Source organism: Streptomyces sp. NPDC028711 (genome assembly GCF_055565415.1).
Genome location: NZ_JBVHUJ010000003.1, coordinates 338509 through 394029 on the forward strand (window position 1 = coordinate 338509; position 55521 = coordinate 394029).

Genomic DNA, 55521 nt, shown 5'->3' on the forward strand with positions numbered 1-55521 from the left:
GGCCGGCCCGTCGACTCGTGGAGGCCTCATCGGCGGCGGCGTCATGATCCTCACCGTCACGCTCAACGCCGCCCTGGACGTCACGTACACCGTCGACGCCCTGGTCCCGAACGGCTCGCACCGCGTCACCGAGTCCTTCGAGCGGGCGGGCGGCAAGGGCGTCAACGTGGCGCGCGTGCTCTCGGCCCTCGGGATCCCCGCCGTCGTGACCGGTCTCGCGGGCGGCCCGACCGGCCGTGCGATCCGCGACGACCTGCGCGCGGCCCGGCTGACCGACGAGCTGGTGTCCATGCCGGGCGACTCGCGTCGTACGGTCGCCGTGGTGTCCCGGGAGGACGGCGACGCCACCGTCTTCAACCAGTCCGGTCCGCGGGTCGACGGGGAGACCTGGACGGAGTTCACCACGCGGTTCACCCGACTGGTACGCGACGCCCGGGTCGTCGTCCTGTCGGGCAGTCTGCCTCCCGGGCTTCCCACCAGCACGTACGGACGGCTGATCGGCCTGGCCGCGGAGGCGGGGGCCCTGACGGTCCTCGACACCGGCGGCCCCGCTCTCCTCGCGGCCCTCCCCGCGCGCCCGACCGTGATCAAACCGAACGCGACCGAGATCGCCGAGGTCACCGGCCACGACGACGTGGTGGCCGCCGCCGCGGGCCTGCGGACGCTCGGCGCCCGGTCCGTCGTCGCGTCACGCGGCCCGGACGGCCTCTACGCCGTCACCCCCGAGGGCAGCTGGTGCGCCACTCCCCCGCGACGCCTCACGGGGAACCCGACGGGGGCCGGGGACGCCTGTGTCGCGGCCGTCGCCGCGGGGCTCCTCTCCGGCGCGGACTGGCCCGCCGTCCTGCGCGAGGCCGTCGCCCTCTCGGCCGCCGCCGTTCCCTGCCCGCTGGCCGGCGACTTCGACGCCGGCCTCCACGCCCAGTTCCGTACGTCCGTTCCCGTGGAGAGAACCCATGCCCCTGTCAACGACTGACGAGATCGTCGACCCCGCGTACGCGGGAACGTCGGGCGTCGGAGCGTTCAACGTCATCCAGATCGAGCACGCCGAGGCGATCGTCGCAGGAGCGGAGAGCGCCGGCCTGCCGGTCATCCTGCAGATCAGCGAGAACACCGCCCGCTACCACGGCTCGCTCGCCCCGATCGGCCTCGCCTCACTCGCCGTCGCCCGCGCGGCGGGCGTCCCGGTGGCCGTCCACCTCGACCACGCCGAATCGAAGGACCTGGTCCGCGAGGCCGTCGACCTCGGCTTCACCTCCGTCATGTTCGACGCCTCCAAGCTGCCGTACGCCCAGAACGTGGCGGCGACCCGGGACATCACGGACTACTGCCACCGCGCGAACGTGTGGGTCGAGGCGGAACTCGGCGAGGTCGGCGGCAAGGACGGCGCCCACGCCCCCGGCGTCCGCACCGACCCCGACGAGGCCGTCGCGTTCGTCACGGCGACCGCCGTCGACGCCCTGGCCGTCGCCGTGGGCAGCTCCCACGCCATGCTCACCCGCGACGCCGTCCTCGACTTCGGCCTCATCGCCCGGCTGCGGGCCGCCGTGGACGTGCCGCTCGTCCTGCACGGCTCCTCCGGGGTCGGCGACGACGACCTCGCCAAGGCGGTCACGGCCGGCATGACCAAGGTGAACGTGTCCACCCACCTCAACAAGACCTTCACCCGGACCGTACGGGACCACCTCCTCGCCCACCCCGAGACGGCCGACCCGCGCACCTACTTCGGCCCGGCGCGCGCCGCCGTCGCGACGGAGGTGGCACGGCTCCTGCGGGTGCTCGCGGTCGACTGACCGGCACGGAAGACCGGTGCGCGGCCGTGGTGGCGGGCACCGGACCCGGCCGTGCACGCGCCATTCGGGCGATGAGGGCGTGCCGAGGAGCGGACACACGGGCAGAGTGGTCATGAGCCGTGGTCCTCGCCGGTGACCAGGCGTGGAACGGAGTGTGCATCCGGATGGCCCGCACGAACGACGACCCGCTCGACGCCGGGCACGCGGCCGGGCTCGTCGTGGACGCCGACGGGACCATCCTGAGTTGCACACCCGCGGCGGAGACGCTCCTGAACCGCACGGCGGCGGAGCTCCGGGGGCATCGGGTCCGCGACCTGCTCGCGGACCCCGAGAGCTGGCGGACGGTCATGGCACAGCAGGACGGTCCGGTCTGGGAGGGACGGGCGGAGCTGGCCGCGGGCCGCGGCGGCGACGTCCTCTTCCGGGTCCTGCCGCTCGACGACGGACGAGCGCGCCTCGACGACGGACGAGGAGCCGGAGGGCCGCACCTCGACGACGGACGAGAGGCCGGAGGCGCGCACCAGTTCCTGATCCTGGCCGCCCCGCGCACGCTGGTCGCGCAGTGGCGCCAGGCCCACGCCTTCATGCGGGAGCTGTTCCTCCAGGAGCGCGTCGGTCTCGCCGTGATGGACAAGGAACTGCGTCTCGTCCGCACCAACACCCATCTGCTGCCGTACACGGGCCTGCCGCCCGATCTGCACGGGGCCCGGTTCGCGGACTTCCTCTGGGAGGAGGACGCCCGTGAGATCGACGCGCGGCTGCGCGAGGTGCTGACGACCGGGGTGCCGCTGGTCGGGGTCGACCTGGAGGTCCACACCCGTGTCGACCCGGGTACGGGACGGATCATGGCGGTGTCCGCGTTCCGGCTCCAGGGGACGAACGGGGAGGTCGCGGGGGTCACCGCCATGTTCCTCGACGTCACGGAGCAACGGCTCTCGCAGCGCCGTCTCGACCTGCTGCACCGCGCGACATCGATGCTGAGCACCAACCTGTCCGCCGAGGAGACCGCGCGGGACCTGGCCGACGTGCTCGTGCCGGGCCTGGCCGACGTGGCGGTCGTCGACATCGCGGAGTCCGTCTTCACCTCCGACGAACCGGCCCCCGAGCACCACCACAACCACGCGCTGCGCCGGGCGGCCGTCGCCGGGACCCCGCCCGGCCCGATCGCGCCCGGCACCGGGATCGAGGTCGACTCGGGCGGTGTGCTCGCGGCCCACATGTGGTCACGGACCTCGGACGTGCCCGACCACGACGGCGTCGTCGACTCGCCGCACGGGATGAGCGCGTGGCTCCGGGCCAGGGGGCTGCTCCTCGGCCGCGTCCAGGTCGGGCGGGGCGACGGCCGTCATCCGTTCGCCCCGGGCGACCTCGCCCTGCTCGAGGAGATCGCCTCACGCGCCGCCCTGGTCGTGGACAACGCCCGCCGGTACCACCGGGAGAGAAGCGCCGCGATCAGCCTGCAGCGCAGCCTGCTGCCCTCGCCCACCACCGACACCGTCGCGGTCCACACCGCGACGGTCTACCTCCCGACCGACACGGCCACGGGCGTCAGCGGCGACTGGTTCGACGTCATCCCGCTGTCGTCCGCGCGGGTCGCGCTCGTCGTCGGTGACGTCGTCGGGCACGGTCTCCAGGCCACCGCGACGATGGCGCGGCTGCGCACCGCCGTACGGACGCTCGCGGACCTCGACCTCGAACCCGACGAGCTGCTGACCCATCTGGACGACCTCGTGTCCCAGTTCGTCATCGAGGCCGGCGAGGCGACCCGTGCGCCCGGCGCGGAGACCGCGTACGGCTCGTTCGGCGCCACCTGCCTGTACATGACGTACGACCCGGTGACGCGGCGGTGTCTCGTGGCCAGCGCCGGTCATCCCCCGCCGGTCCTGGTGGCTCCCGACGGCACCGTCCGCTACCTGGACGTGAACCCCGGCCCCCCGCTCGGGGTCGGCGGGCTGCCCTTCGAGCCCGCCGAGACGGAGGTGGCCGACGGCAGCGTCCTCGCGCTCTACACCGACGGCCTGATCGAGCGCGGTCACGCCGATCTCGACCTGGGGATGGTGGCGCTCGGTGAGGCGCTGTCGGCGGCGGTCGCCCGGGGCCGCCCGCTGGAGGAGGCGGGGCCCGCCGTGGTGGGCGAGCTCGTCCCGGGTCCGCTGTCGGACGACGTGACGCTGCTGCTCGCGCGGACCCGTGTGGTCCCCGACGGGTCCACCGCCGCCTGGACGTTCGCCGCGGACCCTTCGGTGGTGGCGGAGGCGCGGGAGCGGGTCCTCGGCCAGCTGTCGCTGTGGGACCTGGACGACCTGGCGTTCACCACCGAGCTGGTGGCGAGCGAGCTGGTCACCAACGCCATCCGTTACGCGGGCGGCCCGCTCGAACTCCGGCTGATCCGCGCGGCGTCGCTGATCTGCGAGGTCTCCGACCGCAGCAGCACCCAGCCCAGGATGCGCCGCGCCCAGGCCTCGGAGGAGGGGGGCAGGGGGCTCTTCCTGATCGCACAGCTCACCGACCGGTGGGGAAGCCGGTACACCCGGCACGGCAAGACGATCTGGACGGAGCAGTCCCTGCCGCCGGTGAGCTGAGGACCGCCCCGTCGTGACCGCCGGTCAGACGGGGGTCGGCAGGGCGTCGTCCACGGCGGCTGCCACGGCCACCGGGTTGCCGGAGGAGTGCACGGGGTACGGGTCGCGCTCCTGGTTCCAGGCGTTCTCGACGGCGAACCAGTCGATGGCGACCGGTGCCCGGCCCGTGGTCAGGGCGGTGTCGAGGGAGTCGAGGTACGTCGTCCACCGCATGGCGTAGAAGTCGGAGACAAGGCCCGACCACTCCCTGTTGGCGTAGTCGCGCAGGCCTCCCGCGTCGCTTCCGGAGCGGTGGCCCCAGGTGGTGAGGAGGGAGCGGGCGTCGAACTCGGCCGTGGCCCGCTCCTCTTCGGTGGTGCCCCAGGACCTGGCGTCCGCCAGCCAGGGCCCGAGGAGGAACCGGGTGTCCGTGGCGAGCAGTCGGTCGAGGAGGGCGAGGCCCTCCTTCCATTCGGCGGCCCGCTGCCGGAACGTGGCGAGGTCCCCGGCGTCGTACGCGGCCTTGATCCGCGGGAGCAGGACCCGGCTGTGGTTGGCGAGGGCCTGCCGCGCCACGTCGACCAGGTCGAAGCGGTACGCGTCGGTGGTACGCAGCTCGGGCGCGACCTGGAGCAGTTCCGTGAGCGCCCTCCGTACCGTGCTCGCGTCGTAGCGCATGGCCCCGGGGCCCCAGCTGGCCGACGTGGTCGCCGTGAGGCGGGGGCGGGCGGTGAAGAGGCTGTCCTGGGACTCGCTCCACTTGCCGGACGGGGTGCTGTACGGGCCGCCGCGCAGCAGTTCCCAGGCCTTGGCGGCGTGCGGGTCGGCACCGCCGTAGCGCCGTTCGGCGTACTGCGCGAACCAGGCCCTGTGGTCCAGCGGGCCGGTGCGCCAGGCGAGTTCGGTGAAGAGTTCGTAGGAGACGGGGTTGCCGCCGGTGCCCTCCGGGAGGTAGGCAATGCCTTGGAGGGCGCTGCCGGGCTTGGTGCGCCACTGGTCGAATCGGTCCGCCCAGACGGCGGTGTTGGCGCCGAGGGTGGTGTGGCCGCCGAAGTTGGGGATCGTGCCGAACGCGTAGGGCGCGCCGTGCCAGGTGGTCTCCCGGTCGAGGTCGTTGTAGCGGTCCGACAGGCCGTCGACGATGAGCAGGCGGTTCTTGTCGACGGCGTCGATGATCTGCGTGGAGGGGTTGTTCTGCCAGCCGAGCAGGGTCCAGACGGCGCCGGGGCGCGCGGTCTGCAGCGCGTTCATCACGGCCCTGGCGGCATCCCCTAGGGGAACGTCACCCGGCCGGCCGCCCTCGTGGAGCAGGTCCATCTTGTACATCGTGGAGTCGCCGAGGAGTTCGCGCTGGTGGCGGTAGAAGGAGGCGGCGACCTCGGGGTACATCGGGCTGCGCGGGTCGAGCCAGTCGGGCCGGTCGAAGCCGACCCAGCGGCCCTGCGGGACGACCGGTCCTGTGGGGTTCTTCGCCGTGAAGCCCGGGGGCACGGTGCCGTAGTAGCCGGGCAGGACGGGCGTCATGCCGAGCCGGCGCAGCCGGTCCGCGATCCTGCGGCCGAGCTCCGCGCGGTCGTCGAGCAGCCGTTCGGAGACGGGGCCGCCGAAGCCCGACATGTTCTGCATCAGCCACCACGGCTGGTGGGCGGGGCCCGGGATCCAGGAGCGGAGTTCGTCCGCGGAGTAGCCGAACTCCTGGAACGTCTCGTGGTAGACGGCGTCCGCACCCACCTGGACGAAGACCTCGTTCGCGCCGTGCAGGGCGAGCAGGTCGATCTGCCTCTCGTACGCGGCCCAGTCGCGGTAGGCGCCGGAGTAGCCGTCGTCGGTGTCGTTGAGGGCGAAGCGGTGGGGCACGGAGGCGTCCTTGCGGACGGTGCCGGAGGGGGCGGGAAGGATCCGGGGCAGTCTGGCGGTGCTGTCCCCGGGCCATCCGATGTCGACCTTCGCGGTGTACTTGAGGTACCAGTTGACGCCGCTGAGGAGGGTGGCGGGGCTGGTGCCCTGGATCCGCAGATCGCCGGCGTCGCCGGAGACGGTGAAGTGGTCGCCGCCGGAGGCGGATCGGCTCACCGGGACGAGGGTGAACTGGGAGACGTGGCGCGGCAGCAGCCGGGCGAGGGCCGCCTGGGCGGGTGCCGCGGCGAAGGCGGGCCGTCCGGCGGAGGTCACGGGGCCGGCCCCGGCTGCCGGCGCTGACGCTGTCACCGTCGGGGCGGCGAAGGTGCCCGGGGCCGCGGCCGGTACGGCGAGGGCGACGGCCACGAACGCGGCGGCCCAGGATCTCGGTCTTCTCACTGGCTACCCGCTCTACCCGGTGGAGGAGGGTCATTGATGGAGCGTTCGATCATAGGTCCTCGACCCTGGCGGATCGGGCCCTGGCGCCGGGCGCGCCGTACGGCACTCCCTGGACGTGGTGGAGGACCGGGTCCAGGGAGCGCCGTACGGCGGAACGTGACACCCGTCGTCGCTAGACCGTCGCCTTCTCGGCGGGGGCGGCGGCGGGGGCGGCCGCCGTGGTCGTGCGCGGGGCGGGCCGGGTGCGGAGGCCCAGGCCCGCGAGGGCGGCGACGAGGGCGAAGGCGGTGGCGCCGATCCAGAAGGTGAGGGTGAAGCCGGACTCCGCGGGCAGCGAGGGCGCCCCGGCGGGGAGGTGGTCGAGCGTCCGGGAGGCGAGGATCGTCGTGACGACGGCGCTGCCGATCGCGCTGCCGGTGGAGCGGGAGATCGAGTTGATGCCGTTGGCGATGCCGCTCTGGTGGGGCGGGACGCTCGCCATGATGACCGCCGGCATGGCCGCGTAACCGAAGCTGACGGCCGCGCCGACCACGATGCCGGCGCCGATCACCGAGGCGGTGTGGCCGTGGTCGAGGGCGAGCCAGGCGAAGCCGAGGGCGCCGAGCCCGGCGGCCAGGGCGAGGGCCGTACGGGGGCCGCGGTGGCGGACGAGCTGGCCGCCGATCGGGGAGGCGAGCAGGGAGACGATCGCGCCGGGCAGCAGGAACTGCACGGAGGCGCGGAGGATGGACGCGTCGAAGCCGTAGCCGGTGAGGGCCTCGGGCATCTGGACGAGGTAGGAGACGCCGAGGAAGTTCGCGAACATGCCGAAGCCGACGAGGATGCCGGCGAGGTTGGCCATGAGCACCGGCCGGTGGACGAACATGCGCATGTCGACGAGGGGGTCGCGGACCTTGAGCTCGGTGAGGACCCAGACGACGGCCATGACGGCGGCGCCCGCGGCGCTGCCGAGGGTGCGGCCGGAGGTCCAGCCCCACTCGTTGCCCTGGGAGATGGGAAGCAGGAGCAGCAGCAGGGTGAGGCCGAGGGTCAGGGCGCCGAGGAGGTCGGTGCGGCCGCCGGTCTTGTGGCGGGTCGCGGGGACGAGGAGGACGACGGCGAGCAGGGCGAGGGCGGCGAAGCCGGTGGCCATCCAGAAGGCGTTGCGGTAGTCGGCGCCGGGGCCGGAGGTGAGCAGTCCCGTCGCGACGAGCGCGAGGCCGCTGCCGAAGGCGAGGGTGCCGCTGACCAGGGACATGGCTCCGGGGAGCTTCTGCGGGCGGACCTCCTCGCGGAGGACGGAGAGGGCGAGCGGGAAGATCGCGGTGGCGGCGCCCTGGAGGACCCGGCCGAGGATCAGCAGGGGCAGCGAGGTCGCGAGCGCGGCGACGACGGACCCCACCACCATGACGCCGAGGACGGCGACGAGGGTGGGCTTCTTGCCGTGCTGGTCGCCGAAGCGGCCGAGGAGCGGGGTGAAGACGGCGGCGGAGAGCAGCGTGGCGGTGGTCACCCAGCTCACGTCGGCCGTGGAGGTGCCGAGGTCGGTGCGGATGAGGCCGAGGATCGGGACGGGCAGGGTCTGCATCATCGACACGACCATGGCGGCGAGGCTGAGGGCGAAGACGACGACCGTCTCGCGCCGTGGGTCGGCGGCGGGCGGCGCGGGGGTGTGACTCATGGCAGAGGGGGCCTTCTCGGTGCCTGGAGCATCAGAGCTTCAGATCGTCGATGTTTGAGGTCATCAAGTACTTGAGCGACGTTAGACCCGGATACTTGAAGTGGTCAAGTAAACAATTGATAATGTCAAGTGTTCTGAGTACGCTCGAACCATGAGCGCGACGACCCCCGAGACCCCCACGAAGCTCCAGCTCCTGGAGCTCCTCGCCGCCATCGGCACGGCCCAGTGGCGCGACTTCGCGGCCGCCGCGGCCCACCACGGCCTGACCTCCACCCAGGCGAAGGTCCTCGCCCAGCTCAACGGCCCGCTGCCGATGCGCGCCCTCGCCACCCTCCTCGTGTGCGACGCGTCCAACGTCACCGGGATCATCGACCGCCTGGAGGCCCGCTCCCTGGTCCGCCGCGAGCCCGACCCCTCGGACCGCCGCGTCAAGAACGTCGTGGCGACCGACGAGGGCCGCGAGGTCATCCGCCGCGTCCGCGAGGAGATGCAGGCCACCAGCGGAGCGCTCGACACGCTCGACGCCGACGAGAGCACGACCCTCTACGCCCTGCTCGCACGGCTGCGCCCGGGCATGGAGAAGAGCGCCTAGGAAGGGCGGGCGGCCGGTACCGGAAGGTCAGGGACTCGTCGTCGAGACCGCGTACACCCGGGGGAACGCCGGGTCGGTCAGGTCGACGGTGATGTCGGTGGTCGGGCGCGGTTCCTCGCGCTTCACCGTGGTCCCCGCCCAGGTCATGCCCTCGGCGAAGGTCCAGCCGACGATGTCGGCGTCCCGCTCGCCGACCGTGATCCGGCCCGGGGTGAGCGCGGCGCGACCGGTGCCGGACTCGGCGAGGAAGGCGTCCAGGCCGTAGGCGGTCGTCGTGAACTGCACGTACAGCCGGCTCGTCTTCCAGTTGCTCGTCTCGTAGTAGGCGACGCCCCAGGCGCCGCCGGGGACGGGGACCTCGAAGACCCGGCGCTTCATCAGCGAGGGCCAGTTGTCCTGGAGGCCGGCCGCCGAGGACTCGCGTTCCTTGTCACGGCCGCTGTCCCGGCTCTGGCCCGCGGAGATCACGAGATAGCCGGCCGGGATGCCCACGAGCAGCACGATGATGACGGCCGTCAGCCAGCGGCGGCGGATCATGTGCCGGCGGTCCTCGGGCAGCTTGTCCTGCGGGGTGCGCGGCGGGCTCGACTGGTGGGGCACGGTCATGAGGGCGGGTCCTCGGGGGTACGGGCGGCCCGGCCCGAGGTCCCGTTGCGCAGCGCCTGGGCGTAGCGCTCGTACCGTTCGTACCGCTCGAGCCGGCGCCGGTTGGCGCGGCGGAAGCGGCGGGCCACGAGCCGGGCGAGGTCGGCGGCACCGACCATGCCGGCCTCGGGGCCGAGCTGGGCGCGGGTGATACGGGCCTCGGGACGGTAACCGCGGCCGGTGAGATGGCGGCGGAAGGAGTCCCTCGCGGGGCCGATGAGCAGGTCGTCGGCGGCCGAGACGCCGCCGCCGATGACGAAGCAGGAGGGGTCGAGGGCGGCGGCGAGGTTGGCGATGCCGACCCCGAGCCACTGGCCGATGTCCTGGAGCAGTTCGACGCACATGGCGTCGCCCTCGCGGGCGAGCTCGGTGATGAGCGGTCCGGTGATCTCGGGGACGTTGCCCTTGACCCGCTCGATGATGTTGTACGCGACCGGGGAGTCGGCCGCGGCCATCTCACGGGCCTCGCGGACCAGCGCGTTGCCCGAGCTGTACTGCTCCCAGCAGCCGCGGTTGCCGCAGGGGCAGCGGTGCCCGCCGGGGACGACCTGCATATGGCCGAACTCGCCCGCGACCCCGTACCTGCCGCGCTTGACCTGGCCGCCCTCCAGGATGGCGCCGCCGATGCCGGTGCCGAGGGTGATCATGACGAGGTGGTCCTCGCCGCGTCCCGCACCAAAGCGCCACTCGGCCCAGGCGGCGGTGTTGGCGTCGTTGTCGACCATGACGGGGACGGCGAGGCGGCCCTGGAGGGCGTCGCGGAGGGGTTCGTTCCGCCAGGCCAGGTGCGGGGCGAAGAGCACCGTGGACCGCTCGGCGTCGACCCAGCCGGCCGCGCCGATGCCGACGGCGTGCACGTCGTGCCGGTCGGAGAGGTCGAGGACGAGCTCGACGATGGTGTCCTCGACGACCTTGGCGCTCTTGGACTTGTCCGGGGTCTCCGTGCGGAGCTTCTCCAGGATGTTGCCGTCGGCGTCGACGACTCCGGCCATCACCTTCGTACCGCCGATGTCGATGCCGACGGTCGGCACCCGGGGCGCCGTCAGATGGGAGCGCCGCTCCCGGGTGCCGACGGTCCGCAGCACGGTGCCCCGGGCGGAGCCCCGGTGGGCGAGGTCACGGTAGGTACTCATCGGCTCCGATTCTGCCAGGTGGGGTGTGAAGGGGCCGTCACATCGGGACGTGCTCCGTCACGTCGTGGAGGGCCGCTCCAGTTCGTGGCGGAGGTCGTCGAGCTCGGTGCCGCCCGCCATCTGCCGGGTCAACTCGTCGAGGGTGACCGAGCCCTTGGTGTGGCTGCCGGCCATCACGCCGCGCTTCAGGAGCACGAACCGGTCCCCGACGAGGTAGGCGTGGTGCGGGTTGTGCGTGATGAGGACCACGCCGAGGCCCTGGTCGCGGGCGGCGGAGACGTACTTGAGGACGACCCCGGACTGCTTGACGCCGAGCGCGGCGGTCGGCTCGTCGAGCACGAGGACCTTGGCGCCGAAGTGGACGGCGCGGGCGATGGCCACGCACTGGCGCTCGCCGCCCGACAGGGTGCCGATCGGCTGGTCGACGTCCCGCAGGTCGATGCCCATGCGGAGCAGCGCCTCACGGGTGGTGGAGCGCATCAGGCCGGCGTCGAGCCGCTTGAACGGGCCGGAGCCCCTGGTCGGCTCGGAGCCGAGGAAGAAGTTCCGCCAGACCGGCATGAGGGGGACGACGGCGAGGTCCTGGTAGACGGTGGCGATGCCCCGGTCGAGGGCGTCGCGCGGGTTGGCGAGGGTGACCTCCTCGCCCTCGACGCGGAAGAGGCCGGCGTCGTGCCGGTGGAGCCCCGCGACGATCTTGATGAGGGTCGACTTGCCGGCGCCGTTGTCGCCGAGGACACAGGTGATCTCGCCGGAGCGGACCTCGAGGGAGACGCCTTCGAGGGCGCGGATGTTGCCGTAGTACTTGCTGACGTCGGCCAGCTCCACGAGCGGAGTCGTCATTTCGTGGCCTCCACGCGCTTGCGGATCCAGGCGTTCAGCAGGGTCGCCAGGAGGAGCATCGCTCCCAGGAAGAACTTGAACCAGTCGGGGTTCCACTCGGCGTACACGATGCCCTTGCTGGTCATGCCGAAGATGAGGGCGCCGACCGCCGAGCCGATGGCGGAGCCGTATCCGCCGGTGATCAGACAGCCGCCGATGACGGCCGCGATGATGTAGATGAGCTCGTTGCCGACGCCTTCGCCCGACTGGACGACGTCGAAGGAGAAGAGCAGGTGCTGGCCCGAGACCCAGGCACAGAAGGCCACCCCCATGTAGAGGCCGATCTTCGTCCGGTGGACGGGGACGCCGACCGCGCGGGCCGCGTCGGCGCCGCCGCCGACGGCGAAGATCCAGTTGCCGAAGCGGGTGCGGAGCAGGATCCAGGTCGCGAGCGCGACGAGGCCGAGCCACCACAGGACGGTCACCTTGAACTCGACGCCGCCGACGGTCAGCTGCGAGGCGAAGAGCTTCCGGGCGGAGGAGAAGCCCTCCATGTCGGCGATGGTCTTGGTGGAGACGGTGCCGCTGATCAGCTTGGTGAGGCCCAGGTTCAGGCCGGTCAGCATGAGGAAGGTGCCGAGCGTGATGATGAAGCTGGGCAGCTTGGTACGGGTCAGCATGAAGCCGTTGAAGACGCCGATCGCCAGGGTGACGAGCAGCGAGACGCCGACGCCCACCCAGACGTTCGCCGTCATCTGGTAGCTGAACATCGACGAGATCAGGGCCGAGCTGGTGACCATGACACCGGCGGACAGGTCGAACTCGCCGCCGATCATGAGCAGCGCGACGGGGACCGCCATGATGCCGAGGGTGGAGGCCGCGTAGAGGACGGTCCCGAGGCTGGGGGCGCGCAGGAAGCTGTCGGCGACCACCGAGAAGAAGGCGAAGACGGCGACCGCGCCGACGACCGAGCCGAGCTCGGGGCGGGCGAGGAGCTTCTTCAGCGGAGAGGTCCGGAGCAGCCGTTCGTCGACGTGGTCGATTCCGTTCGACGGCGGGGCCGTGGAGCTCATCGGGTGCCCCGCTCCGCGTAGCCGACGAGCTTGCCGGCGTCGTCCTTCGTGATGATCTGAGGGCCGGTGAGGACCGGCTTCCCGCCGCCGAGGACGTCGGCGTTGTAGCGGTACAGCCAGAGCAGGTCGACGGCCTGGTAGCCCTGGAGGTAGGGCTGCTGGTCGACGGCGAAGCCGAGGGTGCCGGCCTGGAGCGCGGTCGCGACCTTGGCGTTGAGGTCGAAGGTGTCGACCTCGGCCTTGCTGCCGGCGCTCTTCGCGGCCTGGACGGCGGCGTCGGCGAAGGGGGCGCCGAGGGTGACGACGGCGTCCAGGTCCTTGTCGGACTGGAGCTTGGCCTCGATGGACGCCTTGACGTCGGGCATGTTGGTGCCGTCGACGTACAGGTTCACGAGTTCGCCGCCGAAGGTCTTCCTCGTTCCGGCGCAGCGCTGCTCGTGGCCGACGTTGCCCTGCTCGTGCAGGACACAGAGCGCCTTCTTCCTGCCCCGCTTGTCGAGCTCCTCGCCGACGGCCTCGCCGGCGACGGTCTCGTCCTGGCCGATGTGGGTGAGCGCGCCGTACGCCTTGGACTGCTCGGCGCCCGAGTTCACGGTGATCACCGGGATGCCCGCCTTGACGGCCTTCTCGACGGCGGCCTTCATGGCGTCGGGCTTGGCGAGGGTCACGATGAGACCGTCGACGCCCTTGGAGACGTACGAGTCGATCAGCTGCGCCTGTTCCTTGCCCTCGTCGCTGTGGGCGTACAGGAAGTTGATGTTGTCCTTCACGGCGGCCTGCTTGGCACCGTTCTGGACGATGTCCCAGAAGGTGTCGCCGTCGCCGGAGTGGGTCACCATGGCGAAGGTCCAGCGGGGGGTGTCGACGGCCGCCCTGCCCTGGGCCGCGGCGGCCTTGCGGGCGTCCTCCGCCCGCTTTCCGCCGGTGCTGCTGCACCCCGCGAGCGCCCCTGTGAGTGTGAGCGCGAGCACGGCGCCGATGACGGCGCGTACCCCTCCGGTCCGAAGCCTGGTCACGAGGCGGTGCCCTCCTTTGTGTCCTTCTGCGTGCATTGCAGTATCGGTCATGCGGGTCGCGGCGCCGGTCAGGGGGTCTTCCAAGGCTACGGACGGACCATCAGCTGGAACTCGAAGGAGTAGCGGGCGGCCCGGTAGAGGTGGGATCCGAGCTCGACGGCCCGGCCGGTGTCGTCGAAGGTGACGCGTTCCATCGTGAGCAGCGGGGCGCCCTCCGGCTCGTCGAGCAGCGCCGCCTCCGCGGCGGTCGCGGCGCGGGCGCCGACGGCCTGGCGCGCGCTGTGCAGGGTGAGCGCGGCGGAGCGGAGCATCCGGTAGAGGCCGGTGGTCTCCAGGTGCGCGGTGTCCGGCTCCACGAGCCCGGCCGGCAGGTGGTTGCGCAGATACGCCAGAGGCTCGCCGTGCGCGGTGCGGAGCCGTTCGAGGTAGCGGACCTCGCTGCCCTCGGGTACGCCGAGGGCCGACGCGACCGGGACGGTGGCGGGGACGACGCGGTTGACGAGCACCCGGGTGGCGGGGAGCTGGCCCGCGGCGTCCAGGTCGTCGTAGAGGCTGCTCAGTTCCAGCGGGCGGCGGACCGTGCTGTGCACGACCTGGGTGCCGATCCCCCGGCGGCGGACGAGGAGGCCCTTGTCGACGAGGGTCTGGATGGCCTGACGGACGGTGGGACGGGAGAGGCCGAGGCGGGTGGCGAGGTCGATCTCGTTGCCGAGGAGGGTGCCCGGCGGCAGCGTCCCGTCCGCCACGGCGTCCTCCAACTGGCGGGCCAGCTGGAAGTAGAGCGGGACCGGGCTGCCGCGGTCCACGGAGAGCGGGGGCAGGGACGAGCCGGACTGCTTGGGCACGGGGAGGAGCGTAGCCCCGGGGCGCTGAGGACGGGAAGGTGTATACGTCCTGTTGTCCTGACACATCCTTGACACCGGGGAGGCACGCCTCCACGGTGGGGCCATGCGCATCGGACTCATCGGTACGGGACGGATCGGGAGTTTCCACGCGGGTGTGCTGGCCCGCCACCCGGAGGTCACGTCGCTGGTCGTGGCGGACGCGGACGCCGGCCGGGCCGCCGGAGTCGCGGGGGCGCTGGGCGCGGAGGCGGCGCCGGACGTGACGGCGCTGTTCGGGCACGCCCTGGACGCGGTGGTGATCGCCTCGGCGACGGCCGCGCACGCGGAGCTGATCGCCCGGGCGGCCGGTGCCGGGCTCCCCGCCTTCTGCGAGAAGCCGATCGCCCTGGACGTGCCGGGGACGCGGACCGCGCTCGCGGCGGTGGCGGAGGCGGGGACCGAGCTCCAGCTGGGGTTCATGCGGCGCTTCGACGCGGGGTACCGGGCGGCCCGGGAGGCCGTGCGCGCGGGGCGGCTCGGCCGGCTGCACACCGTACGGGCCGTGACCTCCGACCCGGAGCCGCCGCCCGCCGCGTATCTGCCGCTCTCCGGCGGTCTCTTCCGGGACTGTCTGGTGCACGACTTCGACATCGTCCGCTGGGTGACGGGCCGGGAGGTCGTGGAGGTGTACGCGACGGGCTCGGACGCGGGGCCCGCGATGTTCCGGGAGGCGGGGGACGTGTCCGCGGCGGCGGCGCTCCTCACCCTGGACGACGGCACGCTCGTGACGGCGACGGCGACCCGCTGCAACGGCGCGGGGTACGACGTCCGCATGGAACTGGCGGGCGACCGCGACCAGATCGCGGTGGGCCTGGACGACCGGACCCCGCTCACCTCGGTGGAGCAGCGGGGGCCGGCCGCGCCGGGGAAGCCCTGGCAGGGGTTCCTCGAGCGGTTCGCCCCCGCGTACGAGGCGGAACTCGACGCGTTCCTCCGGCTGGTGCGCGGCGAGGCGGACAACCCGTGCGACGGGCGGGAGGCCCTGGAGGCGCTGCGGATCGCCGAGGCCTGCGAGCGCTCGCGCCGGGAGCGGCGTCCGGTACGGGTGGAGGGCGCCGCCGCATAGCCGGGCGGCGCCACGGTCGTGAGGCGTGACGGTCGGGAGGCGCCACAGCCGGACAGCGTCACAGTCGGGCGGCGTCACGGTCGGGAGGCGCCACGTCGGGAGGCGCCAGAACCGGACAGCGTCGCAGTCGGGCGGCGTCGCAGTCGGGCGGCCGCCTCAAGGGTTCGCCGAGCGGACCGTGCCCTGGGCCAGGGCGCACAGCGTCTCCACGCCGTCCGCGTCGACGGTCAGCAGCTCGCAGCGGACCACCGCCTGCCTGCGGCCGGCGTGCAGGACGTCCGCGCGGGCGCGCAGGGTGCCGGCGGCGGCGGGCCTGACGTAATCGATGGAGTAGCCGGCGGTCAGGACGGCCGGACCGAGGACCGTGCCCGCGGCGAAGGTGATCGCGTTGTCGGCGGCGTACGACAGGACCCCGCCGTGCGCGAATCCGTTCTGCTGCCGCAGGTCTTCCCTGATCGCCAGCTCCAGCGTGGCGCCCCCGTCGCCGAAGGCGGTGACGGTGGCTCCGAGGAGGCGACTGAACGGCTGGGCGTCCAGCACCTTCCGGGCGAGGGCGAGGCCGGGTTCGTCGGTGTCGGTCATCCGGTCAGCCTATTCAGGGTCTGATCCGAAAGACAGATCCTAGGGGCCGTCCTCCTCGTCGAGGAGGCCCGCGTCGTGGACGAGCAGGGCGATCTGGACGCGGTTGTTGAGGCCGAGTTTGGCGAGGACGCGACTGACGTGGGCCTTGACCGTGGGGACGCTCATGTACAGCCGGGCGGCGATCTCGGCGTTGGAGCGGCCGTGGCCGACGGCGACGGCCACCTCCCGTTCGCGGGCGGAGAGTTCGGTGAGCCGTTCGGCGGCGGCACGCCGGTCCTTTTCGGCCTGTCCGTGCGGCCCGTAAGGTGCCTGCGGTCCGTGCTGTCCGGCGACGTGGGTCATCAACTGGCGGGTGACGGCCGGGGAGAGCACCGGGTCCCCGGTGGCGACGCGGCGGACGGCGGCGAGGATCTCGGCGGGCGGGGTGTCCTTGAGGACGAAGCCCGCGGCCCCGGCCCGCAGGGCGCGCAGCACCTGTTCGTCGGCGTGGAAGGTGGTGAGGACGACGACCTCGGGGGCGCCTGGCCGGGCGCGGAGGCGTTCGGTGGCGGTGAGCCCGTCGATGTGGGGCATCCGGATGTCCATGAGGACGACGTCGGGGGCGAGCCGGTCGACGAGTTCGGGGACCTCGCGGCCGTCGGCGCCCTCGCCGACGATCTCCAGGTCCTCGGCGCCGCCGAGCATGAGGGTGAGGCCCGCGCGGACCAGGGGGTCGTCGTCGACGATGAGCAGCCGGATGGTCATGCGGGCCACGGTAGCCATGCGTGGAGGCTGAATCCGCCGTCGGGGTCCTGCCCGTGGTCGAGACGGCCACCGGCGAGGGTGGCGCGTTCGGTGAGTCCGATGAGGCCCTGGCCCGAGCCGGGGACGTGCGGGACCGGCCCGGCCGGTGCGGGGTTGTGGACGCCGACGGTGAGGCCCTCGCCGGGGCGGCCCCGCACCGTGACGGTGACCTTCGTGCCGGGGGCGTGTTTGCGGGCGTTGGTGAGGCCCTCCTGGGCGATGCGGTAGACGGTGCGGCCGGTGGCGGCGGGCACGGTCGCCGGTTCGTCCACGGTGGTGTCGAGGACGACGTCCGCCCCGGCCTCGCGGGATTCGTCGATCAGCGCGCCGAGGGTGGCGAGCGTGGGCTGCGGTCGGTCGCCGTCACCGTTCTCGCCGGGCGCACGGAGCACTCCGATGATCTCGCGGAGGTCCTGGAGGGCTTCGTGGGCGCTGTCGCGGATGACTCCGGCGGCGCGGGCGATCTGCTCGGGAGGCGCGTCGGGCCGGAACTCCAGGGCTCCGGCGTGGACGCTGAGCAGGGTGAGCCGGTGGGCGAGGACGTCGTGCATCTCGCGGGCGATGGACTCGCGGGCGAGCCGCTGGGCCTGGGCGGCCCGCAGTTCGGCCTCGGCCTCGGCGCGGCGGGCGCGCTCCCTGAGGGCCTCGACGAGCTGGCGGCGGGCGCGGACGAGCATGCCCCAGGCGGTGACGAGCAGGACGAGGACGAGGCCGATGCCGATGGAGAGGCCCGAGTTGATGGTCGGGTCGGGCCGGACGAAGACCTGGACGGTGGAGGCGGCGGCGGCGAGCGCCCCGAGCCAGGCGACCTCGCGGAAGGGACGGCGTACGGCGACGCTGAACAGGCTCGCGAGGAGGGCTCCGGCGGCGACCGGGGCCACGAGGCTCACCAGGGAGAGGGCGACCGCGAGCCCGATGGGCCATCTGCGGCGCAGCCAGAGGGCACCGCAGGCGGCGGCACCGGCCAGCTGGTCGAGGAGGGTGACGGTCTCGCTGGTGTACTCCGCGCTGGTGTCGGCGGCGAGGAGGCCGACGAGCGCGGCGAGGAGGAACAGCGAGGTGTCCACGATCCAGTCGCGGAGGGTACGGCGGGGCCGGGCCACCCCGGTCCCGCCCGGTTCGACCAGGTGGGAGGGGAGCAGCCACCGCTGCCGGTCCGTACGAGTCATGTCCGCAAATGTACGCAGGCCAGGTGCGATCCGGCGGTCGTACGGGCCGTCGTGCTACCGGAGTCGCCGAGGTCGAGACTTTGGTATCGACCGTCGTAGACGAGCGGCGGACGCGGGCGGTCGGCCCTTCCCTCCATGATCGGATCATGAAGGGATTTCTTGAGGGTCTCGGGGCCCTGCTGCTGGTGTCCGGTATTGCCGGAGTGATTCGTGAACTGACCGACGGCTGGTTCGGCTTCCTGGGCCTGACCCGGTTCCTCACGGAGAACGTGTGGTTCCTGGAGGGCCGGGAGCTGTTCGCGAACATCGTGATCGCGGTCCTCGGGCTGGTCGTCGCGATCGCGGGGAGCCGAATAGCGAAGGCCTGAGCCGGCGGCTTCCCGGTGTCAGGCGCTCGCGCGGTCGAGGCGGGTGACCTCGGCGAGGTGTTCGGCCATGCGGTGGGACACGGAGCCGCTGGTGTAGAGGACTCCGCCGATGACGGCCACGGGCACGGACGCGCCGAGAACGGCGAGGAGTGCGGGCCAGTCGCGCTCGTTGACGCAGCGGCTGTCGCTGTTGTGGAGGTTCTCGCTGGTGAAGCGGGAGGTGCACTCGCGGCTGTACTCACCGGTCTCGTAGGGCGTGAAGAGGAGCACCGCGAGCCAGATCCACAGGAGCCCGGCCACGGCGAGGAGTCCGAGTCCCCATGCCTGGGTGCGACGGGCCCGGGCGCGGAAGGCGTTGTCGTACACGAGTGAACTCATGGTCGAAGAACCTACCCGGCGTCCTTCTCTGCGGCCCGGCGGCCCCAGCCGGTGCCCGCGAGCACGAGGATCACGCCCACGACGCCGAGGACCCCGAGGCGGTCGCCGGCGAGGGCGATGCCGGCGGCGGCGGCCCAGAGCGGTTCCGTGCCGAGGAGGAGGCTGACCCGGGAGGGGGAGCTGCGGCGGACCGCCCACATCTGTACGAAGAAGGCGAAAAGCGTGCAGAAGACGGAGAGGAAGAGCAGCCCCGCCCACTCGCGGGGGCCGAAGTCGAGGGCCACCGCCCAGGGCGAGGCGCCGGTGCCGGGGAAGGCCGCGATGACGGCGAAGACGGCGACGGCGGAGCCGAGCTGCACGGTGGTGAGGGAGAGCGAGTCGGCCGACGCGACCGCCTTGATCCGGGACATGGCCAGGACGTGGACGGTACGGGCGACGGCGGCGAGCAGCATGAGGAGGTCGCCGAGCGAGGGGGTCGTGAAGCCGCCGCCCTGGGTGAGGAGGACGACGCCGGTGACGGAGAGCGCGGCGGCGGCGACGAAGGCGCGGGACGGCGGGACCCTGGTGACGGCGGCCTCGGCGAGCGGGGTGAGGATCATGGTGAGGCTGATGATCAGGCCCGCGTTGGTGGCGGAGGTGTGGACGACGCCGTAGGTCTCCAGGAGGAAGATCCCGCTGAGGATCAGTCCGAGGGTCGCGGCGCCGCGCCACTGGGCCGCGCTCAGCGCCCGCAGCCTGGCCCATCCGGCGACGACGAGGACGGGCAGCACGACCGCGAACCGCAGGACGAGGACCGCGATGACGGTGTGGGTGGTGGTGATTCCCTTCGCCGCGAGGTAGCTGGCGCCCCAGACGACGGCGACGAGCAGGACGGGCAGGTCGGTGAGCCAGGCGCGGCGCGGGGCGCGGAGGGACATGGGGGCGGCGATCGAAGCCGACATGGGGGCCGTTCTCCAACTCTTGCGGCGGGGTGGAGACTTCGACGGCTCGCACTCGGAGCGATCACCGTACCCGGCCGGGCCCGTGGTGGCTACACCTTTCCCTCGGCCTCCGTGTCGGAGGCTGCCGCACTCGGGACGTCGTCAGTAGCTGCCGTACTCGGGACGTCCCGTCCGCTCGTACGTGAGGCAGGCGACGCCCGACGCCGTGGTGCTCGACGCGGTGGTGCGGAAGGCGGTGGGGCGGACGCCCTCGGAGAAGAGACGGCGGCCGGTGCCGAGGACCACCGGGAAGACGAGCAGGTGCAGGGTGTCGATCAGGTCGTGGTCGAGCAGGGTCCGGGCGAGGCCGCCGCTGCCGTGCATCTGGATCTCGCCGTCGACGCTCTCCTTGAGGTCGGCGACCTCCTTCACCACGTCGCCGCGCAGGAGCGTGGTCCCGGCCCAGTCGGCGGAGTCGAGGGTGGTGGTGGCGACGTACTTGGGGAGGGCGTTGAGCTTGGAGGCGATCGGGTCGTCGGGGTCGTCGTGCCGCGGCCAGTAGCTCGCGAAGATCTCGTACGTGCGGCGGCCGAGGAGGAAGGCGGTCGGGCGGGTGAAGACCTCGTTCATGTACTGCCCGAAGTCCTCGTCGCCGAACGGCACGGACCAGCCGCCGTGCTCGAAGCCGCCGCTCGGGTCCTCCTGCGGGCCGCCGGGGGCCTGGTGGACGCCGTCGAGGGTGAGGAACTGGGTGAGGCTGAGGGTGGCCATGGTGGGTGCCCTTTCTGTTCTCCGGACCATCGTGTCCTGGAAGCTCTGACCGCGCCGCCGGAGGGAACTCATCGGTGTCCGGGTCGGCGTCCGATACCCGCCAGCGCGGGGCCGCCCCACCGACTTTCATTGAACCCGCAACCACTTGATGACTTCACACGGAGGTTCCGGGATGTCCACGACGCACAGCACGATGAGCGGCACGATGAACGGCACGGCGGTTCTGGTGACGGGCGGAAGCCGGGGGATCGGCGCGGCCACGGCCGTACGTCTGGCCCGTGAGGGCGCCGACGTGGCCTTCACCTACGTCCAGGACGAGACCCGGGCCAAGGAGGTCGCCGCGCTGATCGAGGCGGCCGGACGCAGGGCGCTCCCCCTGCGGGCGGACGCGGCCGACGCCGGGGACGCGGCGGGAGCGGTGAACTGGGCGGCGGACGCCCTGGGACGGCTCGACGTCCTCGTGAACAACGTGGGTGCCGGGGTCCTCGGCCCCCTGGAGTCCCTGACCCTCGCCGACGTCGACCGGGTCCTCGCGGTCAACGTCCGGGCGGCCTTCCTCGCCTCGCAGGCGGCGTCCCCGCGCCTGCCGGAGGGCGGGCGGATCGTCACGATCGGCACGTGCATGACCCAGCGGGTGCCGGGCCCGGGCGGCACGCTGTACGCCACCAGCAAGTCGGCGCTCGTCGGCCTGACGAAGGCGCTCGCCCGGGAGCTGGGCGGGCGCGGCATCACGGCCAACATCGTCCACCCGGGCCCCGTCGACACGGACATGAACCCGGCGGACGGCCCGTACGCGGAGGGCCAGGCGGCGATGACGGCCCTGGGCCGCTTCGGCACCCCGGACGAGGTGGCCGCGATGGTCGCCTTCCTGGCGGGGCCGGAGGGCCGGTACGTGACGGGCGCGGAGTTCTCGGTGGACGGGGGGCACGCGGCCTGACACGACGCCGGGTGGGCAGGGCCCGGCGAGTGAGCCGAAGGGGCGCGGCCGGGGGAACAGGGTCGAGCGCGCGGAGCCTCCCGAGGAACGAGGGAGGCGAGCACGGTCGCCCCAGTAAGCCCGGCTTGAGCGCCCCGGAGGAGAACCGAGCCCAAAAAAAGGGGGGAGCGAGGGCGCACCGTGCTGTCGGGTCGGTGCGCCCTCGCGGGCCGGGCGGGGTGTCGTACCCGCCCAGGTCAGGTGGAGCCGGTCAGCCACCCAGTTCCTGGTGGCGGGCGGTCAGCCGTGCCGTACCGGCCTCGGTCAGGGAGCCGAAGAGGCGGAGGCGGGAGATGCCGCCGTCCGGGTAGATGTCGATCCGGACGCGGGAGCCGACCGCCGGGGTGTCCAGGACGAACCGGTGGTTGGTGTCGGGCTGGAGGCGGGTCCTGGGCAGGATCTCGGTCCACTCCTCGGAGCCCTCGGCGGCGACGGAGAGCGCGGCCCAGCCGGCGCTGTTGCCCTTGAGGTACGCGGTGTCGATCTCGACGGCGCGGATCTCGGACTCGGCGGCCAGCTGGTAGCGGATCCAGTCGTTGCCCTTGTCGCGGCGGCGGCGCGTCTCCCAGCCGTCGTCCATCTTGCGGGAGCGGCCCGGCTGGATGGTGTTGGTGGCCGGGGAGTAGAAGCGGTCGGAGGCGTCCTCGACCTGGCCGCCGTTCTCAAGAGCCGCGAGGTCGAAGGTCCCCAGGACGGCGAGCCACGCCGGGTCGGGGGCGACCTCGCCGTACACGCGGAGGCGGGCGATGCCGCCGTCGGGGTGCTGGTTGACGCGGAGGTGGGTGAAGCGCTGCTCGACGTCGACGGCGAAGCCGTTGGCGGCGTGGCCGCCGACGGCGGTGCGCGGGACGAGCGTCGTCCACTTCACGTCGTCGGCGAGGAGCTCATCGGGCGAGGGCGAGCCGGCGACGGAGGCGGCCTCGACGGAGACGGCCTGCGGGTAGTTGCCGCGGAAGTGGGCCGTGTCGACGACGATGCCGCGGACGACGCCGGGCGCGCCGAGGCGTACGAGCGCCCAGTCGTGGTCGTCCTCGGTGGGGTGCGGCTGCTGGGCGGAGACGCCACGGCGGCGGCGGGTCTCCCAGCCGTCCATGATCTTGCCCTTGTGGCCGAAGTGCTCGGGGTCGAACTCGGCGGCGTCGGGCTTGAGCAGGTTCTCGCGCTCCGCGAAGAACTCGTCGTTGGCGGCGATGACGCCCGCGCCGAGGCGGCGGTCGGCGAGGTCCGCGTACCGGGTGAAGGGGAACTCGGCCGTGCGGTAGTCGGCGTACGGGTCGCCGCCGCCGTAGGGGCTGGCGTCGCCGGTGAAGGAGGGTATGCCGGTGCTCACGGGTCAGTTGTTCCTTTCGAGGAGGCGGCCGGTCGGCTCGGCGAGGGTGCCGCGGTCGACGATGCGCTCTCCGCGCAGCCAGGTGGAGGTGACGACGCCGCTGAGGGTCTTGCCCGCGTAGGCGGTGATCCGGTTGCGGTGCTGGAGCTCGGCCGGGTCGACGGTGAAGGTGGCGTCCGGGGCGAGGACGGCGAAGTCGGCGTCGCGGCCGGCCTCGATGGCGCCCTTGCGGGTGAGTCCGGCGAGCCGGGCCGGGCCCTCGGACATCCAGCGGACGACGTCCTCCAGGGTGTGGCCGCGGCGGCGGGCCTCGGTCCAGATGGCGGGCAGGCCGAGCTGGAGGGAGGAGATGCCGCCCCAGGCGGAGGCGAAGTCGGGCGTCTTGAGGTCGGCGGTGGACGGGGAGTGGTCGGAGACGACGCAGTCGATGGTGCCGTCGGCGAGGCCCTGCCAGAGGGCGTCCTGGTTGGCGGCCTCCCGGATGGGCGGGCAGCACTTGAACTCGGTGGCGCCGTCCGGGATCTCCTCGGCGGTGAGCGTGAGGAAGTGCGGGCAGGACTCGACGGTGACCTTGACGCCCTCGGCCTTGGCGGCGGCGAGGAGCGGCAGCGCGTCGGACGAGGAGAGGTGGAGGACGTGCACGCGGGCGTTCAGCCGGCGCGCCTGATTGATCAGGTTCTCGATCGCCGTGTTCTCGGCGTCGCGGGGCCGCGAGGCGAGGAAGTCGGCGTACGCGCCGCCCGAGCGCTGAGGCGCGGCGGCGAGGTGGTGGGGGTCCTCGGCGTGCACGATCATCAGCCCGTCGAAGCCGGAGATCTCGGCGAGCGAGGTCGCCAGCTGCTCCTGGTCGAGCTCGGGGAACTCCTCGACGCCGGACGGCGAGAGGAAGCACTTGAATCCGAAGACGCCGGCGTCGTGGAGGGGCCGCAGGTCCTTGACGTTGTCGGGCAGGGCACCGCCCCAGAAACCGACGTCGATGTGGGCCTTGCTGCGGGCGACCTCCTGCTTGACGCGCAGGTTCTCCACGGTCGTGGTCGGGGGCAGGGAGTTGAGCGGCATGTCGAGGAGGGTGGTGATGCCGCCGGCGGCGGCCGCGCGGGTGGCGGTCCAGAAGCCCTCCCACTCGGTGCGGCCGGGGTCGTTCACGTGCACGTGGGTGTCGACGAGTCCGGGCAGGACGACGTCGTCGCCGACGTCCTCGAGCCGGGCGCCGTCGGGTACCTCGGCGTCGTACGGCAGCACGGCCGCGATCGTCCCTCCGGAGACGGCGATCGACGCCGGGCGCGTCCCCTCGGGGGTGATGACACGCGTCGAGCGCAGGACCAGGTTGACGTCCACCCGTACCCCTTCTTCAAGCACTGCAGCGGTTATTTCAACGAACTGTTGAAAGGGAGTGTTCACTTCCGGGCGACATGTCGTCAAGGGCACACTTCCAGCATCGGACGCCGACGAACCATGCTTGGATGTTTCCACAAAGTGGAATCAGAATTCCGTACAGTAGAACGTAGCTCCGCACATGCGGGGCGGACCCCGGCCCCGCCGGGCCCGCGCCGACACCGGACAAACACCCCCTGACCGGCCCGTACGCCGGTACCGGGGCCATGTGCCCCGGCCGGGGGCCCGGTAGGCTGCAGCCTTGCCCGCCTGCCTCGAAAGGACCGTTGACGTGCCGACGTCCAGCGCCAGCACCACCGACGCCGCCAAACCCGCCGCGAGCGGGGGCGTCCAGTCCCTTGAGCGTGCCTTCGACCTCCTGGAGCGGATGGCCGACGCCGGGGGCGAGGTCGGGCTGAGCGAGCTCTCCGCCAGCAGCGGACTCCCGCTCCCCACCATCCACCGTCTGATGCGCACCCTGGTCGCCTGCGGCTATGTGCGTCAGCAGCCCAACCGGCGGTACGCGCTCGGCCCCCGGCTCATCCGGCTCGGCGAGTCCGCCTCCCGCCTCCTCGGCACCTGGGCCCGCCCGTACCTGGCGCGGCTCGTCGAGGAGACCGGCGAGACGGCGAACATGGCGCTGCTCGACGGCGACGAGATCGTGTACGTGGCGCAGGTGCCGTCCAAGCACTCGATGCGCATGTTCACCGAGGTCGGCCGCCGGGTGCTGCCGCACTCCACCGGCGTCGGCAAGGCGCTCCTCGCGCACACCCCGGCGGAGGAGGTGCGCGCGCTGCTCGCCCGTACCGGCATGCCGGCCGCGACCGAGAAGACGATCACCACGCCGGAGGGCTTCCTCGACGCGCTCGTCGCCGTCCGCGAGACGGGGTACGCGGTCGACGACAACGAGCAGGAGATAGGAGTCCGCTGCCTCGCGGTGTCGGTGCCCGACTCCCCCACCGCGGCGGCGATCTCCATCTCGGGCCCGGCGGGCCGGGTGACGGAGGCGGCGACGGAGAAGATCGTCCCGATCCTCCAGGAGGTCGCCCGCGAACTGTCGGCGGCGCTCGCGAACACGGCGGGCAACGGCGGGAGCTGACGCGCTCCCGCCGTCGCGGACCCCCTAGACGAGCCGGCCGTCCCGCATCGTCACCACGTGGTCCGCGCGGGCGACGTGGGTACGGTCGTGGGTGACCAGCACCGTCGCCGTGCCCCGCTCCACCGTCAGCGAGGCGAGCAAGTCCATGATCGCCGCCCCCCGTTCGTGGTCGAGCGCGCTGGTCGGCTCGTCGACGAGGAGCACGGACGGCTCGTTCATCAGGGCCCGCGCGATGTTCACCCGCTGCCGCTGACCACCCGACAGCTGGTGCGGCCTGCGACGGGCCTGGTCCGCGAGGCCCACGGCGTCGAGGAGTTCCATGGCCCGGTCCCGTACCGCCTTCGGCGCGCGCCCGGACAGATGGGCCATCACCTGCAGCTGCTCGGCCGCGCTCAGCGAGGGCAGCAGGTTGGGCTGCTGGAAGACGATCCCGATGTGCTCGCGGCGCAGCTCGGCGCGGGCGGCGGGGGTGAGCGGCCCCGTGTCCGTACCGGCGACGACGACCCCGCCCCGGTCCGGGGTCACCAGGGTCGCGGCGACCGCGAGCAGGCTGGACTTGCCGGAGCCCGAGGGACCGACGACCGCCGTGAGCGTACCGGCGGGGACGGTGAGGGAGACGTCGTCGAGGGCGGTGAGGCGGCCTTCCCCATCGGGGTAGGTGAGGGTGACGGCGTCGAGGACGAGACTCATGGGCTGCTCCGGGGCGGGGTGACGGCATCGAGGGCGGGAATCATCGGGCGCTCCCGAGGGCGGTGAGCGGGTCGACGGAGGTGATCCGCCGGATGGACAGCGCCGCGCCGAGCACGCCGAGGACGATGATCACGGCGGCCGGGCCGAGGACGGTGAGCGGTTCCAGGAGGAACGGCACGTTGCCGCCGCTGACCAGGGCACCGATGCCGACGGCGAGCGCGGTGCCGAGCAGCGTGCCCCCGCCGAGCATGAGGACGGCCTGCCCGAGGGCGTCCCTGAGGAGGTACGGGGTGGAGGCGCCGAGCGCCTTGAGGACGGCGACGTCACCGCTGCGCTGGATGGTCCAGACGGTGAAGAAGGCTCCTATGACCAGCGCGGAGATGACGAAGAGGAACCCGCGCATGAGCTGGAGCGAGCCGTTCTCGGCCTGGTAGGACGCTATGGCGGTGAGGGCCCCGTCGACGGTCCGCGCCTCGGTGCCGACGGCCTTGTCTCCGGCCGCCCAGTCGGCTCCCTCACCCCCGCGCAGCGCGATGACGGTGGCCTGTTCCCGCGTGGTCGTGCCGCTGTGGCCGAGCCGCTGCCAGTCGTCGAGGGAGGTCCACACCACGGGGGTGTGGCTGTACGAGGCGTCGCCCGCGACCGCCGCGACGACGAGCTCCAGCGGGCCGAGGCGGACGGCGTCACCCGTGGTCACGGCCAGTTCCTCGGCCGCCGACTCGGACAGGATTGCCTTCCCGGCGCCGGGGTTCACGGGCGCGAGCCCGGCCCCCGGCTCGGTGCCGAAGGCGGACACGGCGGCGGTACGGTCCCCGGCGGCGGCGTTGAGGGTACGGATGCCGAGCGGTGCCGCGGCCGTCACCCCGGGCCGCTCCGACCAGCGGCGCCACTGCTCCTCCGTCACCGTCGAGTTGGTGAAGGAGACCGACTGCCCGGACGGCGGCGCCGCGAAGGCCAGCCGGTCGGCGGGCAGCCCGGTGATCGCGGAGATGTTCTCCCGCGCGAGCCCGGCGGTCAGCCCTGACAGCAACCCCACGAGCAGGGTGATCAGCACGATCACGGTGCCCATGAGGGCGAATCGCCCCTTGGCGAATCTGAGGTCTCTCCATGCCACGAACATGCTGACCAGAGTGGTCCGCAGGGCGCCGCTCCGGCATCGCGCCACGGATGGCTCCGTAATCAATCTTTCGGTTGAGCCCGGATGGTCGCCCGGTGTCTACGCTGGAGGGATCATGGCTCCCCGCCCCTCCCCCCGCCCCGCTCCCCCTACCTCCCCCCACCCCACGCCGCCTTCCCCCCTCCACCCCGCCCGGCGGTCCCTCACGCCCGCCCTGCGCGCGCTGCGTCTCTGTCTGCACCTGCTGATGGCGGGCCTGCTCGCGCTCGCGGCGGTACGGGCGGGGTCGGCCGCGGGGACGGCGCTCGCGGCGGTGACGGGCGCGGTGTACGCGGCGGGTTCGTATCTGCCGTCGGTACGGAGTTCGCAGCGGGCGGCCGCCGTGTGGCTGGGGGTCCTGGGCGCGTCCTGGCTCGCGCTGCTCTGGCAGACGCCGGAGGCGCTCTGGATCGCCTTCCCGCTCTACTTCGTGCAGCTGCATCTGCTGCCCGCGCGCTGGTCTCTGCCGGTGGTGGCGCTGACGGCGGTCGCGGCGATCCTCTCGTACGTGGGGCACGGCGCCGCCCTCAACCCGGGCGTCTTCATCGGACCGCTGCTCGGCGCGGCGGTCGCGGTGGCGACGGTCCTCGGCTACCAGGCGCTCTACCGGGAGAGCGAGCGGCGGCGCCGGCTCATCGAGGAGCTGATCACGACGCGGGCGGAGCTGGCGGCGGCGGAGCGGCACGCGGGGACGCTCGCGGAGCGGGAGCGGCTCGCGCGGGAGATCCACGACACGCTCGCGCAGGGCCTGTCCTCGATCCAGCTGCTGCTGCGGGCGGCCGAGCGGGCACTGCCGCCGGGCTCCCCGGCCGCCGGCCACATCGACCGGGCGCGCCGGGCGGCGCAGGACAACCTGGCGGAGGCGAGGCGCTTCGTCCGCGCCCTTTCACCGCCGGATCTGGAGCACGGGTCCCTGGCGGGGGCGCTGGAGCGGCTGTGCGAGCCGGGGGCCGGATCACGTGCGTACGGGCCGGGCGACACCGGGCCTCGGGTCCGGTTCTCGGTCAGCGGTACGCCGGTCGAGCTGCCGACGCCGTACGAGGTGGCGCTGCTGCGGATCGCGCAGTCGGCGCTCGCGAACACGGTCAGGCACGCGGCGGCCTCGCGGGCGGAGATCACGCTGTCGTTCATGGACGCCTCGGTCACCCTGGACGTGGTCGACGACGGCAAGGGCTTTGATCCCGCTGCCGTACGCCCTCCGTCGTCCGACGGCGGTTTCGGGCTTCCGGCGATGCGCTCGCGGGCGGAGTCGCTCGGCGGCACGTTCACCGTGGAGTCCGCGCCCGGCCAGGGCACGGCGGTCGCCGTGTCCCTCCCTCTCCCCGCTGGAGTCTGAACGATGACCATCCGTCTCCTCCTGGCCGACGACCACCCGGTCGTACGGGCGGGTCTGCGCGCGGTCCTCGACACGGAGCCGGACTTCGCCGTCGTCGCGGAGGCGGCCACCGCCGAGCGCGCGGTGGAGCTGGCCGGCGCCGGGGGCGTGGACGTGGTCCTGATGGACCTGCAGTTCGGCTCCGGGATGCACGGCTCGGAGGCGACGGCGGCGATCACGGCGGCGCCCGGCGGGCCGAAGGTGCTGGTCCTGACGACGTACGACACGGACGCGGACATCCTGGCGGCGGTGGAGGCGGGCGCCTCCGGCTACCTCCTGAAGGACGCGCCGCCGGAGGAGCTGGCGGCGGCGGTGCGGACGGCGGCGGCCGGGCAGTCGGCCCTGGCTCCGGCGGTGGCGCACCGGCTCATGGACCGGATGCGGACCCCGGCGGAGGCGCTGACGAAGCGCGAGCTGGAGGTGCTCCAGCTGGTGGGCGAGGGCCTGTCGAACCAGCAGATCAGCAAGGCGCTGTTCCTGAGCCAGGCGACGGTGAAGTCCCACCTGGTGCACATCTTCGCGAAGCTGGGCGTGGACTCGCGCACGGCGGCGGTGGCGACGGCGACGGCACGCCGACTGATCAGGCGGTAGGCCCCGGGGCCTGGACGGGGGCGGGTCCCGGCCCATCAGTCGGCGGTCCCGGCCGTTCAGTCGGCGCGCCCGGCCGATCAGCCGGCGGGCCCCGGGTCCTGGACCGGCGGCGGCCCGAAGAGTTCGACGGCGCGGCGGACCCCGGCGAGCCCCTCGGCGAGGGCGCTGACGGAGCCGACGCAGCCCGCGACGATCAGCAGGGAGCGGCGCAGCCGCCGTACCTCGGGGGCGCCGCTGAGCGCCATCGCGTCCAGGGCCGCGAGCTCTCCCTCGGCGATGCCGCGATCCGCGAACTCCACTCGATGGGCAGCCAGTTCGCGCCGCAGCCGCGACACGGCGAACCGCAGTTCGGCCACCCTGGGGTCCACGCCCTCGCCGGTCACTCGCCTCTGCCCCACGCTTCGCAACACGGTTCTCCCCCTCGCACCACACTGTGCGCAGAACGCCGTACTCCGAACACACCGACCACACCACACACACCGCACACCAGAGACCGCACGGACCGGGACGACCCGGCGGTCGGTGGCCGGGCGCCGCGAGTCGCGGGCCAGTTAACTCCTTCGCCACCCCGGCGCGCCACCCTTGGTGGACGGAATTCAGGCGACCGTGTCATTCCGCCTGATGCGGTATGCACTCCTCATGACATCTGCGAAGGATCGAACCCCCGTCGTCGCCGGTCTGCTGCTCGCCGCCGGGGGCGGGCGGCGGCTCGGGGGACGGCCCAAGGCGCTGCTCTCCCATCGGGGGCGGCCCCTGGTGGAGCACGCGGTGGGGGTGCTGCGCGCGGCCGGGTGCGAGGTGGTGCATGTGGTGCTCGGCGCGTCGGCCGACGCGGTGCGGGAGCGGGCGGAGCTGCCCGGTTGTGTGCTGGTGGACAACCCGGACTGGGCGGAGGGAATGGGTTCCTCGCTGCGGGCCGGGCTCGTGTCGCTGACCGCCGATCCGCGCGGGGTGGACGCGGCCCTGGTGCTGCTCGTCGACCAGCCGGGCATCGGGGCGGAGGCGGTGGCGCGGGTGCGGGCGGCGTACGGCTCGCGGGAGACGCTGGCGGCGGCGTCGTACGACGGGGAGCGCGGCCATCCGGTGCTGTTCGGGGCCGGGCACTGGGCGGGGATCGCCGCGTCGGCGGTGGGCGACCGGGGCGCGCGGGACTATCTGGCGGCGCACCGGGATGCGATCACGCCGGTGGACTGTTCGGATGTGGCCGAGCCGTACGACATCGACACGGAGGCGGATCTGGCCCATCTGGAGTGAAGGGGCGCGAGCGGGCGCGTGAGCGCGGTGTGCACGCCGTGGCACCGAGCGCCACGATCTGTCGATCCAGAGAATCTCGACATCAACAAACCATTGAACTTCCACCATGAGGAAACTAGTATCCACTGTTCAGAAGCGCCTGCTCGTACAGAAGGCGCTTGCGGCCGTATCTCGGCGCCGGCGGCACTCCGTGCCGTCACGCGACGCCCGGCGGCCGCCTGGCACCGCCCGTGAAGTCCGCTGAAGGAAGTGACAGTTCATGTCCGCACCAGCGCCGTCCCCCCTGGCCGTCGTCGATGCCGAGCCCCTGCCGCGTCAGGAAGAGGTGCTCACAGAGGCCGCCCTGGCCTTCGTCGCCGAACTGCACCGGCGGTTCACCCCGCGCCGGGACGAGCTCCTCGCCCGCCGGGCGGAGCGCCGCGCCGAGATCGCCCGTACCTCCACGCTGGACTTCCTGCCGGAGACCGCCGCGATCCGCGCCGACGACTCCTGGAAGGTCGCTCCGGCCCCGGCGGCCCTGAACGACCGCCGTGTCGAGATCACCGGCCCGACCGACCGCAAGATGACGATCAACGCGCTGAACTCCGGCGCGAAGGTCTGGCTCGCCGACTTCGAGGACGCCTCGGCGCCGACCTGGGAGAACGTCGTCCTGGGCCAGCTCAACCTGATCGACGCGTACACCCGGAACATCGACTTCACCGACCCCCGCTCGGGCAAGTCGTACGCCCTCAAGCCCGCCGGTGAGCTCGCCACGGTCGTCATGCGCCCGCGTGGCTGGCACCTGGAGGAGCGTCACCTCACCTTCGACGGACGCCCGGTGCCGGGTGCGCTGGTCGACTTCGGCCTGTACTTCTTCCACAACGCGCAGCGCCTGATCGACCTCGGCAAGGGCCCGTACTTCTACCTGCCGAAGACGGAGTCGCACCTGGAGGCCCGCCTCTGGAACGACATCTTCGTCTTCGCCCAGGACTACGTCGGCATCCCGCAGGGCACCGTCCGCGCCACGGTCCTCATCGAGACCATCACGGCCGCGTACGAGATGGAGGAGATCCTCTACGAACTCCGCGAGCACGCCGCCGGTTTGAACGCGGGCCGCTGGGACTACCTGTTCTCCATCGTCAAGAACTTCCGTGACGGCGGGGCCAAGTTCGTCCTGCCGGACCGCAACGCGGTCACGATGACGGCCCCGTTCATGCGCGCGTACACCGAACTCCTCGTGCGCACCTGCCACAAGCGCGGCGCGCACGCGATCGGCGGCATGGCGGCGTTCATCCCGTCCCGCAAGGACGCCGATGTCAACAAGGTGGCCTTCGAGAAGGTCAAGGCCGACAAGGACCGCGAGGCCGGCGACGGCTTCGACGGCTCCTGGGTCGCCCACCCGGACCTGGTGCCGATCGCGATGGCCTCCTTCGACGCCGTCCTCGGCGAGAAGCCGAACCAGAAGGACCGCCTCCGCGAGGACGTCTCCGTCGCGGCCGGCGACCTGATCGCCATCGACTCGCTGGACGCGAAGCCCACGTACGCCGGCCTGGTGAGCGCGGTGCAGGTCGGCATCCGCTACATCGAGGCGTGGCTGCGTGGCCTGGGCGCCGTCGCCATCTTCAACCTGATGGAGGACGCGGCCACCGCCGAGATCTCGCGCTCGCAGATCTGGCAGTGGATCAACGCGGGTGTCGTCTTCGAGACCGGCGAGACGGCCACCCCCGAGCTGGCCCGCAAGGTCGCCGCCGAGGAACTGGCCGCGATCCGCGCCGAGATCGGCGAGGAGGCCTTCGCGGCCGGCAAGTGGCAGCAGGCCCACGACCTGCTGCTCCACGTCTCCCTCGACGCGGACTACGCGGACTTCCTGACCCTGCCCGCCTACGAGCAGCTGGTCGGCTGACCGCAGCGATACGAGACAGGCTGACCGGCTGCCCGCACAGTTGCCGTAGCAGTCCTTCCGAACAGGGCCCCGCCCCCGGTGTCGCACAACACCGGGGGCGGGGCCCTGTCGTATGCCCTGTCGTCCCACAGGGGACGTGACGCAACCGAGATCTGCAGCTACCTAGCGGTAACAAGCCAGGGCGTGCGAGATTCCGCCATGCCACCGGCCGGCGGCTGTCCCCCACGTCACTGCGCACCGCATACCGCAGGAGCACAGCCATGCCTTCGACCCCCCACCGCGCGCTGCGCGCGTTCCTGGCTCTGTGTACCGCCGCCGGGCTCGCCTCCGTCGCCGTTCCGTCCGCTCAGGCCTCCCCCGGCAGCGGCCCCACCGCCGTCGTCGCCATGGGCGACAGCTACATCTCCGGCGAGGCCGGCCGCTGGCTGGGCAACAGCCTCACCAACTCCGGCAGCCGCACCGGCACCGACCGCGCCTGGACCGGCAGCGGGTACGACCCTTCCCGGGTGTACGGGAGCACCGCGGGCGGCTGTCACCGCTCCGACACCGCCGAGGTGAAGAGCGCGGGCCCGATCGCGAGCTCTCTCATCAACCTGGCCTGTTCCGGGGCGACGACGGAGAACGTCTTCCGTGCCTCCCGGGGCGGCGTGGCCTACAAGGGCGAGGCCCCCCAGGCCGACCAGCTGGCGGCGGTCGCCGCCTCGCACGACGTCGAGCTGATCGCGCTCTCGGTCGGCGGCAACGACCTCGGCTTCGCCGACATCATCAGCACCTGCGCGACCGGCTACATCGTCTGGTACTCGTACTGCCACGACGACCAGCAGGCCGAGGTCGACGCGAAGATCGACGGGGTGATGGCGAACGTCGGCAAGTCCGTCGACGAGATCCGGGCGGTCATGTCCGCCGCCGGATACGGCTCCGCCGACTACCGGATCGTCCTCCAGTCGTACCCCTCCCCCATCCCCCGCGCCGCCGACAACCGGTACTCCGAGAGCGGCTGGACCCGCACCAACACCGGCGGCTGCCCCTTCTGGAACGCCGACTCCGACTGGGCCCGCGACTCCCTCGTCCCGCAGATCGCCAACCGCCTGAAGGGCGTCGCCGCGGCCAAGGGCGTGCAGTTCATGGACCTGCGGGACACGCTCCAGGGGCGCGAGGTGTGTGCGAAGGCGAGCCGTCAGGTGACCTCGACCGCCCCCGCGTCGGGAACCACGAGCGAGTGGGCGCGCTGGATCGACAGCCAGAGCACCCAGGGCCTCGTCCAGGAGTCCATGCACCCCAACGCCTACGGCCAGCAGGCCCTCGGTCGCTGCCTTGCACTGATCCACGCCCGCCCCACCGGCAACCACAGCTGCCGCAACACGGCGGGGTCGGGACCGTCCTCCATGTACCTCACCGCGGGGTGACGTTCAGGGAGCGGTGAGGCCGAGCGGGCCGAGGACCCGCTCCGTCTCGTGGCGGTCCGCCGCGCTCATCGCCCGTACCAGGGCGGCGGACCCGCCGGGCCAGGTCGCGGCCGCCGTGTCGAAGGCGGTCCGGCGGGCTTCCAGGGGGCCCTTCTTCGCGGGCAGCGCGTCGAGGATGTACAGGGCCCGCGCCGAGGTGCCCACCTGGATCAGGTCGGACGGTTCGCCCCGCAGACGCAGGGCCTGATGGGCGTACGCGCCGATCACCGGGTCCCGGAGGGCGCCGCGCAGGGCGTCGGGCGGGGCGGCGGCCGTGTCGAGGGCGTTGAAAAGGCCGCGTACGGCCGCCGCGTCGGAGGTGCCGGCGTGGACGGTGCCGAGGGCGGCGAGCAGCTGGGACCAGGCGCCGGCGGTGTCCACGCGCGCGTGGAGCCAGTCGGCGAGGACGCGGGAGGCGACGCAGCCGGGCCAGCCCGCGGCGGCGGCGACCAGCTCGGGCGCCGCCCACTCCCGGACCTCGGCGGCGCGGGGCGCGGCGATCCCCCGGACCCGGAGCAGATAGCGCACGGCGCCCGCGCCGCGCGGGGTGAGCCCGAAGGCGTCGCCGGCGCGGAAGACGAGGCCGGTGGCGGCGAGCCGGTCGACGACGGCGGCCAGGTCGCGGGCCGGGCCTTCGAGCCCGGCCCGGTCGGCCTCGGTCGGCCCGGCCGTGCCGAGGAGCCGGACGAGCTCGGGCAACGGCGGCAGCGCGTACCCGTCGGACGCCTCGGCCGGTACCGGTACGGGCAGGTCCTCCAGGTCCGGGTCGACGGACCAGTCCTCGTACTCGGCGGCCTTGCGGGCGATGGACTCGGCGGAGCAGCCGCGCCGGTAGACCACGTACAGGAGATGCGGAGCCTCCCCGCCGTACGGCTCGAACTCCTCCTCCGCGAGCTCCTCGACGGCGGTGATGAGGGTGTCGGCGTCCTCCTCGACGGGCCCCGGCTCGATCGCGGGCGGCGGCGGTACGGGGCAGGCGGTGTCGCCGTAGTGGTCGAGGTGCTCGTCGAGCAGGGCGTCGGCGAGCACGAGGTGGGGGAAGGCGTCGGGTCCCGGCGCGAACCGGGCGTACGGTCCGGCGAGCTGCTCGGCGAGACCGGCGGCGGTCCACCGGTCCTGGAGCGCGGCGGCCACCTGCCCGATGCCGGTCGCGACGGCGTGGTCGGTGAGCAGCGGCCCGGCGGGCGGCGGCTCCTCGGCGTCCCGTACGTACGCGCGTGTGAGGGCCTCGGCGAGGACGACGTCCGCGAGGGCCGTACGCCCCATGAGGTCGGCCCGGTGCACCCCGTCGGGCAGCGGGGCCCCGTCGAGGGCGGGGAGCCGACGCCGTACGTCCTCGGGGTCGCTCAGGTTGGCGCCGCAGGCCCGCAGCAGGGAGGCGTACCAGCGGTGCCAGGTGAGGTTCCCCGGGTCGGACATGGCCCGCTCGAAGTCGGGCCCGGCCTCGTCGACGACGGCGGCGAGGCGCTCACGCAGCTCCCCGTCGAACCGTCCGGCGAGCTCCCCGAGGACCGTGGGATAGGCCTTCAGCTCCCCTGGTGCCGCGTACACGAACGCGGGCAGGTCCTCGACGAGCAGCTGCCGCACGAGCGCGGGCGTCGGCTCGGGCAGTCCGCTCACCCGGTCGGCACCCCGGAGCGCGAGCAGCCCCAGGACCGCCTCGGCGGCACGGACGAAAACGGGATCGCGGCGCTCGGGCGCTCCGTCGAGGAAGCTGTCGAGCCCGGTGTTGGTGAGAACGGTCTCGGCCACGCTTCCCAGGGTAGTTCGGCGGGGACGAATCGGGCGGACGACGCAGGCGGGGAGGGACGCGGAATCACAGGCGTCTCCGCAGGGCGCGGACGACCTGGGCCATGTGCTGGATGTGGCCCGCACGCAGCCAGACCTCGGGAGTGCCGACTCCCGGACGCCCCCCGCCGGCCGTACAGGAGACGAGCCAGCGCTCGCCCTCGCTGAACTCCGCTCCCCTGAAGCCGTCCGCGTCCACGATCTCCCGGACCAGCTCGCGGACCGTGTCCTCGCGGTCGGCCCCGTGGGTGGGCACCCGGACGAGCAGGAACGTGCGCTCGGTGGTGTAGCGCGCGACGCCCCACGGAGGACCGCCGCCCGCGCCCCCGGGTGTGTCGGCGCTCCCGGCGTGCGCCGCCGCGTAGTCGCCGTAGACGACGTGCCGGTCCGGGCGGTCGGGCCCGTCGACGAGCGTGTGCCAGAGGTCCCAGTCGAAGCGGTGCGCCTCCGCGAGGGGAGCTCCGTACGCCTCGGGGAACGTACGGGGGAAGGAGCCGGCCAGGACGACGACCGTGCGCCAGGGGTGGAGGGGGCCGAGCAGGCCGAGGGCGCGCAGCGCCCACTTCTCCGCCGGGCTGTGCTCGTCGACGACGGCTCCCAGGTCGAGCAGCAGGTCCACCGGGCAGTGCGCGAACGCGATCCGTTCCAGGAGACGGCCGACCCGGTCCCTCAGCATCTCGTCGGGCAGCGCGGTCGGGAACACGCGGACGCCGAGGCCGTTCCCGCTCAGACCGGCGGCCTCCGCGCCGGCCGTCTGTTGTGCCGGGGTCCGCTCCACGCCCGTCACCGGCCGGAGCGGGGTACCCGCCGCCGTCAGCCAGAAGTCCGTGGCGATGAGCTCCGTCGGGTCCTCCGTGTGAAAGGCGTCCACCCAGGCGGGCCGGCCGCGCTGCGCGGCCTCGATGCGGCGCAGGGCGGTCCGCAGATGGGCGGCGAGCGCCGTGGGGTCGGGGTCGGGCGGGTGGAGCGGCCGCCGGCCCCTGGTGCGGGCGCCGCCGACCCGGGGCGGGATGGTCCACAGCGGCGTCACGCACGCGCGTGCCCGGGGTTCCAGCCGGCTGTACGCGGCGAGCGCGCTCCGGCGCGCGGGCAACGCGGGTACGTAGAGCGGCCCGGACGGCAGCTCCCGGGGCGGGTCCGGTGTCGGCGCTGACGGCAGTGCTGACATCGGCTCGAACATCGCGCCCCCCGGTGGCCCGCTGCATCCCCTCTTCGCAGGGTGAGGGGCGGCGGGTGCACGGCGAAAGAGGGCGGTTCCGGCCAGCGTCCGACGCCGTCAGCGCACCACCACCGTCCGCGGTGCCGAGAAGTCGCCCCAGGTGCCGTCCGGGAGGCGGGCGCGGAGGGTGATGGTGTGGCGGGTGCCCGGGGGGTCCTGGACGGGGAAGGTGTAGGTGGCGCGGCCCGGGGGTGGAGTGGTGCCCCAGATGATGGTGGTGGCGAAGCGGCCGTCGAGGTGGAGTTCGTGGTGGGTGACCGGGGCGCCGGTGGCCGGCGGGGTCCAGGTGACGGTGATCGCGCCCTCGGTCGCGGTCGCGGTGAGACGGGTGGGGGCGGTGTTCGGTGGTGCTCCCGGGGAGGGGGCGGTGGTGAGGTCGGCGGGGGCGCTGTCCGGGGAGGAGTTCTCGGCGGCGTCGCGGGCGCGGACGGTGAACGCGTAGGCGGTGCCGGGGCGCAGGCCGGTGACGCGGGTGCTGGTGGCTGTGCCGGGCACGGTGTGGACGCGGGTGTCGGCCTGGTGGATGTCGTAGGCGGTGACCCGGGTGTCGTCCCTGGCCGGTGACCAGCGGAGGATGACGGCGCGGCTGCCGTCGGGTGTGGCGCGGAGGGCCGTCGGCGTGGTGGGGGGCGTGCGGTCCTCGGCGGCGGCGCGCAGGGTGGTCGCCGTGACGGTGGCGCTCGGGGGTGAGGCGTTGCCGGCGGCGTCGCGGGCGCGGACCGTGAAGGAGTGTCGGGTGGCGGGGGCAAGTCCGACCACGTCGGTCATCAGGGTGGTGGCGGGCAGGTCCTTGATCCTGCGGCCCTCGCTGTAGACCGCGTAGCCGGTGACGGCCCGGTCGTCGGTGGCCGCGCTCCACATGACGTGGACGGTGCTCGCGCTGCCGGCGGTCGCGGTGACTCCGGTGGGGGCGGTGGGGGCACGAGTGTCCTTCGGCGCGGGTGCCACGGCGTCCGAGCATCCGGTGAGGGTGAGCGCGAGGACGAGCGCGAGTGGGATCAACAGGCGTGTGGCGGGCGGGCGTTGCACAGGCCGGCCTCCGTCCGAAGCAGTCCGCCGAAAAGGTCCAGACCTATATCGCACAGCCGGGCCGACCGCGGCAAGGGGTCGTTGTCAGTGGCGTGCGCTTCACTGAGAACATCACTCTCCGTAGTCGATTCTGGGGGAATCATGACGGACCGTACGACCTATGTGAGCTTCGCCGGGGTACGCCGCCGGGGCTGGACCGACACGATGGTGCGGGATCTGCTCGGCACGCCCGACGTGCAGGGCCGTGACCCGCGCCGCTGGTCCCTCGCGCCGCTGCGGCTCTACCTCCTGGCCCGCGTCGAGACGGTGGAGCGCACACCGGAGTTCGCCGAGACCTCGGCGCTCTCCCCCGCCCGGTCCTCCGCCGCCGCTGCCCATGCCGAGCGGCGCAGGGCCGCCGTGCTGGCCGCGATCCGCGCGGAACCGATCGAGGTGCCCCGGCTGCCCGGACCCGAGCTGGAGCGGCGGGCCGTCCGCCACCGGCAGTTCCTCGCGGCGCGGAGCCCCGGGGCCCCGCCCGGGGCGTCGGCCGAGCCGCCCGCAGGGGCCCTCGTGCGGTGGCAGGTGACCTATCTGCGGCACACCCTCGCGCGGTACGAGGTGCTGCTCGACGGGCTGTACGGGGATTCCGGGCGCGGCGAGGCCGGGCGACTGCTGCGGCGGCGGCTGTACGAGGCGATCGGAGCCGCGTATCCGGCGCTGGCCGGTGAGTGTCGGCGCCGGATCGCGGTGGAGCGGTGACGGGAGCCGTGGAGGGGGCGGGGAGGGGAGCCGTGGAGCGAGCGGTGAGGGGAGCGGTGAACCGTGCGCGGGTCTGGCTCCGTGGTCGGTCCAGGGCGGGCGGGGATCGCTTCATGGCCGGCAGGGATCGTTACCGAATGGCCAGGGATCGCTACGGGGACAGTATGTGTGCGATCGCCCGGCAGGCCGCCGGGATCGGGGCGATGATCCTGACCTCGCACCGGGTCCTCAGTGCCTCCGCCGCCTCGCCCAGTGGGCCGCCGCCGATGACGACCGCCCGTGCGCCGTCGTGTTCCACGCAGGCGCGGACGGCGCGTTCCAGCTGGTCGAGGAGAGACGCCGGGTCGGCGGAGAGCTGTTCGGGTTCCCCCGTGGTGAGGCGGATACCGGTGTACCGGCCGGCGAGGCCGAGGGTCGTCACGTGTGCGGTGACGGCGTCGGCCAGGAGCGGGGTCGTGGTGGCGACGCCGAAGGGCGTCCCGTCGGAGGCCGCCTCTCTGAGGGCCGCTTCGCCGATGCCGATCACGGGGACGCCGACCGCCGCGCGCAGCTCCGCGACGCCCGGGTCGCCGAACGCTCCGACGAGGAGCGCCGCGCAGTCGCCGGCGGCGGTGGCGCGGAGGCCCTCGGCGAGGACCTCGGGGGCGGCGGCGCGCAGGGCGGCCGGGTCGGTGAGCATGCGGGGGCCGCGGGGCACGGTGACGCCTCGGACGGCGCGGGTGCGGCCGAGGCTCCGCCGGGCGATGGCGGTCATCATCGCGGTCGTGGCGGCGGAGGAGTTGGGGTTGACAAGCACCACGGCCCCGGGCCCCGCGGCGTGCGCGGGGCCCGGGGCGGGCGGTGGGGTGTCGGGCGGGTTCAGTGGACGTGCGCCGCCTTCGCCGTGTGGGTGCCGGAGATCTCCTCGCCGGGCTCCATCGGCGCGGTGACCTCGTCGTCGTCCCGGCCCTTACCCAGGTGGTTGAAGACCACGTTGAGCAGGACCGCGGCGACACAGCCGGTCGAGATGCCGGAGTCCAGGATGATCTTCGCCGTCTCGGGGAAGGCGTGGTAGAACTCCGGCGCCGTGATCGGGATGATGCCGACGGCCAGGGAGACCGCCACGATCAGCACGTTGTTGTCCTTCTCTAGACCGGCCTTGACCAGGGTCTGGATGCCGCTGGCGGCGACCGAGCCGAAGAGGACGACGCCCGCGCCGCCGAGGACCGGCCGGGGGACGACCGAGATGAGCGAGGCGGCGACCGGCGAGAGGCCCATGAGGACCAGGAAGCCACCGCCGCAGGCGACGACGAAGCGGCTGCGGATCCGGGTCATGGCGACCAGGCCGATGTTCTGCGCGAAGGCGCTGCACATGAAGCCGTTGAAGAGGGGGCTGATCGCGGAGCCGAGGGTGTCGGCGCGCAGTCCGGCCGCGATGGTCTTCTCGTCGGCCGGCCGGTCGACGATCTCGCCGAGCGCCAGCATGTCGGCGGTCGACTCGGTCATGGAGACCAGCATGACCACACACATGGAGATGATCGCGGCGAGGGCGAACTGCGGCCCGCCGAAGTGGAACGGGGTCGGGAAGCCGACGATGTCCGCCTCGGTCACCGGGGAGAAGTCGGTGACCCCGAACGGTATGGCGATGAGGGTGCCGATGACGAGGCCGACGAGGACGGCGATCTGCTTGAGGAAGCCGCGGGTGAAGCGGCGGAGCAGCAGGACGACGACGAGCGTGATGCCGGCCAGGGTGAGGAACGTGGTCGAACCGTAGTCGTCCGCCTTGGGGTTGGGCCCCTGGGCCCAGCCGAACGCGACGGGGAGGAGGGAGACACCGATGAGGGTGATCACGGTGCCGGTGACGACCGGCGGGAAGAACCGCACGAGCCGGGAGAACCAGGGGGCGGCGAGGAAGCCGAGGAGTCCGGCGACGATGATCGCGCCGAAGATCACGGGGAGCGCGTCGGCCTTGTTCTCGGTGGTGTCGACGATGGCGAGCATCGGCGCGACGCCGGCGAAGGTGACGCCGTTGACGAACGGCAGGCGGGCGCCGATCTTCCAGATGCCGAGCGTCTGCAGGAAGGTGGCGAGTCCGGCGGTGAAGAGGCTGGCGCCGGTCAGGAAGGTGAGTTCGGTGCCGGAGAGGCCGACGGCCGCTCCGACGATCAGGGGCGGCGCGACGACGCCCGCGTACATGGCGGCGACGTGCTGGAGGCCGCTGGTGAGCATCTTTACTGGGGGCAGCGTCTCGTCGACCGGATGTGTCTCGCGGTCTTCGGGGGCGGAGCCTGCGTCTGGTGCATTGCGAACCTGGGGCTTGGCGGCCACGGCGGTTCCTCCGGTCGGGTACACGTCGGCGGGACGCGGGTGTCAGGGAGGTGGTGCGATGCGGTGCGGGGTGCAGGAGGTGCGGCTCGTTGCGGTGGTGCGGTGCGCGCGTGGAGAGGACGGCGCGCGGAGGACGGGGTGCCCGGTGGGGGTGCGGGCGGGTGTCACCGTCCCGGGAGGTGCCGTACGTCTTCTGCGTACGGCACCTCCCGGTCGGGCTGCCGCGGACCCCGCTCGGGTCCGCGGCGACCGACCGAGGGCCGTCCCCCTCGGTCGGACTCCATGGGGAGGGTCAGCCCTGGGCCGCGATGCGGGCCAGGCGCTGGGCCTCCGCGCGTGCGTCGCGCGCGATGGTGTCCTCGTCGACGGTGAGCAGCCGGTCGTTCTCGACGATCTGCCTGCCGTTGACGAAGGACGCCGTGACCGGGGCCGCCGCGCCGAAGACGATGGCGGTGACCGGGTCGGCGATCGTGGAGTGGCCGAGGCCGTCGATCTTCCAGAGGACGAAGTCGGCGAGCTTGCCGGCTTCGAGGGAGCCGATGCTGTCGGCGCGGCCGAGGACCTGCGCGCCGCCGTAGGTGCCGAGGCGCAGGGCCTGGCGGGCGTTGAGCGCGGCCTCGCGGTGGGCGCCGAGGCGGTTGATGAGGAGGGCGTTGCGCAGCTCGGTGTGGAGCTCGCCCGACTCGTTGGAGGCGGTGCCGTCGACGCCGAGGCCGACGGGTACGCCCGCCTTCAGCATGTCGGGGACGCGGGCGATGCCGGCGGCGAGGCGCGCGTTGGACGAGGGGCAGTGGGCCACACCGGTCTTGGTGCGGGCGAAGGCCGCGATGTCGGAGTCGTTCATGTGGACGCAGTGCGCCATCCACACGTCCTCGCCGAGGAAGCCGGTGGACTCGAAGTAGTCCGTCGGGCCCATCCCGAAGAGCTCGTGGCAGAACTTCTCCTCCTCCACGGTCTCCGAGCCGTGGGTGTGCATGCGCACCCCGAGGCGGCGGCCGAGGGCCGCGCCCTCCCGGAGGAGTTCGGTGGAGATGGAGAAGGGGGAGCAGGGGGCGACGGCGATCTGGGTCATCGCGTCGAAGGAGGCGTCGTGGTACTTCTTCACCGTCTCCTCGGTCGCGGCGAGCGCGCCCTCGGTGGTCTCGACGGCGAAGTCCGGCGGCAGACCGCCGTCCTTCACGCTGCGGTCCATGGAGCCGCGGGCGAGGGTGAAGCGGACACCCATCTCGGAGGCGGCGCCGATGATGGCGCCGGAGAGGTCGCCGGAGCCCTGCGGGTAGACGTAGTGGTGGTCCATGGCGGTGGTGACACCGCCGCGGGCCATCATGGCCAGCGAGCCCTGGGCGGCCGCGCGCACCATCTGCTCGTCGATCCGCGCCCAGGTCGGGTAGAGCGCGACGAGCCAGTTGAAGAGGTTGTGGTCGGTCGCCATACCCCGGGTGATCCACTGGTAGAAGTGGTGGTGGGTGTTGACGAGACCGGGCGTGATCAGATGGCCGGTGGCGTCGATCCTCCGGACCACGTTCTCCAGGCCCTCGGGAGCCTTGCCGGCACCGATGGACTCGATCTTGTTGTCGGCGACGACGAGGTAACCGGAGGCGTACTCGGTGTCGTGCGCGTCGACGGTCGCGATCGCCGCGTTCTCGATGACGACGCGCTGGGCTGCCGAAGGTGCTGCCATGGCGGTGGTTCCTTCATTCCTCTGGGGTGGAGTGGGCACGGCAGGACCCTAGGAGGATTTGAGTGCCGGGGCCGTGTGACGGCTCCGGGTGCCGAGATGGTGGAAGAACAGGTTCAGCAGGACGGCGACGAGCGCGCCCGCGCTGATGCCGGAGCCGAGCACCGTCTGGGCCCAGGCGGGGAAGCCGGCGTAGAAGGTGGGCGCGGCGAGCGGGATGATGCCCGCTCCGAGTGCGACGGCCACCAGGATGATGTTGGAGCTGTCGTCGAGTCCGGCTTCCGACAGGGTGCGGATGCCGCTGACCGCGATCGAGCCGAAGAGGACGATGCCGGCGCCGCCGAGGACGGGCATCGGGACCATCGAGACGACCGCGCCGAGGACGGGGAAGGCGCCGAGGACCAGCAGGGCGCCGCCGGCGACGGCGACCACGTACCGGGAGCGGACCCGGGTGAGCGAGACGACACCGACGTTCTGGGCGAAGGCCGAGGTAGGGAAGCCGCCGAAGACGGGGCCGAGCAGGGTGGCGATGCCGTCGGTGCGCAGGCCGCGGGTGATGGTCCGGCCGTCGCTGCGCCGCTCGCAGATCTCACCGAGGGCGAGCATGCCGGCGCTGGACTCGGTCATCAGGACCAGCATGACGATGCACAGGGAGAGGATCGCGGCGGGCTGGAACTCGGGGGCGCCGAAGGCGAAGGGGGCGGGCAGGGCCGCGACGGGTGCCTCGCGCAGGGCGGTGAAGTCGGCCATCCCGAAGGGGATCGCGGCGAGGGTGCCGATGAAGAGGCCGAGGAGCAGGGCGATCTGCTTGACGAAGCCCTTGCCGAAGCGCTGGAACAGCAGGATGACGACGAGCGTGAATCCGGCGAGTGCCAGGTACTTCATGGCGCCGAAGTCGACTGCGGTCCTGTCGCCGCCCTGCGCCCAGCCGACGGGCACGGGCATCAGGGTGACCCCGATGAGGGTGATGACGACGCCGGTGACGAGCGGCGGGAAGAAGCGCAGGAGCCTGCCGAAGAAGGGTCCTACGGCGAGGCAGAAGACTCCGGCGACCATCACCGCGCCGTAGATGGCGGGCAGTTGGTGTCCGGGGGCGCTGGTCTCGGCGATGGCGAGCATCGGGGCGATGCCGGCGGAGGAGGCGGCGTTGACGAACGGGAGCCGGTTGCCGGCGAAGCGTCCGACGCCGATGGTCTGCAGGATGGTCGCGCAGCCGGCGATGAGCAGGCTGGCCGCGATGAGCCGGGTCATCCCGGCGGCGTCCAGGCCGACGGCCTGGCCGATGATGAGCGGAGGGGTGACGACGCCGGCGTACATGGCGGCGATGTGCTGGAGTGCCGCGGGGACGAGCCGCGAGGCGGGGAGCTTCTCGTCCACCGGGTGGCACTCGGCCGAGGCCGTGGCAGGGGTGGACGGCGAGGTGGAACACGGGCCTTCGGCGTGCGCCGGCCCCTTTGCGGGCTGTGCCATGGGGGTTCCCTCCGGTCCGGTGGTCCGGCCCCGCCCGACTGCGGGCGGGCGGGGCCGGTCACTCGGATGCCGCTTAGAGGTTGGTCATGTCGACCGGGATCTGCGCCGTGGCTCCGTCGCGGAGGACGGTGGCCTCGATGAGGCCGTACATGCGGTCGGCGGCGTAGTAGACCTCGTTGTCGTTCTTCAGGCCGAAGGGCTCGAGGTCCACCAGGAAGTGGTGCTTGTTCGGGAGCGAGAAGCGGACTTCGTCGATCTCCGAGCGGTGGTTGATGATGCGCGTGGCCATCTGGTACAGCGTCTGCTGCAGGGAGTACGAGTACGTCTCCGAGAAGGCCTCGAGCATGTGCTTCCTGGTCTGCTCGTAGGACCGCTCCCAGTGGGGCATCCGCTGGTCGTCGTCGGTCCAGTTGAACCGCCAGCGGGCGGACACCTGCGTGGCCAGGATGCGGTCGTACGCCTCCTGGAGCGTCGTGTACTGGTCCTTGATGTAGCCCCAGAACTCCGAGTTGGTGGAGTTCATGACGACGAGGTCCTTGAGGCCGGAGATGACCTCCCACTTCTCGCCGTCGTAGGTGACCTGGGTGACCCGGGTCTCCTGGCCCTTGCGGGCGAAGGAGTGGTTGACCTCGTCGGCCCCGATGAACTTGGAGTTGGCCTCGGAGGGCGCGATGCGCTCCCAGGCGTACTCCTCGATCCGGATGCGCGCCCGCTTGATCGGCTCCTGGCTCGTCACGAAGTGGCGGGCGAGGTGGATGCCGAACTGCTCGGCGGACTCGATGCCGTACTCCTTGGCGAACGCGAAGACGGTGTTCTTCGTCGTGTCGGTGGGGAGGCAGTTGGCGTTGGAGCCGGTGAGGTGGACGTCGTCGAGGTCGCCGGAGAGGGCGACGGAGACGTTGAGGTCCTTGATGTGGTGGGTGTCGCCGTCCCGCGTGATCTTGACGACGCGGTTCTCTGCTTTGCCGTACTGGTTCTGGCCGAGAATCGTGGGCATGTCTGCTAGCTCCCTCGGTATACGGAGTAGCCGAACGGGTTGAGCAGCAGCGGTACGTGGTAATGCTCGCCCGGGGTGACGGCGAACGTGATCGCCACCTCGGGGAAGAACGCACCGCTGTCCCTTACGCGGGGGGCGTCCTGCTGCGCCTCGGCTTGCTTCTTGTTCGTGAAGTACTGCTCGACCTCGAAGTCGAGACGTACGTGGGTGGTGCCCTCCGGCAGCGCCGGGAGGTCCTTGCACCGTCCGTCGGCGTCGGTGGCCGAACCACCGAGCGCGACCCACTCCGCGCCGGAGCCGCTGCGGGCCGCGAGCGTGATGGCGACGCCCTCGGCGGGGCGGCCGATGCTGGTGTCCAGGATGTGCGTGGACACCGAGGCCGTGGTGTCGGTGCTCATGCGGAGCTCTCTTCCTCGGAGGTCTCGGGGGTCTCAGGGGTCTCCACGAGACGGTTCAGCCGGATGCGGTTGATCTTGCCCAGTTCGGTGCGGACGATCTCCCGCTCCGTCTCGGGCGAGTTGCCGATCCGCTGCCGGAGCGCGTCGCGCATCTGCTCTCCGGTGAGGCCGGTGGCGCAGATGAGGAAGACGTGTCCGAACCTGTCCTGGTACGCCAGGTTGAGTTCGAGCATCTCGGTCTTGAGCTCCGCGGAGGCGCCGGCCATCCCGCTCTGTTCGCGGGAGGAGGTCGGGTCCCCTGCCTTCGGACGACCGATCGGCGGGTGCCCCGCCATCGCCTCGGCCAGGTCTTCCGCGGTCAGCTCGGCCATGGCGGCGTCGCTGGCGAGAAAGAGAGCTTCGGCGGTGGTGTACGGGCGCTGGGCGAGGATCTTGCTCCCCCACGCCGAACTGGAACACACCTCGTGGAGCGTGGCGACGGCCTCGCTGTCCGCTGAGGTGTTGAACCGGGTGAGGCCCGGTGTCGTACCTGAAGTCACGGGAAGCCTCCGTGGCTGTTTTTCGCTGTGCGTCGGACGGGCTGCGGATAGCTAACGCCCTCCGCAACACAACGTCAACACTTTGTTGAAAACTCGGCCACGCAAAAGCCGTCGTCCCGACATCCGGACGACGGCTCCTGGTCACCACATGATCAACTACTCGGCCGTGGGGGCCTTTCCCCTGCTCAGGGCGGTCTCCCTGTTGAGGTAGTTGTACACGGTGAAGCGGCTGACACCCAGTGCACCCGCCACCGTCTCCACCCCATGGCGTACCGAGAAGGCCCCCCGCGCCTCAAGGAGCCGGACGGCCTCCTGCTTGGACTTGCGGTCGAGCTCGGCCAGTGGCATCCCGTGCCGCCGCTCCATCGCCGCCAGGATGTGGTCGAGGGAGTCGGACAGCTGGGGCAGCCGCACGGCGAGCACGTCCTCCCCCTCCCAGGACAGGACGACGTCGTCGGCTTCCGCCTGCGCGGGGACCAGCACCTCGGCGCCCATGGCGTCGACCAGGGGCTTCACCGCGGCGACCAAGGGGTGCTCGCTCACTTCTCGTCCTCCCCGATCACGTTCACCTGGAGCGAGACGCGGGTGGCGCCGGCCGCGAGCGACGAGCGCAGCAGCTCGTCGACGGCGGTGAGCACCGCGTCGGCGCCGCCTTCGGCCGTGTTGCCGAAGGGGCCGACGTCGACCGCGTCCAGCTCGGCCGACTGGATGACCTCACGGGCCACGACCGCGTGCGCCGGCGCCTCGTCGAGGTCGAACGGCTCGGTCGTGAACTCCACTCTCAAACGCACCATGGCCCCACGCTACGGCCCCGCTCGCCCCTACGGGAGCCCCGGACCTGCGGGGACCTCTTGACAAGCGCGCCGCCCGCCTTGCAACATTCCGTCAGACAGAAACTTACTTCCGCGATACGGAAGGAGCGCCAACCTCTCATGGGACTCATGGACCAGCGCTTCGATGTGAACCTGTCGATCCTCTTCACGGAACTCCCGCTCCTGGAGCGCCCCGCGGCCGCCGCCGCGGCGGGCTTCACCGCGGTCGAGCTGTGGTGGCCCTGGATCGACACCGCCACCCCCGAGCAGAGCGAGCTCGACGCCCTCAAGAAGGCTCTTGAGGACGCCGGCACCCAGCTGGTGGGCCTGAACTTCTACGCCGGGCAGCTGCCCGGTCCGGACCGCGGAGCCCTCTCCGTGCCCGGCGACGAGTCGGACCGCTTCCGCGCCAACATCGAGGTGGCGGCCGACTTCGCCGCCTCCGTCGGCTGCAAGGCGCTCAACGCGCTCTACGGCAACCGCGTCGAGGGCGTCGACCCGCAGATCCAGGACACCCTCGCCCTGGAGAACCTGGTCCTGGCCGCCCGCGCGGCGGACCGGATCGGCGCGATCCTGCTGATCGAGACCCTCAACAAGCCGGAATCGCCGCTCTACCCCCTGGTGAGCGCCCCCTCCGCCATCGAGGTCGTCGACAAGGTCAACGCGGCCACCGGACTCGGCAACTGCAAGTTCCTCCTCGACATCTACCACCTGTCGATGAACGGCGAGGACGTCAGCCAGGTCATCGCGGAGTACGCCGCCAAGACCGGCCACGTCCAGATCGCGGACAACCCGGGCCGTGGCGCGCCGGGCACCGGCGAGCTGCCGCTCGAGCAGCTGCTCGACGAGCTCAGGAAGGCCGGTTACGACGGCTGGGTCGGCCTGGAGTACAAGGCCGCCGACGCCGCCGCGTCCTTCGAGTGGCTCCCCGCCGAGGCCCGCGCGGCCCGCTGACCGGCCGACCCCTCCCCGTACACCAGTTTTTTGGAAGGCACCCTCACCATGAGCAATCTCCCCAAGGTCGCGTGGATCGGTCTCGGCATCATGGGCTCCCCCATGTCCGAGAACCTCCTGAAGGCCGGCTACTCGGTCACCGGCTTCACCCTGGAGCAGGACAAGCTGGACCGGCTCGCGAAGGCCGGCGGCACCGCCGCCGGGTCGATCGCCGAGGCCGTCAAGGACGCCGACGTCATCATCACGATGGTGCCCGCCTCCCCGCAGGTCGAGGCCATCGCCTACGGCGAGAACGGCATCCTGGAGAACGCGAAGCAGGGCGCGCTGATCGTCGACATGTCGTCGATCACCCCGCAGACCTCGGTCGACCTGGCCAAGAACGCGAAGGAGAAGGGCATCCGCGTCATCGACGCGCCCGTCTCCGGCGGCGAGGCCGGCGCCATCGAGGCCGTCCTCTCGATCATGGTCGGTGGCGAGCAGGCCGACTTCGACGAGGCCCTCCCGATCCTGGAGGCCCTCGGCAAGACCATCGTGCTCTGTGGCCCGCACGGCTCCGGCCAGACGGTGAAGGCCGCCAACCAGCTGATCGTCGCGGTCAACATCCAGGCGTGCGCCGAGGCCGTGGTCTTCCTCGAGAAGTCCGGCGTGAACCTCCAGGCCGCCCTGGACGTCCTCAACGGCGGTCTGGCCGGCTCCACGGTCCTGACCCGCAAGAAGGACAACTTCCTGAACCGCGACTTCAAGCCCGGTTTCCGGATCGACCTGCACCACAAGGACATGGGCATCGTCACCGACGCCGCCCGCAACGTCGGCGCCGCCCTCCCGGTCGGCGCGGTCGTCGCCCAGCTCGTGGCCTCGCTGCGCGCCCAGGGTGACGGCGGCCTGGACCACTCGGCCCTGCTGCGCGCCGTCGAGCGCCTCTCCGGCCAGCAGGTCTGACCCCAAGGGCCCGTCCTTCGGGTCGGGCCGCAGCCCCTTCACCGGGGCCCCTGATTTCCGGTCGGCGGCGGCGCTGACACCTGTCCTGTCGCGCCCAGGCGCCGCCGCCGACCGGAACACCACACTTCCTTTTCAACAAACTGTTGACGTTACGTTCGAGCCGAACCTACGCTCCTCGCACCGTTCAGCAGAGCTCCCGTACGGAAGGTCACGATGTCGAAGCGCGTGCTTACGACCGAGTCCGGCGCCCCCGTCGCCGACAACCAGAACTCCGCCACCGCCGGCGTCGGTGGCCCTCTGCTCCTCCAGGACCAGCACCTGCTGGAGAAGCTCGCGCGCTTCAACCGTGAGCGGATCCCGGAGCGCGTGGTGCACGCCCGCGGCTCGGGCGCGTACGGCCACTTCGAGGTGACCGACGACGTCACCGGCTTCACGAAGGCCGCGTTCCTCTCCGAGGTCGGCAAGAAGACCGAGACGTTCATCCGCTTCTCCACCGTGGCCGACTCGCTCGGCGGCGCGGACGCGGTCCGCGACCCGCGCGGCTTCGCCCTGAAGTTCTACACCGAAGAGGGCAACTACGACCTCGTCGGCAACAACACCCCGGTGTTCTTCATCAAGGACCCGATCAAGTTCCCCGACTTCATCCACTCGCAGAAGCGCGACCCCTTCACGGGCAAGCAGGAGCCGGACAACGTCTGGGACTTCTGGGCGCACGCCCCCGAGGCCACCCACCAGATCACCTGGCTCATGGGCGACCGCGGCATCCCGGCCTCGTACCGTCACATGAACGGCTACGGCTCGCACACCTACCAGTGGACCAACGAGGCGGGCGAGGCCTTCTTCGTCAAGTACCACTTCAAGACGAACCAGGGCATCCGCTCCCTCTCCGCCGACCAGGCCGCCGAGCTCGTCGGCAAGGACGCCAACTCGCACCAGACCGACCTGCTCCAGGCGATCGAGCGCGGTGTGAACCCCTCCTGGACCCTGTACGTCCAGGTGATGCCGGCCGCCGAGGCCGCGGACTACCGCTTCAACCCGTTCGACCTCACCAAGGTGTGGCCGCACGCGGACTACCCGCTGCAGCGCGTGGGCCGCCTGGTCCTCGACCGCAACCCGGACAACGTCTTCGCCGAGGTCGAGCAGGCCGCGTTCTCCCCCAACAACTTCGTCCCCGGCATCGGTCCCTCGCCGGACAAGATGCTCCAGGGCCGTCTCTTCGCCTACGCGGACGCCCACCGCTACCGCCTCGGCGTCAACCACACCCAGCTGCCGGTCAACGCCCCGAAGGCGACCGTGGCCGAGAACTACGGCCGCGACGGCGCCATGGCCACCCGCCAGGGCTCGCGCCACGACAAGAACTACGAGCCCAACTCGTACCAGGGCCCGGCCCAGACCGACGCGGCGCTCTCCGCCCCGCTCGCGATCCACGGCTGGACCGGCACCCACGAGGCGCCGCAGCACACCAAGGACGACGACTTCTTCCAGGCCGGTGAGCTCTACCGCCTGATGTCCGAGGACGAGAAGGGCCGTCTGATCGCCAACATCGCGGGCGGTCTGTCCCAGGTGTCCCGCGAGGACGTCATCGAGAAGAACCTCGCGCACTTCGCCGCCGCCGACGCGGAGTACGGCAAGCGCGTGGCGGAGGCGGTCCGCGCCCTGCGCGAGAACTGACCGCACCGCGGTAACCAGACTGCGTATGGCACCTGACGGGAGGTCAGTGCCGTACGTGGTCCGGATCGCCGGCCCGGATGAGGGGTGGCCGGCGAACCGGACAAGCGTGAGGACCGCGGCGGTGCCGAGCCAGTGCGGTGGTAAGGGCGCCGGGCCCCCTTCTTGACCTGAAAGAAGGGCAGGCCGACGCGCCCGTCGACACCGCCGCGGTCCCAACGCCCCCTGTCAGGGGATCACCAAGCCACCGCCCGGCGGCGCGAACGTCCTGTCGCGCCAGCCTCGTGCCGTCGGGCGGTCTCAGGACGAAGAGCGCGGAACCAGGTTTACGGTCCCTGGTTCCGCGCTCTTCTACGTGTCCGCGTACGGGCTTCGTGTACGCGTACGAGCCCGCAGCGCATCGTTTCTGCGGTGAAGATCCGCACCCGGTCGGGGGAGCGCATCGCGATTCGGGTTCTCTGCGCCCCGGGGCCGGCGCTATCCACTGGTGCGTGATCAAGAACCTGATGCGCGGGCTCGCCCCGCTCGCCCTCGTCCTCTCCCCGCTCGCCGTCCCCTCCCCCGCCCTCTCCGCCGGCGTCGTCCTCTTCCCGGACGCGCTCGCCGAGCTCCCCGAGGCCTCCGAGGACACGGCCGGCTACAAGGAGACGGCGTTCCCCCACTGGAACCAGGGCCTCGACCCGGCGGACGGCTGCGACACCCGGGGCGAGGTGCTCGTCGCGGAGGCCGTCGACGCCCCGAAGACCGGCAAGGACTGCGCCCTCACCGGGGGCATGTGGACCTCGTACTACGACGGGCAGAACGTCACCGACCCGGCCCTCCTCCGCGTCGACCACCTCGTCCCGCTCGAAGAGGCCTGGCAGTCGGGGGCGTCCGGCTGGACGGCCGAACGGCGCGAGAAGTACGCCAACGACCAGGGCGCGGCCGCGACCCTCGTCGCCGTCACCGCCCGCAGCCAGAAGGACAAGGCCGGGCGCGACCCCGCCGAATGGGTGCCCGCGGACAACGCCCGGTACTGCCGTTACGTCGGCGAGTGGGTCGGCACCAAGCTGCGCTGGGGCCTGTCGGTCGACAAGGACGAGATGGAGGCGCTCAAGCTGTTCGCCGACGGTCCGTGCGAGGACACGGTCGTGCACCGCTCGACGGCGCCCCGCTAGAGCGCTCCCGGTCCGCCCGCGCGAGCGCCGCGGTCACGGTGAGCGAGGCGAGGGCGAGCAGCACCATCCCGGTGCGCGGTGACGTGTACTGGGCGAGGGTGCCGGCCAGCGCCGCGCTCACCCCCTGGAGGGCGAGCATCCCCGAGGTGTGCAGCCCGAGCGCGTGACCGCTCGAATCCTCCGGCACCAGGGCCATCAGCCGCTCCTGGTGCAGGAGGCTCGCCCCGTACCCGACCGCCGAGACCGTCACCACGAGCAGCGCGAGCGGCAGCGCCGGGTCGAACGCGAACACCAGGAACGGGGCCGCGAGCAGCGCCTGGAGCGGGAAGCGGATCCGGCCGCGCAGCCGCGCCGGTACGAACCGGCCGACGGCGACGTCCCCGGCCAGCATGCCGAGCGCGGCGCAGGCGAAGAGGAGCCCGGCCCGCCCGGGGTCGTACGGCACGAAGAGCGACTCGCAGCCCACGATCAGCCCGTTGGGCACCCACAGCGCGAGGTAGCAGCGGCGGCGCTCGGGCGAGGACCACAGCAGCCGGTTGGTGCGCCAGGTCTCGGCGACCGAGGCACGCCCCGGGGCACGCGGCGGACGCGCCCCGAGGCCGGCGCGGGCGAGGAGGGCGGCGGCGAGGTAGAGGCCCGCTCCGACGAGGACGGCGCCGCGCGGCGAGAGCAGGGCGACCAGGGCGCCGCCGGTCACGAAGCCGCCGATCTGGCAGGCGCCGACGGCCATGTTCATCAGCGAGCGGCCGAGGAGGAAGTCCTCGCGGGCGAGGATCTCGTGGAGAAGCCCGTAGCGCACGCCGCCGCCCAGCGAGGCCACGAGCCCCTCGGCGAGCAGGATCACGAAGAGCGCCCAGGTCGGCAGGGCGGGGATCGCCAGGACGGCGGTGCCGAGGGCGAAGAAGAGGGCCATTCCGGCGAGCGCGCCGCGCGGCGGCAGCCGGTCGGCGGCCGAGAGCAGGGTCGTCGCGCCGAGCAACTGGGCGAGCGAGGGGCCGAAGAGCGCGAGGGCGGAGAGCAACGGGGAGCCGGTCGCCCGGAACACCAGCGTGGCGAGCCCGAGCCCGGCCACCGTCTGGGCGGCGGTGTGGACGGACCCGGTGAGGAAGAGCGGGGTGAACTCGGGCGTACGGAAGAGGTCACGGTAGCGGGGCATGCCGGGAGTCTCCGGGGGCTCGGTCGCCGCCGATATTGTTTCGCGGGGAGGCGAAAGGTCGGGGCGCGGACGGGCGGGTGCCGCGTCCACGGAGGGGCGGGGGCCGACCGGGGCGTCTCACGGACGTGAAAGGACGAGGACGCCAACCGGGGGCGTCTCGCGGGGTGCGGAAGGGCGGGTGGAGCGGCGTGGGCTGGTGGCAGATCGGTACCGACTCGCTGGCCGGGAGCCGGTTCGTCGTCTCGCCGTTGGCCGAGACCGTCGCGGCGCTCAAGACCCTGCACGCCGGGGCCGGTACGCATCCCGGCGAGCGGGCGTGGCTGGCCGCGCACCTGCCCGCGTACCGGGAGCGCCTCGCCGCCGAACCGCTCGACGCGCTGCTCGTACGGGCGGCCATCGGGCCCACGTGGAACGCCGACTTCCTCACGCCGACGCCGCCGGGCGACCGCGAGCGCTCCTTCGAGGAGGAGGTCGTGGCGGTCCGCGCGTGTGAACCTGCCGACGCCGTCCCTCAGTTGGAGGTCGCGGTCGGCGGACCCGTACCCGGGCCGTTGGGGTCGGCGGGGGACCTGCCGCACCGGATGGCGAAGGTCCTGGAGTGGGTGTGGCGGGAGACGGTGCTGCCCGACTGGCCGCGCCGCCGCCGGGTCCTGGAGGCCGATGTGGTGGCGCGGACCGCGCGCCTCGCGCGGGACGGCTGGGCGGCGGCGCTCGACGAGCTGTGCCCGGGGAGGACGCGCTGGCTGGGCGACGGGCGACTCCAGGTCAACCCCCGTGCGTACCCGCCGAGACGGGTCGACGGCGGCCGGCTGCTCTTCGTCCCCGTGACGCCGAAGCAGGGCTGGGTCTCCTGGGAGGGTTCCGAGCGGTTCGCGGTCGTGTACGCGTGCTCCGGCGCCCTCGCGGATTCGACGGGGCCGGTGGTGCCCGAGGCGCTCGGGGCGCTGCTCGGCGGGGCGCGCGCGGGAGTGCTCGTACGGCTCGGATCGCCCAAGTCCACCAGCCAGTTGGTGGCCCTGACCGGCCAGGGGCTCGGGTCGGTGGGGCGCCATCTGAAGGTCCTGCTCGACGCGGGGCTCGTACGGCGGGACCGGGCGGGGCGGTCGGTCCTGTACGAGTGGACGGAGGCGGGCGCGGTGCTCGTACGGGCGCAGCGGGCCGGAACCGGCGCCTGAGCGCGGGTCGGCCCCCGTCCCGGTGCTCCTCGGGACGGGGGCCGTGTCACGGCGCCGCGGTCAGGCCGTGAGGCCGATCGGGCAGGTCGGGGCGATCGGGCTCGTCAGACCTGGAGGGCCTTGATCGCGGTCGGGGCGTGGCCGGGCTCGGTGGCCAGCTCCTCGAACTCGGTGACGTCGCTCATGTCGACCGTCTTGCTCATGGCGATGTTGGTGATGCGCTCCAGGATCGCCTCGACGACGACCGGGACCTGGTGCTCGACGGCCAGCTTCTTGGCCTCCTCCAGCGCCTCGCCCAGCTTGTCCGGGTCGGTGACGCGGATCGCCTTGACGCCGAGGCCTTCGGCGACCTTGACGTGGTCGACGCCGTAGACGCCGATCTCGGGGGTGTTGATGTTCTCGAACTCGAGGTTGACCTCGAAGTTGATGCCGAGGCCGCCCTGCGCCTGACGGATCAGACCGAGGTAGGCGTTGTTCACGAGGACGTGGACGTAGGGGACCTTGTGCTGGGCGGCGACCGCCAGCTCCTCGATCATGAACTGGAAGTCGTAGTCGCCGGAGAGCGCGACGACCGGGGTCTCCGGGTCGGCGGTGGCGGCGCCGATCGCGGCCGGGATCGTCCAGCCGAGCGGGCCGGCCTGGCCGCAGTTGATCCAGTGGCGCGGCTTGTAGACGTGCAGGAACTGCGCGGCGGCGATCTGGGAGAGGCCGATGGTGGTGACGTAGCGCGTGTCGGGGCCGAAGGCCTTGTTCATCTCCTCGTAGACGCGCTGCGGCTTCATCGGGATGTTGTCGAAGTGCGTGCGGCGCTGGAGGGTGGCCTTGCGCTCCTGCGCGGAGGCTGCCCACGCGGAGAAGTCGGGCAGCGTGCCGGCGGCCTTCATCTCCTTGGCGATCTCGATGAAGAGTTCGAGCGCGGCCTTGGCGTCGGAGGCGATGCCGTAGTCCGGGGCGAAGATCTTGCCGAGCTGCGTGGGCTCGATGTCGACGTGGACGAACTTGCGGCCCTTGGTGTAGGCGTCGAGGTTGTAACCGGTGTGACGGTTGGCCCAGCGGTTGCCGATGCCGAGGACGAAGTCCGACTCCAGGAAGGTCGCGTTGCCGTAGCGGTGCGCGGTCTGGACGCCGACCATGCCGGCGGCCAGCTCGTGGTCGTCCGGGATGGTGCCCCAGCCCATGAGGGTGGAGATGACCGGGATGCCGGTCAGTTCGGCGAACTCGACGAGGAGGTCGGTGGCGTCGGCGTTGATGATGCCGCCGCCGGCGACGATCAGCGGGCGCTCGGACTCCAGGAGGAAGCTCAGCGCCTTCGCGGCCTGTGCCCGGGTCGCGCGCGGCTGGTAGACCGGCAGCGGCTCGTAGGTCTCCGGGTCGAACTCGATCTCGGTCAGCTGGACGTCGATCGGCAGGTCGATGAGGACCGGGCCGGGACGGCCGGAACGCATGAGGTGGAAGGCCTGCTGGAAGACGCCGGGGACCTGCGCGGCCTCCAGGACCGTGGTGGCGGCCTTGGTGACCGGCTTGGCGATCGTCGCGATGTCGACGGCCTGGAAGTCCTCCTTGTGGAGCTTCGAGACCGGGGCCTGGCCGGTGATGCAGAGGATCGGGATCGAGTCCGCGATGGCCGAGTACAGGCCGGTGATCATGTCGGTGCCGGCGGGGCCGGACGTACCGATGCAGACGCCGATGTTGCCGGCCTTGGCACGGGTGTAGCCCTCGGCCATGTGGGACGCGCCCTCGACGTGGCGGGCCAGCGTGTGGCCGACGCCGCCCACGTTCTTGAGCTCGCGGTAGAAGGGGTTGATCGC

The 55521-nt window shown here is 72.4% G+C and carries 53 protein-coding genes (2 of these 53 cut by a window edge); 20 read left to right on the top strand and 33 right to left on the bottom strand.

The window, feature by feature from the left end:
• From ACZ4VK_RS12560 to ACZ4VK_RS12575, 4 genes are all read left to right on the top strand, one after another.
• Positions 1-47, top strand: partial view of an ROK family protein gene (locus ACZ4VK_RS12560; protein ID WP_468351338.1) — the 3' portion only. It extends 1123 nt beyond the left edge of the window; the window shows 47 of its 1170 coding nt (coding positions 1124-1170); its start codon lies off the left edge, out of view; it ends in the stop codon at positions 45-47.
• On the top strand, positions 44-976 hold the full coding sequence (locus ACZ4VK_RS12565; protein ID WP_468351340.1) for a 1-phosphofructokinase family hexose kinase: 933 nt from the start codon (positions 44-46) through the stop codon (positions 974-976). Before ACZ4VK_RS12560 ends, ACZ4VK_RS12565 begins: the two co-directional genes overlap by 4 nt.
• On the top strand, positions 957-1793 hold the full coding sequence (locus ACZ4VK_RS12570; protein WP_468351342.1) for a class II fructose-bisphosphate aldolase: 837 nt from the start codon (positions 957-959) through the stop codon (positions 1791-1793). The genes ACZ4VK_RS12565 and ACZ4VK_RS12570 overlap by 20 nt, the downstream gene beginning before the upstream one ends.
• Positions 1794-1957: 164 nt before the next feature.
• Entirely contained in the window at positions 1958-4375 is a 2418-nt protein-coding gene (locus tag ACZ4VK_RS12575) for a SpoIIE family protein phosphatase (protein WP_468351344.1), read from the top strand.
• 24 nt (positions 4376-4399) lie between these two features.
• On the opposite strand, the gene ACZ4VK_RS12580 is transcribed toward ACZ4VK_RS12575, so the two are convergent.
• Both ACZ4VK_RS12580 and ACZ4VK_RS12585 read right to left on the bottom strand, forming a co-directional pair.
• A complete protein-coding gene (locus tag ACZ4VK_RS12580) occupies positions 4400-6652 on the bottom strand; it encodes an alpha-N-acetylglucosaminidase (protein ID WP_468351346.1) in 2253 nt (750 codons plus the stop codon).
• 172 nt (positions 6653-6824) lie between these two features.
• The gene (locus ACZ4VK_RS12585; protein WP_468351348.1) at positions 6825-8312 is read right to left on the bottom strand and encodes an MFS transporter; all 1488 of its coding nucleotides are present in this window, start codon (positions 8310-8312) and stop codon (positions 6825-6827) included.
• Between the two features lie 151 nt (positions 8313-8463).
• Here ACZ4VK_RS12585 and ACZ4VK_RS12590 point away from each other — a divergent pair, with 151 nt between their 5' ends.
• Positions 8464-8904: a MarR family winged helix-turn-helix transcriptional regulator gene (locus tag ACZ4VK_RS12590; RefSeq protein ID WP_468351350.1), complete on the top strand. Its 441-nt coding sequence runs from the start codon at positions 8464-8466 to the stop codon at positions 8902-8904.
• A gap of 27 nt (positions 8905-8931) precedes the next feature.
• Here ACZ4VK_RS12590 and ACZ4VK_RS12595 read toward each other — a convergent pair whose 3' ends face one another.
• The 6 genes from ACZ4VK_RS12595 to ACZ4VK_RS12620 form a co-directional block, all read right to left on the bottom strand.
• The gene (locus ACZ4VK_RS12595; protein WP_468351352.1) at positions 8932-9510 is read right to left on the bottom strand and encodes a hypothetical protein; all 579 of its coding nucleotides are present in this window, start codon (positions 9508-9510) and stop codon (positions 8932-8934) included.
• On the bottom strand, positions 9507-10682 hold the full coding sequence (locus tag ACZ4VK_RS12600) for an ROK family glucokinase (RefSeq protein ID WP_468351354.1): 1176 nt from the start codon (positions 10680-10682) through the stop codon (positions 9507-9509). Before ACZ4VK_RS12600 ends, ACZ4VK_RS12595 begins: the two co-directional genes overlap by 4 nt.
• 57 nt (positions 10683-10739) lie before the next feature.
• Positions 10740-11525 (bottom strand): ATP-binding cassette domain-containing protein, encoded by a 786-nt coding sequence (locus ACZ4VK_RS12605; RefSeq protein WP_468351356.1) that lies wholly within the window; start codon positions 11523-11525, stop codon positions 10740-10742.
• Positions 11522-12577 carry an ABC transporter permease gene (locus tag ACZ4VK_RS12610; protein WP_468351357.1) on the bottom strand — a complete coding sequence of 352 codons (1056 nt, stop codon included), beginning with the start codon at positions 12575-12577 and terminating at the stop codon, positions 11522-11524. The genes ACZ4VK_RS12605 and ACZ4VK_RS12610 overlap by 4 nt, the downstream gene beginning before the upstream one ends.
• Positions 12574-13557 (bottom strand): sugar ABC transporter substrate-binding protein, encoded by a 984-nt coding sequence (locus ACZ4VK_RS12615; RefSeq protein ID WP_468352028.1) that lies wholly within the window; start codon positions 13555-13557, stop codon positions 12574-12576. The genes ACZ4VK_RS12610 and ACZ4VK_RS12615 overlap by 4 nt, the downstream gene beginning before the upstream one ends.
• Before the next feature lie 122 nt (positions 13558-13679).
• Entirely contained in the window at positions 13680-14438 is a 759-nt protein-coding gene (locus ACZ4VK_RS12620) for a GntR family transcriptional regulator (RefSeq protein ID WP_468351359.1), read from the bottom strand.
• Between the two features lie 103 nt (positions 14439-14541).
• On the opposite strand from ACZ4VK_RS12620, the gene ACZ4VK_RS12625 reads away from it, so the two are divergent.
• Positions 14542-15543 (top strand): Gfo/Idh/MocA family protein, encoded by a 1002-nt coding sequence (locus tag ACZ4VK_RS12625; protein ID WP_468351361.1) that lies wholly within the window; start codon positions 14542-14544, stop codon positions 15541-15543.
• 156 nt (positions 15544-15699) lie between these two features.
• Here ACZ4VK_RS12625 and ACZ4VK_RS12630 read toward each other — a convergent pair whose 3' ends face one another.
• Genes ACZ4VK_RS12630 through ACZ4VK_RS12640 form a run of 3 tightly spaced genes read right to left on the bottom strand, consistent with a single transcriptional unit; the run spans position 15700 to position 18077 of the window.
• Positions 15700-16125, bottom strand: a complete 426-nt coding sequence (locus ACZ4VK_RS12630; protein ID WP_468351364.1) for a PaaI family thioesterase — start codon at positions 16123-16125, stop codon at positions 15700-15702.
• Between the two features lie 39 nt (positions 16126-16164).
• Complete coding sequence (locus ACZ4VK_RS12635; protein WP_468351366.1) at positions 16165-16887, bottom strand: response regulator; 723 nt, start codon at positions 16885-16887, stop codon at positions 16165-16167.
• Positions 16866-18077 carry a sensor histidine kinase gene (locus tag ACZ4VK_RS12640; protein ID WP_468351368.1) on the bottom strand — a complete coding sequence of 404 codons (1212 nt, stop codon included), beginning with the start codon at positions 18075-18077 and terminating at the stop codon, positions 16866-16868. Before ACZ4VK_RS12640 ends, ACZ4VK_RS12635 begins: the two co-directional genes overlap by 22 nt.
• Positions 18078-18223: 146 nt before the next feature.
• Between ACZ4VK_RS12640 and ACZ4VK_RS12645 the strand changes: the two genes are divergently transcribed.
• Positions 18224-18445, top strand: coding sequence for a hypothetical protein (locus ACZ4VK_RS12645; protein WP_468351370.1), 222 nt, complete (start codon positions 18224-18226; stop codon positions 18443-18445).
• Between the two features lie 18 nt (positions 18446-18463).
• Here ACZ4VK_RS12645 and ACZ4VK_RS12650 read toward each other — a convergent pair whose 3' ends face one another.
• The 3 genes from ACZ4VK_RS12650 to ACZ4VK_RS12660 all read right to left on the bottom strand — a co-directional run bounded on the left by ACZ4VK_RS12650 (position 18464) and on the right by ACZ4VK_RS12660 (position 20514).
• Positions 18464-18823 (bottom strand): hypothetical protein, encoded by a 360-nt coding sequence (locus ACZ4VK_RS12650; protein ID WP_468351372.1) that lies wholly within the window; start codon positions 18821-18823, stop codon positions 18464-18466.
• A gap of 11 nt (positions 18824-18834) precedes the next feature.
• Positions 18835-19764 carry a DMT family transporter gene (locus tag ACZ4VK_RS12655; RefSeq protein WP_468351374.1) on the bottom strand — a complete coding sequence of 310 codons (930 nt, stop codon included), beginning with the start codon at positions 19762-19764 and terminating at the stop codon, positions 18835-18837.
• 141 nt (positions 19765-19905) lie between these two features.
• Complete coding sequence (locus ACZ4VK_RS12660) at positions 19906-20514, bottom strand: dihydrofolate reductase family protein (protein WP_468351376.1); 609 nt, start codon at positions 20512-20514, stop codon at positions 19906-19908.
• A gap of 172 nt (positions 20515-20686) precedes the next feature.
• On the opposite strand from ACZ4VK_RS12660, the gene ACZ4VK_RS12665 reads away from it, so the two are divergent.
• Positions 20687-21451 carry an SDR family NAD(P)-dependent oxidoreductase gene (locus ACZ4VK_RS12665; protein WP_468351378.1) on the top strand — a complete coding sequence of 255 codons (765 nt, stop codon included), beginning with the start codon at positions 20687-20689 and terminating at the stop codon, positions 21449-21451.
• Positions 21452-21701: 250 nt separating this feature from the next.
• On the opposite strand, the gene alc is transcribed toward ACZ4VK_RS12665, so the two are convergent.
• Together alc and allB are read right to left on the bottom strand one after the other, a co-directional pair.
• Entirely contained in the window at positions 21702-22820 is a 1119-nt protein-coding gene (gene alc, locus ACZ4VK_RS12670; RefSeq protein ID WP_468351380.1) for an allantoicase, read from the bottom strand.
• 3 nt (positions 22821-22823) lie between these two features.
• Entirely contained in the window at positions 22824-24158 is a 1335-nt protein-coding gene (gene allB / locus ACZ4VK_RS12675) for an allantoinase AllB (RefSeq protein WP_468351381.1), read from the bottom strand.
• Positions 24159-24486: 328 nt separating this feature from the next.
• Here allB and ACZ4VK_RS12680 point away from each other — a divergent pair, with 328 nt between their 5' ends.
• The gene (locus ACZ4VK_RS12680) at positions 24487-25293 is read left to right on the top strand and encodes an IclR family transcriptional regulator (protein WP_468351383.1); all 807 of its coding nucleotides are present in this window, start codon (positions 24487-24489) and stop codon (positions 25291-25293) included.
• Positions 25294-25317: 24 nt separating this feature from the next.
• Here ACZ4VK_RS12680 and ACZ4VK_RS12685 read toward each other — a convergent pair whose 3' ends face one another.
• Together ACZ4VK_RS12685 and ACZ4VK_RS12690 are read right to left on the bottom strand one after the other, a co-directional pair.
• Complete coding sequence (locus ACZ4VK_RS12685) at positions 25318-25983, bottom strand: ABC transporter ATP-binding protein (protein WP_468351385.1); 666 nt, start codon at positions 25981-25983, stop codon at positions 25318-25320.
• 40 nt (positions 25984-26023) lie between these two features.
• Positions 26024-27103 (bottom strand): ABC transporter permease, encoded by a 1080-nt coding sequence (locus ACZ4VK_RS12690; RefSeq protein WP_468351388.1) that lies wholly within the window; start codon positions 27101-27103, stop codon positions 26024-26026.
• Positions 27104-27347: 244 nt separating this feature from the next.
• Here ACZ4VK_RS12690 and ACZ4VK_RS12695 point away from each other — a divergent pair, with 244 nt between their 5' ends.
• Entirely contained in the window at positions 27348-28475 is a 1128-nt protein-coding gene (locus ACZ4VK_RS12695; RefSeq protein WP_468352030.1) for a sensor histidine kinase, read from the top strand.
• A 3-nt stretch (positions 28476-28478) separates the two neighbouring features.
• A complete protein-coding gene (locus tag ACZ4VK_RS12700) occupies positions 28479-29105 on the top strand; it encodes a response regulator (protein WP_468351390.1) in 627 nt (208 codons plus the stop codon).
• 77 nt (positions 29106-29182) lie between these two features.
• On the opposite strand, the gene ACZ4VK_RS12705 is transcribed toward ACZ4VK_RS12700, so the two are convergent.
• Entirely contained in the window at positions 29183-29515 is a 333-nt protein-coding gene (locus ACZ4VK_RS12705) for a DUF5955 family protein (RefSeq protein WP_468351392.1), read from the bottom strand.
• 229 nt (positions 29516-29744) lie between these two features.
• Between ACZ4VK_RS12705 and ACZ4VK_RS12710 the strand changes: the two genes are divergently transcribed.
• The 3 genes from ACZ4VK_RS12710 to ACZ4VK_RS12720 all read left to right on the top strand — a co-directional run bounded on the left by ACZ4VK_RS12710 (position 29745) and on the right by ACZ4VK_RS12720 (position 33647).
• On the top strand, positions 29745-30359 hold the full coding sequence (locus tag ACZ4VK_RS12710) for a nucleotidyltransferase family protein (protein WP_468351394.1): 615 nt from the start codon (positions 29745-29747) through the stop codon (positions 30357-30359).
• 259 nt (positions 30360-30618) lie between these two features.
• Entirely contained in the window at positions 30619-32241 is a 1623-nt protein-coding gene (gene aceB / locus ACZ4VK_RS12715) for a malate synthase A (RefSeq protein WP_468351396.1), read from the top strand.
• Positions 32242-32501: 260 nt separating this feature from the next.
• A complete protein-coding gene (locus ACZ4VK_RS12720; RefSeq protein WP_468351398.1) occupies positions 32502-33647 on the top strand; it encodes a GDSL-type esterase/lipase family protein in 1146 nt (381 codons plus the stop codon).
• 3 nt (positions 33648-33650) lie between these two features.
• On the opposite strand, the gene ACZ4VK_RS12725 is transcribed toward ACZ4VK_RS12720, so the two are convergent.
• The 3 genes from ACZ4VK_RS12725 to ACZ4VK_RS12735 form a co-directional block, all read right to left on the bottom strand.
• Positions 33651-35438, bottom strand: a complete 1788-nt coding sequence (locus tag ACZ4VK_RS12725; protein ID WP_468351400.1) for a hypothetical protein — start codon at positions 35436-35438, stop codon at positions 33651-33653.
• 64 nt (positions 35439-35502) lie between these two features.
• Positions 35503-36642 (bottom strand): beta family protein, encoded by a 1140-nt coding sequence (locus tag ACZ4VK_RS12730; protein ID WP_468351402.1) that lies wholly within the window; start codon positions 36640-36642, stop codon positions 35503-35505.
• A gap of 108 nt (positions 36643-36750) precedes the next feature.
• On the bottom strand, positions 36751-37698 hold the full coding sequence (locus ACZ4VK_RS12735; protein ID WP_468352032.1) for a fibronectin type III domain-containing protein: 948 nt from the start codon (positions 37696-37698) through the stop codon (positions 36751-36753).
• A 165-nt stretch (positions 37699-37863) separates the two neighbouring features.
• On the opposite strand from ACZ4VK_RS12735, the gene ACZ4VK_RS12740 reads away from it, so the two are divergent.
• Complete coding sequence (locus ACZ4VK_RS12740; RefSeq protein ID WP_468351404.1) at positions 37864-38463, top strand: hypothetical protein; 600 nt, start codon at positions 37864-37866, stop codon at positions 38461-38463.
• Positions 38464-38614: 151 nt separating this feature from the next.
• Here ACZ4VK_RS12740 and ACZ4VK_RS12745 read toward each other — a convergent pair whose 3' ends face one another.
• The 9 genes from ACZ4VK_RS12745 to ACZ4VK_RS12785 all read right to left on the bottom strand — a co-directional run bounded on the left by ACZ4VK_RS12745 (position 38615) and on the right by ACZ4VK_RS12785 (position 46646).
• A complete protein-coding gene (locus tag ACZ4VK_RS12745) occupies positions 38615-39262 on the bottom strand; it encodes an aspartate/glutamate racemase family protein (RefSeq protein ID WP_468351406.1) in 648 nt (215 codons plus the stop codon).
• Positions 39263-39321: 59 nt separating this feature from the next.
• Positions 39322-40770, bottom strand: coding sequence for a nucleobase:cation symporter-2 family protein (locus tag ACZ4VK_RS12750; RefSeq protein WP_468351408.1), 1449 nt, complete (start codon positions 40768-40770; stop codon positions 39322-39324).
• A 292-nt stretch (positions 40771-41062) separates the two neighbouring features.
• Positions 41063-42451 carry an 8-oxoguanine deaminase gene (locus tag ACZ4VK_RS12755; RefSeq protein WP_468351410.1) on the bottom strand — a complete coding sequence of 463 codons (1389 nt, stop codon included), beginning with the start codon at positions 42449-42451 and terminating at the stop codon, positions 41063-41065.
• A 48-nt stretch (positions 42452-42499) separates the two neighbouring features.
• Positions 42500-43918 (bottom strand): nucleobase:cation symporter-2 family protein, encoded by a 1419-nt coding sequence (locus tag ACZ4VK_RS12760; RefSeq protein ID WP_468351412.1) that lies wholly within the window; start codon positions 43916-43918, stop codon positions 42500-42502.
• 73 nt (positions 43919-43991) lie between these two features.
• Positions 43992-44915, bottom strand: a complete 924-nt coding sequence (gene pucL, locus ACZ4VK_RS12765; protein WP_468351414.1) for a factor-independent urate hydroxylase — start codon at positions 44913-44915, stop codon at positions 43992-43994.
• Positions 44916-44920: 5 nt separating this feature from the next.
• Positions 44921-45313, bottom strand: coding sequence for a hydroxyisourate hydrolase (gene uraH, locus ACZ4VK_RS12770; protein ID WP_468351416.1), 393 nt, complete (start codon positions 45311-45313; stop codon positions 44921-44923).
• Positions 45310-45852, bottom strand: a complete 543-nt coding sequence (gene uraD, locus ACZ4VK_RS12775) for a 2-oxo-4-hydroxy-4-carboxy-5-ureidoimidazoline decarboxylase (protein WP_468351418.1) — start codon at positions 45850-45852, stop codon at positions 45310-45312. Before uraD ends, uraH begins: the two co-directional genes overlap by 4 nt.
• Positions 45853-46008: 156 nt before the next feature.
• A complete protein-coding gene (locus ACZ4VK_RS12780; protein WP_468352034.1) occupies positions 46009-46347 on the bottom strand; it encodes a helix-turn-helix domain-containing protein in 339 nt (112 codons plus the stop codon).
• A 44-nt stretch (positions 46348-46391) separates the two neighbouring features.
• Complete coding sequence (locus ACZ4VK_RS12785; RefSeq protein ID WP_468351420.1) at positions 46392-46646, bottom strand: YkoF family thiamine-binding protein; 255 nt, start codon at positions 46644-46646, stop codon at positions 46392-46394.
• 138 nt (positions 46647-46784) lie between these two features.
• Here ACZ4VK_RS12785 and ACZ4VK_RS12790 point away from each other — a divergent pair, with 138 nt between their 5' ends.
• From ACZ4VK_RS12790 to ACZ4VK_RS12805, 4 genes are all read left to right on the top strand, one after another.
• The gene (locus tag ACZ4VK_RS12790; protein WP_468351422.1) at positions 46785-47618 is read left to right on the top strand and encodes a TIM barrel protein; all 834 of its coding nucleotides are present in this window, start codon (positions 46785-46787) and stop codon (positions 47616-47618) included.
• 48 nt (positions 47619-47666) lie between these two features.
• Positions 47667-48557 (top strand): 2-hydroxy-3-oxopropionate reductase, encoded by an 891-nt coding sequence (locus tag ACZ4VK_RS12795; RefSeq protein WP_468351424.1) that lies wholly within the window; start codon positions 47667-47669, stop codon positions 48555-48557.
• Between the two features lie 213 nt (positions 48558-48770).
• Complete coding sequence (locus ACZ4VK_RS12800; RefSeq protein ID WP_468351427.1) at positions 48771-50228, top strand: catalase; 1458 nt, start codon at positions 48771-48773, stop codon at positions 50226-50228.
• A 488-nt stretch (positions 50229-50716) separates the two neighbouring features.
• The gene (locus ACZ4VK_RS12805) at positions 50717-51382 is read left to right on the top strand and encodes a GmrSD restriction endonuclease domain-containing protein (RefSeq protein WP_468351429.1); all 666 of its coding nucleotides are present in this window, start codon (positions 50717-50719) and stop codon (positions 51380-51382) included.
• Here ACZ4VK_RS12805 and ACZ4VK_RS12810 read toward each other — a convergent pair.
• Complete coding sequence (locus ACZ4VK_RS12810; RefSeq protein ID WP_468351431.1) at positions 51318-52538, bottom strand: MFS transporter; 1221 nt, start codon at positions 52536-52538, stop codon at positions 51318-51320. The two genes, ACZ4VK_RS12805 and ACZ4VK_RS12810, sit on opposite strands and share 65 nt — an antisense overlap.
• Positions 52539-52726: 188 nt before the next feature.
• On the opposite strand from ACZ4VK_RS12810, the gene ACZ4VK_RS12815 reads away from it, so the two are divergent.
• Positions 52727-53713 (top strand): ArsR/SmtB family transcription factor, encoded by a 987-nt coding sequence (locus tag ACZ4VK_RS12815; protein WP_468351433.1) that lies wholly within the window; start codon positions 52727-52729, stop codon positions 53711-53713.
• A 104-nt stretch (positions 53714-53817) separates the two neighbouring features.
• Here ACZ4VK_RS12815 and gcl read toward each other — a convergent pair whose 3' ends face one another.
• Positions 53818-55521 carry the 3' portion of a glyoxylate carboligase gene (gene gcl / locus ACZ4VK_RS12820; protein WP_468352036.1) on the bottom strand. Its footprint extends 75 nt past the window's final position, so the window shows 1704 of its 1779 coding nt (coding positions 76-1779); its start codon lies beyond the right edge, outside the window; its stop codon occupies positions 53818-53820.

Excerpts from the sequence above, each read along its gene's own strand:
- ACZ4VK_RS12655 (WP_468351374.1), bottom strand. The coding sequence starts at position 19,764 with ATGTCGGCTTCGATCGCCGCCCCCATGTCCCTCCGCGCCCCGCGCCGC.
- aceB (WP_468351396.1), top strand. The coding sequence starts at position 30,619 with ATGTCCGCACCAGCGCCGTCCCCCCTGGCCGTCGTCGATGCCGAGCCC.
- ACZ4VK_RS12645 (WP_468351370.1), top strand. The coding sequence starts at position 18,224 with ATGAAGGGATTTCTTGAGGGTCTCGGGGCCCTGCTGCTGGTGTCCGGT.
- ACZ4VK_RS12665 (WP_468351378.1), top strand. The coding sequence starts at position 20,687 with ATGTCCACGACGCACAGCACGATGAGCGGCACGATGAACGGCACGGCG.
- ACZ4VK_RS12595 (WP_468351352.1), bottom strand. The coding sequence starts at position 9,510 with ATGACCGTGCCCCACCAGTCGAGCCCGCCGCGCACCCCGCAGGACAAG.
- ACZ4VK_RS12790 (WP_468351422.1), top strand. The coding sequence starts at position 46,785 with ATGGGACTCATGGACCAGCGCTTCGATGTGAACCTGTCGATCCTCTTC.
- ACZ4VK_RS12785 (WP_468351420.1), bottom strand. The coding sequence starts at position 46,646 with ATGGTGCGTTTGAGAGTGGAGTTCACGACCGAGCCGTTCGACCTCGAC.
- ACZ4VK_RS12625 (WP_468351361.1), top strand. The coding sequence starts at position 14,542 with ATGCGCATCGGACTCATCGGTACGGGACGGATCGGGAGTTTCCACGCG.
- ACZ4VK_RS12600 (WP_468351354.1), bottom strand. The coding sequence starts at position 10,682 with ATGAGTACCTACCGTGACCTCGCCCACCGGGGCTCCGCCCGGGGCACC.
- ACZ4VK_RS12630 (WP_468351364.1), bottom strand. The coding sequence starts at position 16,125 with ATGACCGACACCGACGAACCCGGCCTCGCCCTCGCCCGGAAGGTGCTG.
- ACZ4VK_RS12690 (WP_468351388.1), bottom strand. The coding sequence starts at position 27,103 with ATGTTCGTGGCATGGAGAGACCTCAGATTCGCCAAGGGGCGATTCGCC.
- ACZ4VK_RS12590 (WP_468351350.1), top strand. The coding sequence starts at position 8,464 with ATGAGCGCGACGACCCCCGAGACCCCCACGAAGCTCCAGCTCCTGGAG.
- ACZ4VK_RS12810 (WP_468351431.1), bottom strand. The coding sequence starts at position 52,538 with ATGCCCCGCTACCGTGACCTCTTCCGTACGCCCGAGTTCACCCCGCTC.
- ACZ4VK_RS12755 (WP_468351410.1), bottom strand. The coding sequence starts at position 42,451 with ATGGCAGCACCTTCGGCAGCCCAGCGCGTCGTCATCGAGAACGCGGCG.
- ACZ4VK_RS12730 (WP_468351402.1), bottom strand. The coding sequence starts at position 36,642 with ATGTCAGCACTGCCGTCAGCGCCGACACCGGACCCGCCCCGGGAGCTG.
- uraH (WP_468351416.1), bottom strand. The coding sequence starts at position 45,313 with ATGAGCACCGACACCACGGCCTCGGTGTCCACGCACATCCTGGACACC.
- ACZ4VK_RS12605 (WP_468351356.1), bottom strand. The coding sequence starts at position 11,525 with ATGACGACTCCGCTCGTGGAGCTGGCCGACGTCAGCAAGTACTACGGC.
- ACZ4VK_RS12570 (WP_468351342.1), top strand. The coding sequence starts at position 957 with ATGCCCCTGTCAACGACTGACGAGATCGTCGACCCCGCGTACGCGGGA.
- ACZ4VK_RS12700 (WP_468351390.1), top strand. The coding sequence starts at position 28,479 with ATGACCATCCGTCTCCTCCTGGCCGACGACCACCCGGTCGTACGGGCG.
- pucL (WP_468351414.1), bottom strand. The coding sequence starts at position 44,915 with ATGCCCACGATTCTCGGCCAGAACCAGTACGGCAAAGCAGAGAACCGC.
- ACZ4VK_RS12685 (WP_468351385.1), bottom strand. The coding sequence starts at position 25,983 with ATGAGTCTCGTCCTCGACGCCGTCACCCTCACCTACCCCGATGGGGAA.
- ACZ4VK_RS12585 (WP_468351348.1), bottom strand. The coding sequence starts at position 8,312 with ATGAGTCACACCCCCGCGCCGCCCGCCGCCGACCCACGGCGCGAGACG.
- ACZ4VK_RS12575 (WP_468351344.1), top strand. The coding sequence starts at position 1,958 with ATGGCCCGCACGAACGACGACCCGCTCGACGCCGGGCACGCGGCCGGG.
- ACZ4VK_RS12660 (WP_468351376.1), bottom strand. The coding sequence starts at position 20,514 with ATGGCCACCCTCAGCCTCACCCAGTTCCTCACCCTCGACGGCGTCCAC.
- ACZ4VK_RS12710 (WP_468351394.1), top strand. The coding sequence starts at position 29,745 with ATGACATCTGCGAAGGATCGAACCCCCGTCGTCGCCGGTCTGCTGCTC.
- ACZ4VK_RS12565 (WP_468351340.1), top strand. The coding sequence starts at position 44 with ATGATCCTCACCGTCACGCTCAACGCCGCCCTGGACGTCACGTACACC.
- ACZ4VK_RS12720 (WP_468351398.1), top strand. The coding sequence starts at position 32,502 with ATGCCTTCGACCCCCCACCGCGCGCTGCGCGCGTTCCTGGCTCTGTGT.
- ACZ4VK_RS12640 (WP_468351368.1), bottom strand. The coding sequence starts at position 18,077 with ATGACTCGTACGGACCGGCAGCGGTGGCTGCTCCCCTCCCACCTGGTC.
- ACZ4VK_RS12650 (WP_468351372.1), bottom strand. The coding sequence starts at position 18,823 with ATGAGTTCACTCGTGTACGACAACGCCTTCCGCGCCCGGGCCCGTCGC.
- ACZ4VK_RS12760 (WP_468351412.1), bottom strand. The coding sequence starts at position 43,918 with ATGGCACAGCCCGCAAAGGGGCCGGCGCACGCCGAAGGCCCGTGTTCC.
- ACZ4VK_RS12635 (WP_468351366.1), bottom strand. The coding sequence starts at position 16,887 with ATGGCTACCGTGGCCCGCATGACCATCCGGCTGCTCATCGTCGACGAC.
- ACZ4VK_RS12610 (WP_468351357.1), bottom strand. The coding sequence starts at position 12,577 with ATGAGCTCCACGGCCCCGCCGTCGAACGGAATCGACCACGTCGACGAA.
- ACZ4VK_RS12780 (WP_468352034.1), bottom strand. The coding sequence starts at position 46,347 with ATGGGCGCCGAGGTGCTGGTCCCCGCGCAGGCGGAAGCCGACGACGTC.
- ACZ4VK_RS12740 (WP_468351404.1), top strand. The coding sequence starts at position 37,864 with ATGACGGACCGTACGACCTATGTGAGCTTCGCCGGGGTACGCCGCCGG.
- ACZ4VK_RS12800 (WP_468351427.1), top strand. The coding sequence starts at position 48,771 with ATGTCGAAGCGCGTGCTTACGACCGAGTCCGGCGCCCCCGTCGCCGAC.
- ACZ4VK_RS12695 (WP_468352030.1), top strand. The coding sequence starts at position 27,348 with ATGGCGGGCCTGCTCGCGCTCGCGGCGGTACGGGCGGGGTCGGCCGCG.
- ACZ4VK_RS12795 (WP_468351424.1), top strand. The coding sequence starts at position 47,667 with ATGAGCAATCTCCCCAAGGTCGCGTGGATCGGTCTCGGCATCATGGGC.